We start from the raw sequence: 57,671 nt of genomic DNA, 5'->3' as shown, positions 1-57,671 counted from the left end.
TCTTAAAATTGAAGATTTCGACAGATCTGTTACTATAGAAATTGCAGGAAAAACTGAGATTTTGAGTAAAAAAGCAACTGAAAAGATTTTGGTAAAATATTAAATAAAAAAAAGCGGATTTTTAATCCGCTTTAAAATTATGATCTAATAACTATTTCAAATACTTGGTTATTGCTTCATCAGTAGGTTTTACTTTGCTTTCAAAGCTGTCGACTAACTTACCGTTTTCGTCTACTAAGAACTTTGTAAAATTCCATTTAATCTCAGAATTTTTCACTCCGTTTAAGTCTTTTTCAGTTAAATACTTGAAAATTGGAGCTGTATCTTCGCCTTTTACAGAAACTTTAGCTGCTAAAGGAAAAGTTACCCCATAGTTTTTCTGACAAAAAGCACCGATTTCTACATTTGTTCCAGGTTCTTGCCCGCCAAAATTATTTGCAGGAAATCCTACAACAACGAGTTTGTCTTTGTATTCATTCGACAATTTTTCCAAATCTGCATATTGTGGTGTAAATCCGCATTCTGAAGCTGTATTTACAATAAGGATTTTCTTTCCTTTATAATCTGCAAAATTAATTGTTTTGCCTTCTTCAAGTGCATCAACTTTGTAATCGTAGATTGATTTTGACATAACTTTATTTGTTTTTACTTTAGAAACTTCACTTTTTTTCTGAGCGCAGCTGTTTGAAAATGCGACAAAAGAAATCAGGACTATAAAAAATTTCTTCATTTCGGATATTTATTTTAAAATTTAAAATTGTTTGCAGGAAATACTTTATTAATTTCCACTTTATTGATTAGCATTACATAATCACCGTCTTTTTTTGTGCTTGATGATTCTAACCGGAATGGCATCATCAAATTTCCTACCTTTTTGTAATCTGAATATGTTAAAGTTTCTTCTTTTTTAATTTCTTTTAAAAGCATGAACGATTTTGTATCAAAATAATAGTAGTTTTTGTTAACATTTTTTGTCAGTTCCACCTTATGACAGTAGATCTCTCCTACTTTTTCTTTGCCTAAATATTTAGCTTCAAAACCTTTATTTTCCCAATCAATAAAGTCATTATCAAAACTTTCCGGGATATATTCTTTGTATTCCTGTAACTTATTGGTTGCATAATTCATTGCATAACCTTTTGTTCCGTCATATCCTTCAATAGCCGTTTCTTTGTTCCCGATTGTAATCACAGTTTTGGTTAAATTCGGTCTTTGCTGATATATTTTGATAGGATATTCATCTTTAATCCCTAAAATTACTTTCCCCTGAAGTAACACTGAATTTAAAAGCTTCCAATTGGTTAATCCACCCGATAATTCTATGTTTTTGTCGATAATTTCTTTAGCAGTCTGAGCGAAAGATGATTGCGAAATAATCAGAACGAAAACGATAAGTAATTTCTTCATTAAATCAATTTATAAATTCAAATATAAGCCTTTCTTGTCTAATGTAGCAATGTAGCAGTTTAACAGTATAAAAAATATCATAATTATGCAATGTAATACTTTTCACCAGCAAACTTATATCTTTCTACTTTCAACCTACTATTTAAATTAGCTTTCTTGCTTTTTCCAAATCTTCCGGAGTATCAATTCCCACTCCGATAAAATTGGTTTCAATTAATTTAATTTTCATTCCGTATTCCAGATAACGGATGCATTCTATTTTTTCTGAAATTTCCAGAGGTTTCATTTCGAGTTTTGAAAATTGTAATAAAGCGTGTTTTCTGAAAGCATAAACACCGATATGCTTGAAATAATCAATATCATAAGAAATTTCACGGTGAAATGGAATTACAGAACGGCTGAAATACAAAGCAAAACCACTGTTATCTGTGATCACTTTTACATTATTCGGATTTTCAATTTCTTCTTTTTCTTGAAGCTTTATTTTTAGTGAAGCTAAAGAAATTTCCTGATTTTCATCTGCTTTGAAAACTTCAATCAGCTGTTGTAAAGGTTCTAATTTTAAAAAAGGTTCGTCTCCCTGAACGTTGATAACAATATCACAATCGATATTTTGTACCGCTTCTGCAATTCTGTCGCTTCCTGTTTCGTGTTGACCGGTCATTACAGCATTTCCACCGTGATTTTGAATTTCATTGAAGATGAGCTCAGAATCTGTGGCTACAAAAACTTCATCAAAAAGTCCTGTTTCCACAACATTTTGATACGTCGTTGTAATGACTGTTTTTTCACCCAAAATCTGCATTAGTTTTGCAGGAAAACGACTGGCTTCGTAACGTGCGGGTATAACAGCGATAATTTTCATTTTATTTAATATTTAATAAAAATGCTTCGTGAGCGAACTTACGAAGCATTAATTTTCTCAAATTATTTCAATTGATTCAGAGCGCTTTCTAATTTTGGCATCATTACCTGAATTTCTGTAACATCTAAACCTCCGACAGAAGCTCTGAACCAAGGCTCCGATTTTGCTTCCCCGAAAGCAGAGAATGGTACTAAAGCCACTCCCGCATCATTAATCAGATAGAAAACCAAGTCTGAAGAATTTTCAATAATTGTTCCGTCTGGTTTTGTTTTTCCGATGTAATCTAATTTAATGGTAAGATATAATGCACCCATCGGTTCGATACTTTCTACTGCTAAACCTTTGGCTTTTAAATCCTGAATTCCATTGTGAAGAACTTTTAAACTGGCTTCTAATTTACCTTTAAAATCATTGATAAATGAATTAACATGATCTGTATTTTGGAAATATTTTGCAGTTGCTTCCTGCTCAGGTTTTGGTGCCCAAGCTCCGACGTGAGTAAGCAAAGCTTTCATTTTATCAATAACATTGGAAGGACCAAATCCCCAACCTACACGTACTCCTGTTGCTGCAAGACATTTAGAAATACCTTCAATATAGATTGTAAATTCTCTCATTTCCGGGAAAAGAGAAACCGGGTCAACATGTTTTGCGCCGAAAGTAAGATTAGAATATATCTGATCGTACATTAAATACAGTGGCTTTCCGTCTGCTCCTCTTTTGCTGTTTTCTTCCAAAATCATTTCACAGATTTCGCTCAACTGAGCTTCTGTAAACATAGTTCCTGTAGGGTTTAAAGGCGAACAAAGCGCCAAAAGAACAGCGCCATCTAAGTGAGGCTTCAATTCTGCTGCAGTTGGTAAGAAATTGTTTTCCGGAGTTGTTTTTACTTCAATTGCATCTGCAGAAGTAAGATATGCGTAATGATTGTTGTTCCAAGATGGCGTCGGGTAAATTACTTTATCACCTTCATCAACAATAGTTTTGTATACTGCATAAATCAACGGTCTAGAACCTGCTGTAATCAGAATATCATTGGCCGAATACTCTAAGTTCCATCTTGTTTTTAAGTCTTTTGAAACTTCAGTTCTTAATGACAATAATCCGTTTGCTGGCGGATAATTGGTTAAATTATTCTGATAGGCTTTTTGAATTTCTTCCTTCAATTCGGCAGGAATAGGGTAAAGATTTGAATTTAAATCACCAATCGTAAGATTAGCAATCTCAGCTCCTTTCGCCTTTAAATCGTTTACTTCATTACCAATTTTTACAATTTCTGAACCAATGAGGTTCGCTGCTAGTTTTGAAACTTTCACTTTTTATATTAATTTAGATATTTAGGTTTAGGCCGCAGCAATTAGTTTGATAATGCTCAGTTTTAATGCAAAACTTTTTTAACAAGTAACTGTTCGAAGTTCGCAAAGGCTTTTAACTTCGTCGAATCTGCGATTTTACACAGCAAAAAACATAAGGTTTCAATTATAACAAATTAAAACTATTATATAAAGCCTAATTTCTGCGACCTTATTTTAATTCAACTGAAGATCTCTTCTTACTTTTTCTATTTTTTGTTCTAAAGATTTCAACGTTTCTTCAAAATCGTCTTTTGAAGTGATTGATTCTTTTACTGAAACATAAAACTTAATTTTTGGTTCCGTTCCTGAAGGTCTTACGCAGACTTTTGTTCCGTCCTGAGTATAATATATTAAAACATTTGATTTTGGAATGTCATCCATCACATGCTTTTCGTTTTCAGAAACTACGAAATTGGTTTGTTCTTTAAAATCTTTTACTTCTTCCACTGGAGAACCAGCCAATGATTTTGGTGGATTTTCACGGAAATTCTTCATCATATTCTGAATTTCTTCAGCTCCTTCTCTACCCTTTTTAACAATATTAATCAAACCTTCATAATACATTCCGGTTTCCTGATAAATTTCAATCAGGTATTCGTACATTGTTTTTCCGTTGGCTTTGCACCAGGCTGCAATTTCGCAAGCAAGGATGATACTTCCGCAAGAATCTTTATCACGAACGAAATCTCCTGTCATAAATCCGAAACTTTCTTCGCCACCACAAATGAATTTTTCCTGACCTTCAAAATCACGGATCATTTTTCCGATCCATTTGAAACCTGTTAATCCAACTTTGCAGTCAACGCCGAATTTTTCAGCAATATCAAAGAAAATATCAGACGTTACAATCGTAGAACCGATAAATTCTTTTCCGGTAATTTTCCCTTGTTTTTTCCACTGATCTAAAATATAATACGTTAAAATCGTATTACACTGATTTCCATTTAACAATTGAATTTCACCTTCCAGATTTCTAACGGCAATTCCTAATCTGTCTCCATCCGGATCAGTTCCGATGACGATATCTGCGTTGGTAATTTTAGCTAAATCCATTGCCATTTCCAAAGCTGCAGGTTCTTCCGGATTCGGAGAATCTACCGTCGGGAAATTTCCGCTTGGAATCATCTGTTCTTTTACCAAATCGATTTTCTTAAAACCTGCTTTTTCCAAAGCTTTAGGAACCGTTGTATATGTTGTTCCGTGAATTGAAGTGAAAACGATATTCAAATTGCCTTTTTCAACATCCTGATATGTTGAGTTTTCGATACAGGCATCGATGTAAACATCATCCTGCTCCTCTCCGATCCATTCGATTAAATCGTCATTTCCGTTAAATTTAATTTCTTCAAATTTTACGGAATATACTTCATTGATAATCGCTTCATCATGTGGCGGAACGATTTGTGCACCGTCATTCCAATACACTTTGTAACCGTTGTATTCCGGCGGATTGTGAGAAGCCGTCAAAACAATTCCTCCGTTACATTTTCTGTCACGAACGGTGAAAGACAATTCAGGAGTTGGTCTGTGGTTTTTAAACAAAAGAACTTTAATTCCATTTGCCGTTAAAACATCCGCCACTAATTTTCCGAATTCTTTTGAGTTATTTCTTACATCGTAAGCAATTGCAACACTTATTTCCTCACCTTGAAATTGCTGCAACATGTAATTTGCAAGTCCCTGTGTGGCTTGACCCAATGTATATTTATTTAAACGATTGGTTCCAATACCCATAATTCCTCTCATCCCTCCTGTTCCGAACTCTAATTCTCTGTAAAAAGAGTCTTCCAAATCCGGAGAATTGCTGTCGATTAATAATTGAACAGCCTCTTTTGTTTCCTGATCAAATGAGTCGCCTAACCAAAGTTTTGCTTTTTCTAATGTTGTCATATTTGTATTTTGAAAATTCTTGGCTGGAAGTTGGGAGATGGAGGATGGAAGTTTTCCAGCTTCCAGCTTCCTGCCTTATTGTTTAATATTATTTTATTTGATTTCTGAAAGCTATAATTTGATTCATTAAGCTATAACTTTCATTATATAATTTATTAAATTCTTCTACCGCAATATAGTTTCTATTTTTTACTTTATAAAGACAAGTTACTACTTCCGCTAATGATCTGATAGAGTATCCTAAAAATTTTCTGAACTCTAGTTTTGATTGTAAAATACTTCCTTCAGAAATATTTAATGCAATAGAATCGGAAGCTCTTCTAATTTGAGCGGTTAAATTAAAAGCTTCATCTTTTGGAAATTTTAAAGTAAGTTTATAAATATTTTCTCCATAATCCATAGACTTTTGCCAAATTATTAACTTTTCAAATTTAAAACTCATTTTGTTTGCGTTGATTACCAATTTTGAAATTCCAAACCTATATGCCTTCCATCATCCAGCCTCAAACTTCCAGCCTAATTCAATTTCTTATTCTCAACTTTTGTGGTCTTATCAATTTTAAAAGCTCTGATCGGATCATTATAATATACAAACTTTGCCGTATTTTTCACATTTCCTTTCAGTGAATCTTTTACATTCAGTTCTGCATAATTTCCGTTTTGAGAATCTAAATTAAGATTCTCAATCTTCCAATAAGGAGCAATCAGACTTGCTGTGTCTGAGATTTTTATCACTGCATCTTTAGTTTGACCTAAAAAATTAGCGCGGCTTCTGTTTTTCATGTCAATTTCCGCTCTTCTTGTGTTGATCGAACCCATAAAAGTAGCGTAATTTTTTAAATTTAATCTAAAATTATCGGTTTTAATTTCACTCGAGATATTCATTTCAACAGAATCTGAAAGTGACACTTTTTCTAAATTGTATTTTGAATAAATGGTCACATTATAAAAATCAATTCCTTTTACGCCTCTACTTTCTTTAATGGAAAGGGTTTTGTCATCCACATCAATATTAAGATTGTCTGCAATGTTAGGATATGTTTCTACCTCCACAAAGTTTTTCGGTCCTTTTGCATAAAAAATACGAAACTTTCCGTCCAAATCAAGATTGACAAATTCTTCTACGTCAATTTCCTTTTTTTCTAAATTTCCTTTTGGAGAAATTTTACCGCAGGAAACAACCGCCAATAATAATAAAGTATAGACTGTATTTTTCATTTTCAAACTAATAAAGTTGATATAAAACTGCAAAAATGACGAAACTTTCTATTCCCATTAACACATACACAGCCGATACTCTCCAGAGCAAACCTGGCTTTGAGTATGATTTTTTGAAAGCATTCCAAAAAGTAATTGCAGGAAACAGAATAGAAAGACCGAAAATAATTTTGTCGATAAAATTGAAAATCTTTGAAACCGGTTTCCACAAACCAATCAGACTTACAATATCACTCCACAAAAATAAGATTAATATTCCTAAAAGACTAACAGTTGCAATGATAAAATGCTCTGCAATATTGAACTTCAACCGTTTAAAAATTAAATATCCGTTGATTGCCAACATAGGAATAATCACAAATAAAATGACTTTCGAATATTTTGAGAAAAAATCTTTTACATCCGAAACATTTTTCGTTAAAACTTGTTCTGGAGCAAACTGTTCATAATAATGGTAACTCAACACATTAAAGCCAAAAAGAATCAGCAACAACGAAATAAAATTGCTGTATCTGATTCTTTTCCCTGAAATATAATCCATCGCCGTTTTACCTGGATGGAATAAAATATCTTTTAAAGTTGAGAAAAATTTAGCTTCAACATGCCAAATCGAGCCTAGAATATCATTTTTAATGAGCGAACTAACAGTAATTCTTGCCGTATCTGAATTCTGTCCGCAATGAGAACAAAACTCACCGGAGAGAAAATGACCGCAGTTCAGACAAGTTTTATTTCTCATTTACATCATGATAATTTCTTAATTCACTCTATATCACTTCGTCGATATTATAATTCTTATGTTCTCTGTTGGTTCTGATAATCATTTCGCCTAAAAATCCTGCGATGAAAAGCAAAGTTCCCATCAACATCATGGTTAAAGCAATGAAAAACCAAGGATTATTGGTGATTAAATGTCCGTAAATTCCTCTTGCAACATCAATTAATTTTGAAACTCCCAACCAGAATGCAGATAGGAAACCGACAATAAACATAATCGTTCCAACCGCTCCGAAAAAGTGCATTGGTCTCCCTCCGAATCGACTTACAAACCAAAGCGTTACCAAATCTAAAAATCCGCGGACGAATCTTTCAGTGCCAAATTTTGAAGTTCCGTAAGGCCTTGCCTGATGCGGAACTTCTTTCTCTGTAATCCTTCTGAAACCAGCATTTGCCGCTAAAACCGGAATATAACGGTGCATATCTCCGTAAACATCGATTGATTTAACGACTTGTTTTTTATAAGCCTTCAAACCACAGTTGAAATCATGAAGATAAACTCCAGAAACCTTTCTTGCTGCTGCATTAAACAGTTTTGAAGGCACATTTTTGGTCATTACATTGTCAAAACGTTTCTTTTTCCAGCCTGAAACGATGTCATAATTATCTTCAATCACCATTCTGTACAGTTCAGGGATTTCTTCCGGGAAATCCTGCAGATCGGCGTCCATTGTAATAATTACATCACCATTTGTTCGTGCAAAAGCAGCGTGTAAAGCTTGTGATTTTCCGTAATTTTTGGAAAATTTTATTCCGTGGATTTGAGGATGCTGCACTTTCAGATTCTCAATAATGCTCCACGATAAGTCTGTACTTCCGTCATCGATAAACCAGACTTCATAAGATAAATTGCTGGTTTTACAAACGTTATCAATTCTCGAAAAAAGCTCTTCCAAAGATTCTTCTTCGTTCAGTAACGGAATAACTATAGATAAATTCATTTAATTTTAATAAAAATTAGGCTTTATTAATGACTTCCTGATGGTTTGTTTTCTTTCTGAAAAACGCTCCGAAAAAGACAGACAAAACTACGTAAAATATAAGTATCGCTGCAAAATATCCGGAGAAATGACTCAGTGTCAACATATCTTTATTTTTTATTGTCACAGGATCAAATCTTTGAAGACTTTCCTGGTACTTCTGCTCCAGTTCATCAATATCTTTCTGATGCTTTAAAATTTGCTTTGCAGACTGATATTCTTTATCCAACTCAGATTTTTGTCTTGTCACATATTGATAATTTAACAGCTTTTTTGCATCCGGATCGATGAAATTTAAGAATGTAAAAATACTTACAATTGATAAAATTCCGCCAACAAACATCGGAACAAATGCTCTCTTGAAAGCTTCTTTAAAATTCATTTGATGCTTATTCCAGTGAGATTTTACAGACCAAAAGGCAAATAAAACGTAAAGAACAGGCAAAACAAATGCATTGACTTTCAGTGTAATATCAAAATATTCAATTCCTGAAAAAAAGGAGTAAACTACAAAAAAGATAGCCATTGTAATGGCATAAAGTAAAATTCCTAAGGTGAGTGGACTTTTCGTCATAATTCTGATTTTTAGAAAAATTCTCAAAAAATATTGGTCTAAATTTCAGCGTTTTAGCTTTAATAAAGGGTTTTCTTAAGATTTTTTCTGTAATAATATTTTTAAGTTTAAAATAAGTTCCTATCTTTGCAACGGCAAGTCCTAAACAACCAGCTCCTGAGAATCCTCCAGGGTGGGAACGCAGCAAAGGTAATTGGTCGTAGCGGTGTGATTTAGGTAGCTTGCCATTTTTTATTTTTTTTAGAAAAGAGATTAAGATGATTTTATTAAAATTACTTAATCTCTTTTTTTTTGTTTATATATCAAAGCTTTCTCCTAATTTAGGTAAAACCAATTCTACATTTTTATCGGCAAAATGTTTTGCTGCACTCTCATGATTGATTTCTATTGCCGGGAATGTATCAAAATGACACCCGATCACTTTCGGAGTTTTTAATAATTCTGCAGCTGCAAAAGCTGCTTTTCTTGCACACATCGTGTAATGACCGCCAATCGGAAGAATTGAAAGATCTAAATTTCCATACAACGCCGGAAAAAGCTGCATATCTGCCATTACTCCTGTATCTCCTGCCAAATACACATTTTTACCTTCTGGAAGTCTGAAAATATATCCTACAGGAACTCCGCCGTAACTTCCGTCTGGAAATGAACTTGTATGATGTGCAGGAACCATGCTGATTTTTAAATCATCAATTTTTGCAGATCCTCCTAAATTTACATCGTCAGTGTTTTTGGCATTTTTAAAATAAGCACAGATTTCTGGCTGACCGATAATTGTCGCTTCCGGATAATGTTGTAAAACCTCTCCTACATCTGCAATATGATCTCCGTGAGCGTGAGTCAAAAGAACATAATCGATTTTTTGAGCCGTGATATCAAAACCTGATTCAGCTTTTTTGTAATTGTAAAAGGGATCACATAAGATCGTTTTGTTTTTGTACGTGAACAAAAAACAGTTTTGTCCTAAATATTGTATTTTCATTTTTATTTAATTTAAATTTTATTTTTAATACAAATTACACTAATATTTTTCCACAAATCTCACTATAATTTAATTGTGTTATTAGTGGAAAAATTAGTGTTATTTGTGTTTATATTTTAACTAAAATAATTGATACCTACAGCCGTTAAAACCGCCATCATTAAAGTCATTATTCCTACTTGTTTCAAAAATGGATCAAGTTGTTTTGGTTCTTTTACAGACATGATACTTCTTCTTATTTTCGCTACAGGAAATATAAGAATCATCACCATAAAAACGTAATATTTCTGCATCTGAATGAAACCATTAATCCCTAAAAAGATCAGAATTAGAATCAATGGAAGTTGCAATAAAACCATTTCGTAGATCATCGCATTTTTGAATCCTATTCTCAATGCAAGACTGTTTTTACCGGATAATCTGTCGCTTTCGATGTCTCTCATATTGTTCAGATTCAGAACTGCCATACTCATCATTCCAATCGCCGTTCCCGGCAAAAGAATATCCCAGGAAAACGTTTTTGTAAACAGAAAATAACTTCCGCAAACTGAAACCAAACCAAAGAATATGAATACGAAAATATCTCCCAATCCCATATATCCGTAAGGTTTTTTACCAACTGTATATCCGATTGCTGCCAAAATACTGGCTATTCCCAATCCGATGAAAATATAAAATTCATTCATAAATTCCGGGATGAAAGCGATGTATAAAAGTGCGATAGTTGCTACAAAAGATAAAATTGAGAATAAGATGACCGCATTTCTCATTTGTTTAGCAGTAATTCTTCCCGATGCAACTGCTCTCGCTTCGGCTTCTCCGATTCTTTTGGCATCGGTTCCCTTTACGCCGTCTCCGTAATCATTTGCATAGTTTGATAGAACCTGATAAAGCAAAGTCACCAAAAGTGCTAAAGCAAAAATTTTCCAGTCCCAAATTCCTCCCTCTTCTCTGAGCCTCCATTTTGCGATGAAAGACCCCATAATAATTCCGCTTAATGATAGCGGTAACGTTCTAAGCCTTGCAGCTTTTATCCAATCAGTCATAATTTATGAGTAATGAATAATGGGCAATAGGTAATATAAAATCTGAAGATTACTTATTGCTCATTACTTATATTAATTTGTTTCTATTTTATAAATGCAGTAATTCAGCAGTTTTTTAAGCTTTTTGAAGTTTAAAGCAACTATTTTGAACCGTCCTGCAGAGGTATAAAAAGTGATACTTCCCAAGTTTGTTTTTCTTTGCCAAAAATACTGAGAAATTTTCACAGTTTGAAGCTTTTCAATCTCGAAAGTTCGGTTATCGATGTCCCAGATTCCTGATTGTAATCTTATAAATCTTTCGTTGTAAAATAATTTTAAGTTTTTGAAATAAATCAGAATAAATATTTCAACTAAAATGATATAAGTAAGTGCTAAAAACCAATGCTTTAACAATAAATTTTTATTAATAATGAAAAACAAAAACAACGGCAAAACGATAAACTGAAAAGTATTGACAATAATTAATCTGAAATTTGGTTTTAGAAAATCTTCAAAAGCCGGATTTTCTTTCCAAATGGTAGAAATTAATTTTGCTTTTTCATCATTGGAGATTCCTGGAACGGCAGAAATATTTTTCTCTTCTTCGTTTTTCCCAATCTGAAGAAATTTCACAAAAGAAATCTTCATTTTTTTCTGAATCCAGTTCTGAGTCTCAGTAATTACCTGAACCTTCGACTTATTAACGATTGAATTTCGAGTGGTAAACAAACCATATTCAAAAGAAAAGCTCTGATTGTTTTCGCTGATTTTAAAATTGAAATACTTGATTAGTGTCTTGACTGAATTAAATGCGATTCCCAAAATACCGACAGCCAGAACAATTGCTAAAAGCATTGAAACAGAAGATGCTAAAAACTGTGATTCAATCGTATCATAATCTAATCTGGTGTCAATTTCTGCTTTCTGCAATAAATTATTGATTTCTGAAAACCCATAGATAACCAGACTTACCAGGCCTAAAAAACTTTGAATATAATTGGCGGTAATCCCATATTTTAAAATACTCAGCGTAGAAATTTTAAGAGAATGAACATTCTTAACATCCTCACCTTCGGCAATTTCTATATTTTCATCTAAAGTATTTTCGACTTTTGATTCTGCTAAAAGATATTTTTTTAAATCTACTGCATTATGTTTCGTTAAAGCCGAAATTTTTACTTCTTTTTCAGAGCTTCCCGGAGTATCAATCTCAAGTTTATAAATATTAAAAAACCGGTGAACAAAAGGCTGAGAAATATTAACTTCCTGAATGTTTTCCTTTTTAATTTTGGTGACGGATTTATTGATAATTCCTTCGTGAATCACAAATTCGTCGTTTTCTTCGTCGATATAATATTTAAAATGAAAGTATTGTAAAACTGCAGAAACAATTAAAATTCCGAGTCCTGCAAGAATCGCAAGAACAATCATCCATGATTCAACCCTGTCTTTTTTCACCAAAAAAAGAATAATGAAAACCCACAAACTTTTGATTACCATTCCAACATTATAAAGGAAAAGGAGAACAATGCCTGTTTTAGATTGTCTTTGAGGTCGAAAAAAGGAATTATGCGTTTTCTCCTCCATTTTCTTTATTTTCCTTTGAAATATTTCTGCGGATATGATTGTTAATTCCTTCTGCAATATCTTCCGGCAAACCATTGATCGTGACATCTCCACCATTGACACCTGCTGTAAAAACGGAGATCGATTTTAACTGTAAAATCTTAGAAAACCAACCCTGCTCTACTTTAATGTGCTGAATTCTATTGAAAGGAATAATCATTAAAGTTCGTTTCAGCCAACCGTGTTGATATACCAAATCGTGTTCACGAATTGCATATTTTCTGAATTTAAATCCGATCAAAGTATTTAGAATAAGAAAAATAATTAACAAGAGAACTCCAATAATAATTGACAACATTTGAATTTTACTTAAATCAAAATAAAAGAAATAAAAAGCTGTACTCATTACTCCTACTAAGAAAATAAAGAATAAAGTAAGATTTAATAAGATAATTTTAAGATATTTCGATGAGACTGCCGTCAGTTTCAATTCGCTGAAATCAGGAATTTCAAGGTCGAAAATCTGGGAATTTTGAAAGTTTTGATTCATATTGTAAAGAGCTCTCGCAGATTTTGGAGATGACGCAGATTATTATCATTTATCATTAAATACCTACAAATGATGAGAATAAATTAAATATTAAAACTCAGTTTTGGTTTTAGCATTGCACAATAAATCAGTATTAAAAATGCAAAAATTAGGTAATAAGATTCTTTTGGAGAATAGTGAATAAGTTTGTTCCAGAAGTTTGATGTTTTATAGCTATGATCATTCATATCTAAATATTTGGTTTCGCAATACCCTATCCCGTCTATTCCTTGAAAACTATCAGATTGTTTTTTCATGTATGGCAAATAAAGGCTGTTAGTTTTTTCCGTATCTAACCCCCATTGTTGACAATTTGTTTTTTCAAGAATATTTAAGATACTAACTAAATCAGCATAAACATTTTTATCAGAAAGCTGAAATCGTATTCCGGTTTTATCTATATTATTTTCTTTTAATTGATTGATTGCTTTAATGAAATTTTCTTCAGTCTTTGTATCAAAACTTGGCTTTACATTGATTGTTTTATAATTCCAGCCATCAGTCGGGATTTTTGCAAAGTCAGAAACTTTTTCTTCTATTTTAGCTTTAAAAGGAAGTCCAATATCCAATACTCTCATGTTCATCTGATGGTAAACCGGAGTTGCATAATAAAGAAATAAAAGAGGAACTAAAGCGCACTGATAATTCCTGCAACATAACATATTTTTTTATGTTTTCTCATTTCTATTGATTTTAAAACTTGTATAAAATTACAAAATAATAGGCAATGAAATCACTCATTACCTATTACTCATTATTTATATTTAAGAAATCCAGTTATCTTTTCCGAAGTCCGGTTTTCTTTTTTCAAGGAAAGCATTTCTACCTTCTTTTGCTTCTTCTGTCATGTACGCCAAACGGGTTGCTTCACCTGCAAAAACCTGTTGACCGACCATTCCGTCATCTGTAAGATTCATGGCAAACTTCAGCATTCTGATCGAAGTCGGAGATTTTGCCAAAATTTCCTGAGCCCATTCATAAGCCGTATCTTCCAATTCGTCGTGAGGAATTACGGCATTCACCATTCCCATATCAAAAGCTTCCTGAGCAGAATAATTTCTTCCTAAAAAGAAAATCTCACGCGCTTTTTTCTGTCCTACCATTTTCGCCAGATAAGCAGAACCGTAACCACCATCAAAGCTCGTTACATCAGCATCAGTCTGTTTAAAAATGGCGTGTTCTTTACTTGCTAAAGTTAGATCACAAACCACGTGAAGCGAGTGACCGCCACCAACTGCCCAACCCGGAACAACGGCAATTACTGCTTTCGGCATAAAACGAATTAAACGCTGAACTTCCAAAATATTCAAACGGTGTCTTCCGTCTTCCCCTACATAACCTTGATGACCTCTTGCTTTTTGGTCTCCTCCGCTGCAGAACGCCCAACCTCCGTCTTTCGGGCTTGGTCCTTCTCCTGAAAGCAGAACTACACCAATTGATGAATCTTCAGAAGCATCATAAAAAGCATCGTACAATTCTGAAGTTGTTTTGGGTCTGAATGCATTACGGATTTCAGGTCTGTTGAAAGCAATTCTTGCTACTCCGTTGCATTTTTTATACGTAATATCTTCGTATTCCTTTACGGTTTTCCACTCGATCATTTTGTAAAATTTTTCCCAAATATACGGAATTAGGGACAGATTTTGAAGTGGGATTTGATGATTATGCTTATGAAATGTATTTCTTTATGCTTTATATAAAAGTACAAAAACTACAAAATTTAATATCATTTCAACATAATGAAAATAAAGGTAGTTTTAAATTTCAACGAAATGACAAAATGACTGCCAATTTTAGCTTTTATAAATTAAAAAGAACATTCATAAACTTTATGGTAAGAATTTAATTTTTTGAAATACATACATTAAAAAAAGCGCTGAAAAATTATTTCAACGCTTTGTATTTTTGCTTAGAATTAAAATGTAATTAAAGCATTTTCAAATTGTTCACTTCTTGTTCAGATAAAATTCTCCAGTGACCTCTTTTGATATTTTTCTTGGTTAACCCAGCAAACATTACTCTGTCAAGTGCTTCAACTTCGTAACCTAATCTTTGGAAAATTCTTCTGATAACACGGTTCCAACCGATGTGAATTTCAATTCCCACTTCATTTCTAGGTTTTCCTTCAATGAATGAAATCGCATCCACTTCTGCAACACCTTCATCCAGACGAATTCCTTCTGCAATCAGTTTTAAATCTTCATTTGTAAGTTTTTTATCTAAAGTAACATGATAAATTTTCTTAGCATCAAAAGAAGGATGCGTTAATTTTTTTGTCATGTGACCGTCGTTGGTTAATAAAATAACTCCTGTTGTAGAACGGTCTAACCTTCCGACAGGGAAAACTCTGTATGGAGAAGCATTGGCAACCAAATCCATCACCGTTTTTCTTGCCTTGTCGTCTTTTGTAGTAGAAATATATCCTTTAGGCTTATTTAAAAGTACATAGACTGGTTTTTCCGGAGTAATATTCTGTCCGTCAAAAATTACTTTATCAGATTTCTGAACCTGATAACCCATTTCCGTTACCACTTTTCCGTTTACTTCCACTAAACCTTGAGTAATCAGTTCGTCTGCTTCCCTTCTGCTGCAAATTCCTGAGTTAGCGATGTATTTATTGAGACGAATTGTGTCCTTATGAACATCTTTTTCAATCTTTGTTAATCTTCTTTTTTGTACAAAAGATTTGTTTTTATCTTCTCTTTTATCATCTGTTCCGGGTCTTCTTCCGTATTTTAGACTCCCTCTTTCATATTTATCTCTGGTGTCAAAAGCACCTGGTCTGCTACCACCTCTGCTTGGAGCTGATTTTCTGAAAGGTTTTTTCTCTTCACTCGAATTGGTAATAAAATCTGTTTGTTCAGTTTTTCCAAATTTCTTATCCATTCTGTCTTGGTAACTCGTACCGCTACTTCCTCTGGATTCTGAATTTCTTTCTCCTGCTTTAGGAAAGGGTTTTTTAAAAGGTTTTGATCCTGAATTTCCAGATCTTGAAGCACGAGATTCATCAGAACTATTTCTTGTTGAACTTCTTGGTTTCTTTGGTCTTCCTGAATTATTGTCTCTGCTCATGCTAAATATTTGTGCAAAGATAGTAATTTAATAACGAGTTAAAAATTAAGAATCATAACTTTGTAGCGCAGTATATCTATAAATACAAAAAAAATCGTACGATGATTACCATACTAGACGAAAATTTTTCACAGCTTAATCAATTCATGAGTGAAAAGTCATTCAGCAAAGTTTTTATTTTGGTGGATGAAAATACGCATGAATATTGTCTCCCTTTACTTTTAGGAAATTTAGAAACTGATCTTGCATTTGAAATTCTTGAAATTGAAGCGGGTGAAGAAATGAAAAATATTCAGACAGCCAACCAGCTTTGGGAGATTCTGACCGAAATGCAGGCTGACAGAAAAGCTTTAATCATCAACCTTGGAGGCGGAGTGATTACCGATATGGGCGGTTTTGTGGCGTCAACTTATAAAAGAGGTATTCAGTTTATCAATATTCCGACTACTCTGCTGTCTATGTGTGATGCTTCTATTGGCGGAAAAACAGGAATTGATTTGATGCACTATAAAAACATGGTGGGAACTTTTTCTTTTCCCGAACAAATCTATGTTTATCCCAGATTTTTAGATACACTTCCTGCGAAAGAGCTGAAAAGTGGTTTTGCTGAAATGTTGAAGCACGGTTTGATTGCCGATAAAAAGCATTGGGAAGATTTAATTCAGCTACAGCATTTAGATCCTGTAGGAATTGAACCTTTCATTCAAAAATCGATGGAAATTAAACAGGAAGTTGTGAATGCAGATTTTTATGAAAAAAATGTAAGAAAAACGTTGAACTTTGGTCACACGATCGGTCATGCTATTGAAAGCTTGTGTCTGCAAAGTGAAAATCCTATTCTTCACGGAGAAGCGGTTGCGTTGGGAATGATTTGCGAAAGCCATCTTTCTTATCTTGAAGGCTTAATTTCTAAAGAAGATTCAGATTTAATTATCGAAAATATTCAGAGATATTTCTGTTTTATTGATTTAAGTGATTTTAAAGATGAAGATATTTTCAGTTTATTATTAAATGATAAAAAGAATTCAAACGCAAAAATCAATTTTTCATTGCTTTCAGGAATCGGTTCTTGTGTATTTGACCATCAATGTTCTGTAGAAAACATTCATAAATCGATTGATTTTTACAAAAAACTCAGCGGATTTTAGTTTTATACTGATGTTTTTAACAGCAAAATTATGAAATTGCTATTCGTGGCATATAAATTATTCGAATTATAAATCATTTGTTTTCAATTATTTGTAATTATAACCATTTACTATTGTGAATGGTTTTCTTTATTTCCTACCACAAATATTTTTTTGGCAAGCAATTTGAAAGATTCGACTCGTCAAACCCAAAAAAGTTTGGTAGTAAAGTTTAAAATTAGAATTAGTAAAATATTAAAAAATTTAAGTTATGAAAAAGTTAATCTTAGGAATTGCAGTATTGTCAACTTCATTGGCATTTGCTCAGACAAAACCAACTCCAATGTCATCTTCGTCTCCTGTAAGATTCGGTCTTAAAGCAGGTATGAACGTTTCTTCTTTATCTAAAGATGCAGGTTTGGAAGATCAAAAATCTAAAATTGGTTTTAACGCAGGTGTATTTGCAAACATTCCTATTGCGGAATCTTTCAGCATTCAGCCAGAGGTTTTATATAACCAGTTAGGTGCAAAAGTAGAAAGCAGAGACGAATTTACAGTGCTTGGTACAACGACCAGAAATGTACAGTCTTACTCTACAAATTTAGATTATATCTCAGTGCCGGTAATGTTCCAATATAACTTTGTACCTAATTTTTATGTAGAAGCAGGTCCTGAATTCGGATTTATGGTTTCAGCAAAAAATAAAGGTGACAGAACTACAACTGTAACAAATTCTTCAGGAACGAGTACTTCTTCAGCAAGTTATACAGATGATATCAATAAAGATAATCTAAACACTTTCAACTTCGGTATTGGTATTGGTGCAGGTTACTATTTTACAGATAATATTGGTATTACTGCAAGATATGTAGCTGGTGTAACTGATGTTGCGAAAGACAGACCAAGTGGATCTGATGCTATCAGAAACAACAACTTCCAGGTTGGTTTAGCATTCAAATTCTAAACAGAAACAAATCTTATTCAATAAAAAAATGTCAGGCTTAGAAATAAGTCTGACATTTTACTTTTGTTATGTTATTACAGAAATTTTATTAAATTGCGCCCAATTTTAAAATAAATTAAAAAACTATGAAAAAAAAATTATTGGGAATTGCAATTGTTATGAGTTCTTTGGTTTTCGCACAAGATAAGCCTGAATCTCAATCTCCTCGTTTTGGAATAAAAGCAGGTTTTAATTTGAGTTCAATAAACGTCGATGGTTTCGAAGCAAAACCAGGAATTTATGGAGGTGTTTTTGCCAATATTCCTGTTTCAACTTATGTAAATGTTCAGCCGGAAGTTTTATATAATGCTGCAGGTGCAAAACTTAAGGATGTAAATAAGGCAGATTTGAATCTTGAATATATTTCGGTTCCTGTAATGATTCAGTATAATATTTTGCCGGAACTATATGTAGAAGCCGGACCACAACTTGGAGTTGCCATTAATAAAAAAATAAGGACAGATGGCGGTTCTGCAGAAGTAAAAGAGTATTTTAAAGATTTTGATTTTGGTGTAGGTTTTGGCGCGGGATATTATTTTGGTCGAAACTTTGGAATTACAACGCGTTACATAGCCGGCGTAATGGATGTTTCTCAAAATAACCCGAGAGAATTTATTAGAAACAATGTTTTCCAAGCGGGAATTGTATATAAATTTTAAATGATTCAATAAAAAATGTCAGGCTTAGAAATAAGTCTGACATTTTACTTTATACAATTTAGAACTAATTAAATAATTCTATTTCTTCTCCTTTTGCAACCGGATATTCTTCGGTGAAGCATCCGAAACAGTGATTAGATGAACCTAAAATTTCTTTTAAATTATCTGTACTTAAGAATTCCAACGAATCTACTCCTAAATAATCCCTCAACTGTTCAGTTGACATATTTGCAGAAATTAAATCATCTTTTGAAGGGGTATCAATTCCCAAATAACAAGGGGCAATAATTGGCGGAGAAACACTTCTGAAGTGAATTTCTTTTACACCGGCTTCTTTTAAAATCTTTACCAATCTTTTTGAAGTCGTTCCACGAACAATAGAATCGTCAATAATTACGACTCTTTTTCCTTTAATTTCAGAAATAATCGGATTTAACTTCAGATTCACCACTCTTTCTCTCATTTCCTGAGTCGGAACGATAAAACTTCTTCCGATATATCTGTTTTTAATTAAAACCGGGCGGAAAGGAATTCCCGAAGCTTTGGAAAAGCCAATTGCAGCCGGAACTCCGGAATCCGGAACTCCAATAACTAAATCAGCATCCACAGGAGCTTGTTCCCAGATTTTCTCACCAGATTTTTCTCTGATTTCGTAAACATTAATGTTTTCTAAAGTTGAATCTGGTCTTGCAAAATAAATATATTCAAAAGAACAGATTCTTTGTTTTGCTTTTGCCTCATTCATCATATAAGAATGAAGTTTTCCAGGTTCATTTTCGTTGGTATAAATAATTTCTCCAGGCAAAACATCTCTTACATATTGAGCTCCTACAGCATCTAAAGCTACAGATTCTGAAGCGACAACGTAAGAATTTTCATTAATTGCTCCTAAAACCAAAGGTCTGATTCCGTTGAAATCTCTGAATGCAAAAAATTTATTTCTTGTCATTCCGACAACTGAATACGCCCCTTCAATTTTTTCCATCGTCGCTTTGATAGCTCCACGAAGTCCAAGGTCAAGATTTTTTTGAATTAATCTTAAAATAACCTCAGAATCGGAAGTTGCTCTGAAAACTACACCTTCAGCTTCCAGTTCAGCTTTTAATTCTTTTGCATTGGTTAAATTACCATTATGTGCAATGGAAAGAATAATCTGGTCATATTCGTTTTTGGCGAAAAATGGCTGAAAATTATACTTCTTTTTGTCTCCTGCAGTCGTGTAACGGGTGTGTCCGATTGCAGAGTTTCCCATAAAAGTCTCAGGATCCTGAATTTCTTTATAAACATCCAAAACCAATCCTTCATCTTTCATATTGGTAATTTTTCCGTCTTTAAGAACAGAAATACCACAAGCTTCCTGACCTCTGTGCTGAAGCGCAAAAAGCCCGAACTGGGAAAGAGAAAACGTATCCAAATCATTATCAGAATACATTCCGAAGATTCCGCACTCCTCATTGGGAGCGTCTAATCTTTCTTCTTCCTGTGTTCTGAAAAGATTTCTTCCGTAAGTTTGGGTTTCAAACTGTTTTAAATATTCACTTTTATGAATGTCTAAACTTTTCATTACTATTTTTTCTAATCTAGATTTATTTGATAGATACTTCTTTTAGATGTAAGTTTAAATATTATGTTAAATTCAAATTTTTTACAACTAATTTTTGATCTAAATCTTATTTGCCAAGTGCAACTTTCAATCTGTTGTAGATTTCTACATAAGCTTCAGTCACCTCACCAAGGTCTCTTCTGAATCTGTCTTTGTCAAGTTTCTTCATGGTATCTTTGTCCCAAAGTCTGCACGTATCAGGAGAAATTTCGTCAGCAAGAATAATTTCACCTGCAGAAGTTTTTCCTAATTCAATTTTGAAGTCAACTAAAATAATGTTCATTTTATCGAAAAGATCAATCAGAATTTCGTTGATTTTTCCTGTCAAAGCATACATCTCCTTAAGCTCCTCATACGTTGCAGCTCCTAAGAAAACAGCGTGGTGATCGTTGATCAAAGGATCTCCCAACTCATCTTTTTTGTAGCAGATATCGAAAATGGTTACCGGAGATTTAATTCCTTCTTCAACCCCTAATCTCTGAGCCATACTTCCTGCAGAATAGTTTCTTACCACCATTTCCAAAGGAATAATTGATACTTTAGTTACCAACTGCTCTCTTTCGTCTATTTGTTTGATGAAATGAGTTCTGATTCCTTTTTCATTTAAATATTCAAAAATTAGGGTAGTGATGGCGTTGTTCATTTCACCTTTTAGATCTACAGAACCTCTTTTCTGAGCGTTAAATGCGGTTGCGTCATCTTTAAAACGTACTACAACTTCTTCAGGATTATCGGTAGCAAATACTTGTTTTGCTTTTCCTTCGTACATCATTTCTAGCTTTTGACTCATAATTTTTACTTTTTTTACTTTTGAAAACCTCAAAACCAAAGTTTTCAGTTATAGTTAGATTTATTACTTTTTATTTAATTAAAATTCCTGTTAAAACAGCGACTCCGAAACTTAATAATGTTCCTATTAAAACATATTCCGTTAACTTTCGCTGTTTTGCCTGTGCCAAATCACTGAATCTGAAAACAGATTTTGCCGCTACCATAAAACCTACACCTTCCCAATGATTGACAACGATAAAAGTGAAGACTAATAATCGTTCTAAAATTCCGATATATTTTCCGGCACTTGATAAAGATTCGGTTTGTACACTGCTTTCATCTTCCGATACCGGAGTCCATGATGACAATACTATTTTAATAAAAATTGAAGCAGGTGAAGTTAAAAATAATGCTCCCATTACAATTTTTAAGAAATTATGATTTTTTAAAAATTCAAAATTGAATTCATCAAAACAAAAAGAAATGGCACCAATTACCGCTACATGAAGAATCTGATCGACGAAAAACCATTTTTTTTTGTTTTGATGAGTCTGAAAAGTCAATTTACAGGCATCAATTATAAAATGCGAAACACCTACCAGAACAGCAACCCACCAAAGTTTTAAATCCCAAAGGAAAATGAAACTTAAAACGGTGTGAATCAGAATATGATAATATAAGTACGGACTTTTCAGTTTGTGGTTTTCTTTATCTGCAACCCAAGAGTTTGGCTGAAGAATAAAATCTCCAAGTAAATGTGCCAATATGAGTTGAATAAAAATCATCTTACAATTCTGAAATTTTCTTTCTAAAATATTGATTGGTTTCTACGATAAGCTCGTAGTTTGCACGTTTCAAACGTTGGCTGATTGAAGACTGTGAAATGGCGAATTTCTTTGCCAAATCATCTTGGGTAAAATCCTGATTCATAATCATTTCGTGAATGATCTCAGAAGTCGCCATCGTCCAGTTATCAAAATCTTTTGATGCCCATTTTAAGAGAATATTCAAATCTCGGTCAACAGCATCGCTGGAAGTTTTAATGGAAACAGTGTGACCATCACTTTTTAAATCATTCAGTAATCTCCCGGAATTTACATACGCTGAACCATTGGATTCTGTGATTTTTTCAGACGAAAAATTTTCCTGGCCAATGCCAATTGCTATTCTTACATCTAAATTTTCCTGACTTTTAATTAAAGATTTGATAGCTAAGAAACGCCAGAAAACGTCATCGATATTGCATTTAAGCTGAAACTCGTCTCCTCGGTATATTTCCCAGGTTTGTGGGGCAGTCCCCCAATTTTCTAGGAGATTTTTAAGTTTGGTAATCCAAACTTGTGTGTCTGTATGTTGCGAATTAATAATATCACCAGTGATAACCGCTATCATTTTGCAAATATAATCATTATTACTTATAAATAAAATATATAAGCAAATTTACTTATACAGGAAGAATATTAGGTTTTAAGCTAATAATTTACTGCCATAAAAAAAGACTTTGCTTAATTTAAACAAAGTCTTATATCATTAATGTTTGCAGTTTATTTTTTGATAAACTGATAAATCTTGTCGTCAAGTTTCAAAAGATAAGAGCCAGTTTTCAGATTCTGTACAGAAATATTCTTCTTATTTTTAAATGGAACTTTCTCCGTGTAAATTAATTGTCCTGAGAAATTTAAAATTTGTGCGGTCTGAATATTTTCAGTTTTACCGCTCACGAAAATGTTTTCATTTACAGGATTCGGATAAATTTTAAATTCTTTTCCTGCCAATAATTCAGCTTCAGAAGTTGCAAGTGTTCCTAAATTCTGGCAGTAATTGCTTGCGTAAGAATCCCATTCTGCAATATCAAAAGTTATTGCAGGTTGATTAATTGCTGGTTTTCTATATAAAGAAACATTCCCTAAAACCGAAGAATTGTTTTGTGAAGAGACCCCGATTGCATCTACTGTGGAAGATTTATATCTTAATTCTACATACTGACTTCCTGTAAATGTCATCTGTGGAGCTGCGGTTACAAATTTCGCCTGATTGATTGTGAAGCAAGAAAAATTAGAGTCAGGATTTAGAATCACAAAAGTTTCATTATTCTGAACAGTTCCTTCTAATTCAAAAGGTGCAGGAAAATAATAATTTGTTCCACTCGGAAACTGAATTGATAACCTGTAATCATCTAAATTAACAGAATGACCGGTTTTATTGGTAATTTCAATCGCTTTATTATTAGATGTTCCTTCCAGATATTTTGTCACCATTAAATCTTTAACGTAAATATCCGTCGCTAAAGTTGTTGCTGAAGCGGTATTGCTGTCTCCGGAAAGCAAATATCCGTTATCATAAGCTTTTACAGTGTAAGTATAAGCTGTAGAAGGTGTTAAATGATCTGCACTGAAAGAATTTCCTTTTGACGTACCGATTAAAGTTCCGTTTTGATAAATTTTGTACCCAATTACATCTGTACTTGTACTTGGAGTCCAGGTTAATGTTGTAAAATACGCACTGTTTTGACTTACTGTTAAATTACCTGGGTTTGAAGGTGCTACAGAATCCGGAGCTTGTCCCCAAATTGCATTCACCCAAGCAGGGTTATCAATAAACGGATTTCTGTTTTTCTGTAAATTATAGACAGAATTATTCCTGTCAATTTCCCTTTGAGAAACAGGATCTTGCTGATGCCACTGAAGAAGCATTGCGATATATGCAGGTTCAAAAGATCTTTCCTCAGTTCCATCTAAAGGATTGGTGTCTGAAGCAGGATTTGTACTGTTATTGTAATTAAAAGTACCTAATTTTCCTTCATATCTTACTGCAAAATAGAGCAAACTTCTCGCTACATCTCCTTTAAATTCATTAATGGGTTCATAAACGCGACCGGTATAAACATAATTTGGAATTGCACTATTCGATATTTTTGAAGTATTCGTAAAAGTGTAATAATTTGTTGTACCCGCAATTCCGTAAGGATAATTGCTTCTCAACTGATTGATTCTTGCATCAGTCGGAACTACATAAAACAAATCCGAATACATCGGGTAATTGCTGTAGAATGTACTTTGAGGCATCATGTGTTCTCTGTTCCAGCCTAATCCTTCTGCATTCGCACTTCCGATAATATTTGCGGTTGTGTATTCGTAGGCATCGGGTCCGGAAGGAATTTCAGAATACATATCCAGTAAAATCGTTGTATTTGAAGGTCCGTGATCGTAATATATATCTAAATCTGTCTGATTATAAAAATTCGTCAAATCACCATAATGCCAATTGATGTTTTTAGCAGAGATAATATCATGCAGTTTAGATTTCAATGCATAACCTGTTAATCCTGTTGTTCCATCATAATATCCTGCCGGAATCTGAGCCGAAACGCAAACAGATATTAAAAATATAGGAAGTAGAAGTTTTTTCATTTAGTAAAAATTGGACGGCTAAAGTATGAAATTTATATAATGAAAACCAAAGATTTTGATTAATATTATGTTAATTGTTTAAATATAATTTATTGTAAATTAATAACTTAATTATGTTATTTCATCTTGCTTATAAATAATTTCCTTATTTCGCCAATTTAAGTATCTTTGGCGCATAAGTATAATGTAATTATGAATACAGAAACGATTAACAACATCAAAATGATCGCGGAAACAGCAAAGGAATTTGCTGAAAAGAACATCAGACCAAATATTATGGAATGGGACGAAAGTCAGACTTTTCCTAAAGAACTCTTTCATCAGTTAGGAGACATGGGTTTCATGGGGATTGTAATTCCTGAGCAATATGGTGGTTCTGGTCTTGGTTATCACGAATATGTTGCTATTCTGGATGAAATTTCTCAGGTTGATCCGTCAATCGGTCTTTCAGTTGCGGCGCACAACTCACTTTGTACCAATCATATTTATGAATTCGGAAACGAAGAGCAAAGAAACAAATGGCTTCCGCAATTAGCTACCGGAAAAGTAATCGGAGCTTGGGGATTGACGGAGCACAACACAGGTTCAGATTCAGGTGGAATGTCTACAACTGCTGTAAAAGACGGTGACGAATGGGTGATTAACGGTGCTAAAAACTTTATCACTCACGCAATTTCCGGTGATATTGCTGTTGTAATGACAAGAACTGGTGAAATTGGTGCTAAAAACAATTCAACGGCTTTTGTTTTAGAAAAAGGAATGGCTGGTTTCACTTCTGGTAAAAAAGAAAACAAGCTTGGAATGAGAGCTTCAGAAACTGCTGAACTTATTTTTGATAATGTTCGTGTTTCAGACGCAAATCGTTTAGGTGAAGTGGGTGAAGGTTTCAAACAGGCAATGAAAATTCTTGACGGTGGTAGAATTTCTATTGCTGCATTAAGCTTGGGAACTGCAAAAGGAGCTTACAAAGCCGCTTTAAAATATGCGAAGGAAAGAAAACAATTCGGAAAATCAATTTCAGATTTTCAGGCAATTAATTTTATGTTGGCAGATATGGCAACAGAAATTGATGCTGCAGAATTGTTGATTCAGAGAGCTTCTACTTTGAAAAATGCAAAGCAGAAAATGACAAGAGAAGGTGCGATGGCAAAATTGTATGCATCTGAAGCTTGTGTAAGAATTTCTAATAATGCAGTTCAGATTTTCGGAGGTTACGGTTATACTAAAGATTTCCCCGCTGAAAAATACTACAGAGATTCTAAATTGTGTACAATCGGTGAAGGTACTTCTGAAATTCAGAGATTAGTTATCGGTAGAGATATCACAAAATAATTTATAGGTTTATTCACCCAAAATTATTATAAAAACAATAGCATACGTACTTTACGTGTGCTATTTTCATTTTATAGTGAAGTAGTTTTTTGCTGGTTCAATGTATTGCATATTAATTTAAAGTAAAACTCTAAAATTTTCTTAATAATTTTTGTTTTTCGTAATATTATTTTTATTAGCTTTGATATTCCACAATCAAAATAGATATTTTATGAAAAAACAACTATTGGTGATTGGAGTGCTTATGTCAGGCATTTCTTTCGCACAGACAGATCGTCTTTGGTCTGAAACTTCCAAAAAAACAAATTCAGAAATTTTTGAAAACAAATCCTCTATTAACAATCCGAAAATCTATAGTTTAGATATTATTGGATTAAAAAATGCTTTAGCAAAAGCTCCCAAAAGATTGGCTGTAGGAGAAAAATCTGAAATCATTATCTCTTTTCCAAATTCTGGCGGGAAAATGGAGAATTTTAAAGTAAGAGAAAATTCTAATTTTGATCCCCAGCTTGCCGCAAAATATCCGGACATCAAATCTTATATAGGAGAAGGTTTTGGTGATTCAAATTCAACTGTTTATTTCAGTATATCTCCGTTAGGATTATCTTCAATGGAAATTTATGGTGATAAATCGGCGGTTTTCATCGAGCCTTATTCTAAAGATCTTTCAACCTATGTAGTTTATAAAAAATCAGATAAAAAAGATGATTTAAACAAATTTGAATGTACGGTAATCGACGTTGCTCAAAAAGGAGTTTCCGGTATTGATAATCTTGCAGCGAGACCCAATGCGGATGATGCGAAATTAAGAACTTTCCGACTAGCTTTATCATCAACAGGAGAATATACCACTTATTTTGGAGGAACAAAAGCACTTGCTCTTGCTGCCATGAATAATACAATGACTCGTGTAAACGGAGTTTTTGAAAAAGATTTTTCTGCAAGAATGGTCTTGATTGCCAATAATGATGCTGTAATTTATACCAATGCCTCTACAGATCCTTATTCTCCAGCAGCACAAATGAGTAACTGGAATTCTCAACTTCAATCAACTTTAACTTCCGTAATCGGCGAGGCAAATTATGATGTCGGACATTTATTCGGAGCTTCCGGAGGCGGAGGAAACGCAGGTTGTATCGGCTGTGTTTGTGTAAATGGTTCAAAAGGAAGCGGTTATACTTCTCCGTCAGACGGAGTTCCTTCAGGCGATAATTTTGATATTGATTATGTAGCACACGAATTAGGTCATCAGTTTGGTGGAAATCATACTTTCTCTCACGCTAACGAAGGAACTGGTGCTAATATGGAGCCTGGTTCAGGATCTACAATCATGGGGTATGCAGGAATTACAAGTCAGGATATTCAGGCACATTCAGATTCTTTCTTTCATGCAATAAGTATTCAGCAGATTACAGATAATATTAAAGCTAAAACCTGCCCGACAAGTACAAATACGGGCAATTCAATTCCTACAGCAAATGCCGGTTTAGATTATACCATTCCAAAAGGAACACCATTTATGTTAACAGGTTCCGGAATCGATGCGAATGGAGATTCTTTAACTTATATTTGGGAACAGATGAACAATGCTTCATCTTCTCAAACAGGAGCAAGTTCGGCGGCAAGTGCTACAAAAGCAACAGGTCCAACTTTCAGATCATGGACTCCGCAAACAACTCCTACGAGATATTTCCCGAGAATGGCATCTGTTTTAACGGGAGCAACAACAACGGCGGGTTCTGAAATTACGGTTGAAGCGTTATCAAATGTGGCGAGAACATATAATTTCAGATTTACGGTTCGTGATAACAGATCAGGAGGCTCAGGAAATAATTCTGATGATGCTGTAATTACAGTAAATGGAACTGCGGGACCTTTCTCCGTAAGTTCTCAAAATACGGCGACAACTTATTCCGGAGGAACTTCTCAAACTATCACGTGGAATGTTGCAGGAACTACAGCAAATGGAGTAAATGCAGCCAATGTAGATATTCTTTGGTCTACAGACAGCGGAAATACATGGTCTACCCTACTTTCCGGAACTCCAAATGACGGTTCTCAGGCGGTAACAATTCCAAATGTTTCTACAAGTACAGGAAGAATTATGGTAAAAGGTTCAGATCATATTTTCTTTGATGTAAATAATGCAAATATTACGGTAAATGCAGGTTCTGGAGCAACAGATACTACTCCGCCATCGGCTCCAACTTTGACAGCATCCGGAACAACTTCAACAACCACAAATCTTTCTTGGTCGGGTGCTACAGATAACGTTGCGGTGACAGGTTATGATGTTTACCAAGGTACTTCGTTGATTGGTTCTTCAACATCAACTTCTTATTCTGTAACAAGTTTAACGCCTTCTACAACATACAGTTTTACTGTTAAGGCAAAAGATGCAGCAGGAAATAATTCAGTTTCAAGCAATACCGTTTCTGTAACGACTCTTGCAGGAAGTGCAGTTACTTATTGTTCGGCAACTGCTACAAATACGGCAGATGAAAGAATTGGAAATGTAAAATTCGGAACCATCAACAATACTTCAACTGGAACTGCAGGTTATGAAAACTTTACTTCAGTTTCCACCAATGTTACAAGAGGTACAGCTTACACAATTTCTGTAACTCCGGTTTGGACTTCAACTAAGTACAATGAAGCGTATGCAGTTTACATTGATTATAACGGCGACGGAGATTTTACAGACAGCGGAGAATTGGCATGGACAAAAACGGGTTCACAAACAACTCCTGTAACGGGTTCAATTACAATTCCATCAACTGCAACTGTCGGTACAACTAGAATGCGTGTAATGATGCAGTATAACTCTGTTCCTTCGTCATCTTGTGGTTCTTATACTTACGGACAGGTAGAAGATTATACTTTAAATATTGTTTCATCAGGAAGAGGTAATGATTTTGATACTAAAGATTTGTTGACTGATCTTAAATTATATCCAAATCCGGCAAAAGATATTTTAAATGTATCAAATGCAAAAAGTGATGAGTATAAAATCTTCGATATGGCAGGAAAACTTATCAGTTCAGGGAAATTAGAAAGAGGATCTGTAAATGTGAGCAGTCTTGTGAAAGGTGCTTACATGATTCAGGTTGGAGAAATCTCAAAAAGATTTATAAAAAATTAGATCAATTTGATTAACCTTAAATTGGAAAGTTGTTCGGAAACGGGCAACTTTTTTTGTGTAATTAATAGTATATGATTTGCGGGAATTGTAAAAGGCATTAAAAACCTAAGCTCTAATATCTGATATCTAATATCTAATTTTTATATTTGCCTTAAATAAAAAATTTCATGGATAAAATTGACAGCCTGAACCAAGTAGCAGAATTCCACACAACCTTTAAAGCACCTGTTTTAGATACTCCACAGATTCCTTCACAAGAAAGATGCAACCTAAGAGTTGAACTTTTACAGGAAGAACTAAACGAATTAAAACAGGCAATTGCAGATAATAATATCGTAGAAATTGCAGATGCTTTATGCGATTTACAATATGTTTTGAGTGGTGCTGTTTTAGAATTCGGTTTGGGTAATAAATTTGTTGAATTATTTAATGAAGTTCAGCGCTCAAATATGTCTAAAGCTTGTGATAATGAAGAACAGGCAAATGAAACTGTTGAATTTTATGCAGCAAAAGAAGTGGATTCTTTCTATGAGAAATCAGGAGAAAAATTTAATGTGTACAGAAAATCAGATCACAAAGTTTTAAAAAACAAATACTACTCTCCCGCAGATTTAAAAACAATAATTGAAAAATAGATGAAATCAAAGATTTACAAATACAATGAAAAATAATAGAGATATGATTTGTAAAAAAATAATTGCTAATATTTTTACCGTTTTAGTTTTGGCCTTAACAACACAACAGTTTTCTGCACAAAAAGCTGTGGTAAACCGGGAAGTAGAAACAACAAACGATGGGAAAATGCTTTTGGGAGCACAGTTAAAAGATCAGTTCGTTAAAGAACCCTATTCTGAGTGGTATACAAAAGAATTTAATGAATATCAAACAGATCAGAAAGCCGTAAGTGAGCTGAAAAAAAATAAAATCACAACTTACGATCTTGTCGTTTTTATAGGAACATGGTGTGAAGACAGTCACCGTGATTTCCCAAGATTGATGAAGATTTTAGATGAGGTAAAATATCCGGATTCAAGAATGACGATTATTGCGGTAAACCGTAAAAAAGAATCTCCAAACGGTGAGGAATCAAAATATAATGTTTCTAAAGTTCCTACCATCATTGTTCAGAAATATGGCAAGGAAATTGGAAGAATTATCGAAATGCCGACCAGTGGTTACATCGAAAGAGATCTCGTAGAGATCCTGAAAAAAGATGACCCATCGGTAATCAGAGAAATATTTAAAAAAGAAAATTGAAAAATTTAAGATTAATTATTCCATTTGTCGGAGGGATTCTCCTCATGTTGATTCTGTTCTTCAGTTTCAGATCCTGCTTTAAACCGACCGAAAAAACAGAAAAGTCAAATTATTATATTCTGACCAATCAGATTTCCAAAATGAATAAAATGGTTGTTTTGGAACAGGATTTTTCTGCAATGCAAAAAACAAAATTCGGTTATGAATTTCTTGGAAAAGAAATGACGAGCAACAGTATTATCACCTATACTAAAACAAATGCGCAGGTTTCTTACGATTTGAATAAGATGAAAATGGAAGTCGATTCCATCAATAAAAAACTGATTATTACAGATCTTCCCAATGCAGAAATCAGAATTGTACCAAGTGTGGAAATTCAGTCATTAGACGATTCTTTCATCAACAGGATTTCTGAGCAGGATATTAAAAATGTTCAGAATAAAGCTAAACAAACGGCGATAAAATCTGTTGACCAGAATAAACTGAGAAGTGAAGGTCATCAACAATTGATGGAAAATCTTAATAATATTTTCGTTTTGGCAAAGGCTTTGAATTATAAGATAGAAGATCAGACCGGTAAAATCGGTGTTCTTGGACTCTAAAATTCAAAACTTATGAATTCAAAAGACGATAACAAAAAGAAAGATTCTGCCAATTCCGCAGAAACAAAAAAGCAGAATGAAGACTTTCGTGATATTCCTTCTTCATCAGAAAAACAAAATCCGCCGGATGTTGATAAAGAAGATGTACAGAAATCTTCAAGTAACAAATCGGGAAAAACAGATAATACTAAGTGAGAGCTTAGTATTTTTTTGTTTAAAAGTGAATATGATTTTGAAAATTCAATTTTGACTAACGTGAAATTTTAAAATAAATTGCATTTTTGGTGAAATATACCGTCAGTATTTCTTAAAGACATAAAAAATGCGTATTTTTGCATCTTAAAATTTCTTAGTAAACAATGATAAAAATTACACTTCCAGACAATAGTGTCAGAGAATTTGAAAGAGCTACTACTCCTTTGGATGTGGCAAAATCTATAAGCGAGGGATTGGCTAGAAATACCATTTCCGCAGTTGTAAACGGCACACAAGTCGAAATTACCACGCCTATAACCACAGATTCTACCGTACAGCTATTAACCTGGAATGATGATCTTGGAAAGAAAGCTTTCTGGCATTCTTCTGCCCATCTTTTGGCGCAGGCTATCCTTGAATTTTTTCCTGATGCTAAGTTAACCATTGGTCCGGCAATTGAAAACGGATTTTATTATGATGTAGATTTCGGAAGCGAAAGTTTATCTGATAAAGATTTTGAGAAAATCGAGAAGAAAGTTTTAGAAAATGCTAAAAAAGGATCAACATTCTCATTATATCCGGTTTCTAAAGAAGAAGCTTTAAAAACGTATGCAGATAATCCTTACAAAGTTGAGTTGATCTCTAATCTTAATGATGGAGAAATCACTTTTGTAACGCATGATGACTTTACAGATCTTTGTCGTGGAGGTCACATTCCAAATACTTCAATTGTAAAAGCTTTTAAAGTTCTAAATGCTGCAGGAGCTTATTGGAGAGGAAATGAGAAAAACCCTCAATTAACAAGAGTTTACGGTATATCTTTCCCAAAACAGAAAGAACTGACAGAATATCTTGAGTTATTAGAAGAGGCAAAAAGAAGAGATCATAGAAAATTAGGTAAAGAATTAGGGATTTTTGCTTTCTCAGAAAAAGTAGGTGCAGGTTTACCACTTTGGTTGCCAAAAGGTACGGCTTTGAGAAAAAAATTAGAAAATTTCCTTTCTGATGCTCAGAAAAAAGGGGGGTACGAATTTGTAATGTCTCCTCACATCGGAGCAAAAGAATTGTATGTAACTTCAGGACACTGGGATAAGTATGGTGCAGATAGTTTTCAGCCCATTAAAACTCCGAATGAGGGAGAAGAATTTATGCTGAAACCAATGAACTGTCCGCATCACTGTGAGATTTACAAAACTTCGCAGTGGAGCTACAGAGATTTGCCAAAAAGATATGCAGAGTTTGGTACTGTTTACAGATATGAGCAAAGTGGTGAGCTTCACGGCTTAACAAGAGTTCGTGGATTTACGCAGGATGACGCGCATTTATTCTGTACTCCGGATCAGCTGATGGATGAATTTAAGAAAACGATTGATTTGGTACTTTATGTTTTCGGATCGTTAGGTTTTGCAGATTTTACGGCTCAAATTTCACTAAGAGATCCTGAAAATACTGAAAAGTATATCGGAAGTGATGAAAACTGGGAAAAAGCAGAAAATGCGATTGTAACTGCTGCAAAAGAAAAAGGATTGAATACTGTTACTGAATATGGAGAAGCTGCATTCTACGGTCCTAAACTGGATTTCATGGTGAAAGATGCTTTAGGAAGAAAATGGCAGTTGGGAACCATTCAGGTAGATTATAATTTACCGGAAAGATTTGATCTTACTTACGTTGGGAGCGATAATGAAAAGCACAGACCGGTAATGATTCACAGAGCACCATTTGGTTCGATGGAGCGTTTCATAGCCATCTTATTAGAAAATACTGCCGGAGATTTCCCATTGTGGCTGGCTCCGGATCAGTTTACGATATTACCAATCAGTGAAAAATATGTAGATTATGCTAAAAAAGTTTCACAACTTTTAGAAAATCACGATATTAGCGGTCTGATTGACGACAGAAACGAAAAAACGGGTAAGAAAATCCGTGATGCAGAGTTGAAGAAAATTCCATTTATGCTTGTAGTAGGTGAAAATGAAGAGAATGATGGCACAATTTCTGTACGTAGACGTGGCGAAGGAGATCTTGGAGTTATGAAAATTGATGATTTTGTAACTTACTTTAAAGAAGCATCAAAAACTGCAGTTGAGTATCAGGCTTAAACCACAAAATTATTTTGAATGAAACAATGATCATTCAAAAAAATATTTAAATAGAAAGTTAACCAATAAAATTTAATACAATAGCACAACGATTTAACAACAGAGGCCCACAAAGACGTCCTGTACAAGAGGACCTACACATGATAAACGATAAGATTCGCGTAAGAGAACTTCGTTTGGTGGGCGATAACGTAGAGCCGGGAATTTTCCCTATCGATAAAGCAAGACAGATTGCTAAAGAACAGGAACTTGACTTGGTTGTAATTTCAGATAAAGCTGAACCGTTCATTGCAAGAATATTAGACTATAAAAAGTTTTTATACGAGCAAAAAAAGAAAACCAAAGAACTTAAAGCGAAACAAATCAAGGTTGTCGTTAAAGAGATTCGTTTCGGACCTCAGACTGACGAGCATGATTATGATTTTAAAAAGAAACATGCTGAAAAGTTTTTGGAAGAAGGTTCGAAATTGAAAACCTACGTATTTTTCAAAGGCCGTTCTATTATCTTTAAAGATCAGGGAGAAATTTTACTTTTAAAGCTGGCTCAGGAATTAGAGCACGTGGGAAAAGTAGATCAATTGCCTAAGCTTGAAGGTAAGAGAATGATTATGATGATGAGTCCTAAGAAACCGGCTAAATAATCTATAATTACACCAAAAGATCAAAGTTTTAAACTTTGATATTCTTGGTTTGCGATATATAAAAGAGATTTTCTTTTGAAAGTCTCTTTTCGTATTATTATTTTTCGTAATTTTGCACACCAATTATCTGCGTGAGGGATATTAATGAAAAGCCCGCAACAAGCGAAGGAATATGCAGAGGAGCGAGGACTTGTAATGAATAGCCCGACCCGAATGAGTGAATGCAGCGAAGCGGAATGAACGATTGAGGGGCACGCCCGAAAAGCTAATAGCCAAATGCTTTTAGCCGATAGCTAAAATATTGATAACAAAAACATAAAAAAGCAAACAATGCCAAAATTAAAAACGAAATCAGGTGCTAAGAAACGTTTTGCTCTTACCGGTTCTGGAAAGATCAAAAGAAAAAACGCTTACAAAAGCCACATCTTAACTAAAAAAGAAACTAAGCAGAAGAGAAATCTTACTACTACTTCTTACGTAGCTAAAGTGGATGAGAAAAGCGTTCAACGTCAATTAGCAATTAAGTAGTTTTTATAAATCATTATCCGGTTTATAAGAATTCAAACAAATTCAACATTTAACCCTGAAACGGTGCACCCAAGAGTAACAATTGTTACCGCCCTTTTCAAAAAAACAATTTAAATTATGCCAAGATCAGTAAATGCCGTAGCTTCTAGAGCACGCAGAAAAAAATTAATGAAACAAGCTAAAGGTTTTTTCGGTAGAAGAAAGAACGTTTGGACTGTTGCTAAAAACGCGGTACAAAAAGCAATGCAATATGCTTACCGTGGAAGAAAAGAGAAAAAGAGAAACTTCAGATCACTTTGGATCATGCGTATCAACGCAGGAGCTAGAGAGCACGGAATGTCTTACTCTCAGTTTATGGGAGCTCTTAAAAAGAACAACATTGAATTAAACAGAAAAGTTCTTGCTGATTTAGCAATGAACTATCCTGAAGCTTTCAAAGCAGTTGTAGATCAAGTAAAATAATGTAAAATTTTTTGTTATCAATATTAGATCCCGAGTTTTTTGCTCGGGATTTTTTTATTATCTACATTTGCTTAATATTAAAAAGTAGTACAATTTAAAGTGAAAAAATTAACAGGTCTTCTTCTCCTTTCTTTGGCTTCATACGGTTTGCAGGCACAGAGTTTTATTCAGGCTTATCAGACAAGAGCCAATCAGGTTACTCAAACGAATATTACCACTTTGCTTCAGGAATTTTCGAATCTCGGTGTGAAAACTACAGGATCTGCAGCCAATACAAATACACTGAACTGGCTTAGAGCTAAATATCAGTCTTTCGGGTATGATGCAAGTCAGATCACAGAAGATACTTTTACTTATGGAAGTGCAACTTCTAAGAATTTAATTATTACCAAAACTGGAACTGTTTATCCTAATATTTACGTTATTATTTGTGGACATTACGATACCATTACAGGTCCCGGAGTAAGCGATAACGGAAGCGGAACTTCTATTTTATTGGAAGCTGCAAGAATTTTGAAAGATGTTCCTACAGAATATTCGGTCAAGTTTATCCATTTTTCGGGTGAAGAACAGGGTTTGATCGGTAGTAATCATTACGTGAATAACGTTGTTTTTAGTAATAATGTTCGTCAGCTTAATTTAAAAGTTGTTTTTAATATTGATCAGGTCGGAGGAAAAATCACCAATCCGAGCAATACAATTGTTTGTGAAAGCGATCAAAGTTCAGCGGGAGGAACAGCCAATAATGCACCGTCTCTTGCAATGACTCAGCAATTGGCAAACTGTACAACGTTATATTCTCCTCTACAGACCACTCTATCAAATGCGTATGCATCAGATTATGTGCCTTTTGAAGCTAAAGGAGATATTATTACAGGTTTTTATGAAACCCCTGTGAGCGGAAATCAGCATACGGTAAATGATACTTTTGCGAATGTTGATCCTTTATATGTTTTTAATGTCGGAAAAGCGGCAGTCGGAGCTCTTCAGCATTTTGCGGTGGCAACTTCTGTTTTGAGTACTCATGAAACTGTTGTCAATAAACTGGAATCAATAAAGATTTATCCTAATCCGGCAAAAGATATTCTGAATGTTGAACTTCCTAATAATATTAAAAAATTCTCTCTTGAAATCAGTGATATGAGTGGTAAATTAATTTCAACGTATGTAAACGAAAATAAGATCAATGTTTCTAAATTACCAACCGGAGTTTATCTTTGTACCATAAAATCTGATGGTGAAACAATAACTAAAAAAATGATTATCGATAAATAAAAATAAATTGAATTTTTAAAAAATCATTTATCAATTTAAAGTTTTTATTAAATAAAAAATAATGATTCCTTACTTTCGTTTGGAATCATTTTATTTATACATTTGCAAAAATTATAACGTGAAGAAAATACTTGGTATTATTGTTTTGTCTTTCGGACTTCAAATTGTAAAAGCACAAAACTTTATTCAGGCTTATCAGACGAGAGCAGATCAGGTTACCCAAACCAATATTACTACGAATTTGCAGGAATTTTCAAATTTCGGAATTAAAACCACCGGTTCTGCAAATAATACTAATGCATTAAACTGGCTTAAAAATAAATACACCTCTTACGGATATTCTGCGAGCCAGATTGTAGAAGATCCTTTTTCTTACGTTTCAGGAGGAAATACGGTAAATTCAAAAAATCTTGTCGTTACAAAAACAGGAACACTTTATCCGAACAAATTTGTGATTATCTGTGGTCATTTCGACAGTATCAATGGTCCGGGAGTAAATGATAACGGAAGCGGAACATCAATTATTCTGGAAGCTGCAAGAATTTTGAAAGATGTTCCGACAGAATATTCTATAAAATTTATTCATTTTTCAGGAGAAGAACAGGGTTTAAAAGGCAGTTCTCATTACGCAAATACGGTTGCTTATCAAGGCTCAACCCGTGTTTTAGATATTAAACTGGTTTTTAACCTGGATCAGGTTGGAGGTAAAATGGGGAACAATAATAATACGATTTACTGTGACGAAGATATGGGCGGAAACCCCAATAATACAGCTGCTTCTGTGGCTGCAACTCAGGAATTGGTAACGCTTACAGGTCTTTATTCACCATTATTAACGGATATTGACGAAGCTGAAGATACCGATTATATTCCTTTTGAATTGAAAGGTGAAGTTATTACAGGATATTTTGAGAGAATCAGAAGTAATTATCCTCACACTGCGAACGATACTTTTGCCAATACAGATCCCGTTTATATTTACAAAGTTGGAAAAGCTTCAGTTGGCGCACTTCAGCATTTTGCTGTGGCATCAACTACAATTTTATCAACTGATGAAACCTCCATCAATCAGCTAGAAAAAATATCAGTTTATCCTAATCCTGCAAAAGATTTTTTAAATCTCTCATTACCAAAAAATGTAAAGAATTTCAGTTTTGAATTAACCAATTTGCCAGGTCAAACGATTTTGAAAGAAAAGAATAATACTAAAATAAATATTTCCGGCATCGTAAAAGGTGTTCATTTAGCAAAAATAACAGCAAATAATCACACGGTCGTTAGAAAAGTAATTATTGAATAATACAACTTTAAGCCTGCAATTTGCAGGCTTAGTTATTTCTTGCCAAAAGAATTTTTTCAATATTTTCCAAGTTCATATTTTTAGCTTTCAGCAAAATCAAAAAATGATACAACAGATCTGCAGCTTCATTTTTAAAAAGATCATCATTATGGTCTTTGGCTTCAATAACCAATTCCACAGCCTCCTCTCCTACTTTCTGAGCCATTTTATTAATCCCTTTCTGAAATAAAGAATAGGTATAAGAATCTTCTGCTTTTTCATTAATTCTGTGGCTGATTTTTTCTTCCAGCTCATATAAAAAACCTTTGGAATCTTTCTTACCAAAACAACTGAAGCTTCCGGTATGACAAACTATGTTTTCAGGAACAGCTTTAATTAAAATCGTATCCTGATCACAATCAACATTAATACTTTTTACAGTTAAAAAATTTCCGGATTCTTCGCCTTTCGTCCAAAGTCTGTTTTTTGAGCGGCTAAAAAATGTTACAATTTCATCTTTTTTCGTTTTTTCAAAGGCTTCTTCGTTCATGTAACCCAACATGAGAACCTGTAATGTTCTGTCATCCTGAATAATCACAGGAACTAAACCATCTTTATTTGTATTAAAATTAATTTTCATCGTACTGCAATATTTTTAAGTTTTAATTCATTTTTTAAATCCAGGATTTTCACTTCTCCAAAATGAAAAATACTCGCCGCCAAAGCTCCCGTTGCTTTTGTTTCATTAAAAACTTTTTCAAAATCTTCAATATTTCCGGCACCTCCCGAAGCGATAACGGGAATATTTAAGTTTTCAGAGATTAGTTTTGTGATTCTTAAATCGAAACCGTTTTTAGTTCCGTCACCATCCATTGATGTTAAAAGAATTTCGCCGGCTCCCAATTTTTCCGTTCTTTTTGCCCAATCAATTGTTTTTAGATCTGTAATTTCACGACCTCCTTTGGTGTGAACCCAATCCGAATGATCTACAAGCTTCGTATCAATTGCAACGACAATGCATTGACTTCCAAATTCTTGAGCCAAATCAGAAATCAATTGAGGATTTTTTACCGCGGAAGAATTGATGCTGATTTTATCTGCTCCTGCTTCCAATAACTTCCTTACATCATCTACTGTAGAAATTCCGCCTCCGACTGTGAAAGGAATACTCAATTCTTTAGCAATATCTCTTACCAATTCAACAAAAGTTTTCCGTTCTTCAATGGTTGCTGTAATATCCAGAAAAACCAGTTCGTCGGCTCCTTCCTCTTCATATCTCTTTGCCAATTCTATAGGATTTCCTGCATTTCGCAATTCTTCAAAATTGATTCCCTTTACAGTCGTTCCATCTTTGATATCAAGACAGGGAATTATTCTTTTTTTTAACATGCTTGTTATATTTTTTGATAGGATTTTATCCTATCCTTTAGAAAGTCGTCCTTTTCGGGACTCCATATAAATCTTTGATTTTCTAAACTTCTGTGCTCTTTTATAAAGAGAATTATTAAAACTCTTCTGTGACTTATGTGTTAAAAACTTTTGTGGTTAGACAAAAGTCTGCAATTGTTTCAAGGAAATCCGTCCCTCATAAATTGCTTTTCCGATAATTGTTCCGGAACATCCGATTTCTTTCATTTTATAAATATCTTCAATCCCCGAAATTCCGCCACTCGCAATCAACTGTACAGAAGTTTGATGCAGAATCTCCTGATATAAGTCTGTTGACGGACCTTCCAACATTCCGTCTTTTGAAATATCTGTACAAATGACATTTTTTACACCTTTTTGTTGATATTGGAGAATAAAATCAATCACATCTTTATTACTTGCTTCCAGCCAGCCGGAAGTTTTTATTTTTCTGTTTTCACAGTCAGCTCCGAGAATAATTTTATCCGAACCGTATTTTTCAATCAATTCAAAACAGAATTCAGGATTTTGAACTGCAATACTTCCGATTGTAATCTGTTTTGCACCAAAATTAAAAGCCATTTGAATATCTTCAAAACTTTTTAAGCCACCTCCAAAGTCGATTTGTAAAGACGTTTCATTTGCAATAATTTCCAACACCTTTTGATTGACAATATGTTTGGATTTTGCCCCATCAAGATCTACCAAATGAAGATATTTGATACCGAAACTTTCGAATTCTTTAGCAACTTCTACCGGATTTTCATTATAGATTTTCTTTGTATTATAATCACCTTTTGACAAACGGACACATTTTCCGTCAATGATATCGATAGCTGGAATAATTTTCATACTTAAAGTTTTAAAAAGTTTTCTAATAATCTACTTCCGATTTCTCCGGATTTTTCAGGGTGAAACTGCATGGCATAAAAATTATCTTTCTGCAAAGACGCACTGAATGGCAAAATATAATTACAGACAGAACTCGTATTTTCTGATAATTCACAATAAAAGCTATGAACAAAATATACGTCTTCATTCTCTTCAATTCCGTAAAAAATATTTGATTTAAAATCCGAAATCGTATTCCAGCCCATGTGCGGAACAATATTTTCTGAAGGAAATTTTTTTACGTTAATATCAAAAATTCCCATTCCCAAAGTATTTCCTTCTTCACTGTTTTTACACATCAGCTGCATTCCCAGACAAATTCCTAAAACTGGTTGCTTCAAAGTCGGAATTAGCTGATCTAATTCTTTCTCCTTTAAGATTTTCATTGTTGAAGAAGCTTCTCCAACTCCTGGAAAAATCACTTTATCAGCGTTTTTTATTAACTCTAAATCATCAGTAATAATTGACTCTGCTCCTAATCTGTTCAATGCATTTTGCACGGAATTTACATTTCCGCCGTTGTATTTTATAATCGCAATCATTTTATAAACTTCCTTTAGTCGATGGGATATTAAAGTTCTGGTCTGTCTGATTAACAGCCATTTTTACAGCTTTAGCAAAGGCTTTAAAAACAGATTCAATCTTATGGTGTTCATTTTCTCCTTCTACTTTTATATTCAGATTACATTTAGCCGAATCGGTGAAAGATTTAAAAAAGTGCTGAAACATTTCCGTAGGAACATCACCAATTTTTTCACGTTTAAAATCAGCTTCCCAAACTAACCAGGAACGTCCTCCGAAATCAAGAGCAACCTGCGCGAGACAATCATCCATCGGAAGAAGAAAACCATATCGTTCTATTCCTTTTTTCTTTCCTAAAGCTTTTAAAAACGCTTCTCCCAAAACAATTCCGGTATCTTCAATCGTATGATGCTCATCAACCTGTAAATCTCCTTTTACTTTAATTTTTAAATCTAGATTTCCGTGTTTCGAAATCTGTTCAAGCATATGGTCAAAAAAATATAAGCCCGTTGAAATTTCAGATTTTCCGATTCCATCAAGATTAACTTCAATTTCAATATCTGTTTCATTCGTTTTTCTTGAAACTTTAGCCTTTCTCGGGATTTTTTTCAAATAAGAATAAATTTCACTCCAGTTTTCGGTTGTTAAATCAGCATCTTCATTTTGAACTTTATGAATGAAAATAGCTTTAGAAGTTAAATTTTTTGCCAACTGAATATCTGTAAGTCTGTCTCCAATCACAAAAGAATTCTCAAGATCATAATCTCCATAAATATATTTTCCGAACATTCCTATTCCGGGTTTTCTGGTAGAAAGATTTTCATGTTCAAAACTCTTATCAATCAGAATATCATTGAAAATAACCCCTTCATTCCCAAATAATTTTAACATTTTCTCATGAGGTTTTATGAAATCTTCATAAGGAAAACTTTCTGTTTCCAATCCATCCTGATTGCTTACCAAGACAAGTTCAAAATCAAGTTCTTTGGCAATTTTTGAGAGATTCTGAAAAACTCCGGGATAGAATTCGAGCTTTTCTAAAGAATCTACCTGAAAATCAATAGGAGGTTCTATAATTAAAGTTCCGTCGCGATCTATAAATAATGCTTTTTTCATTTCTACATAAATTTTATTAAATTCTATTTTCTCATCAAACCTTATAGGTTTTAAAAACCTATAAGGTTTCGCATTGTTTCAAAACATTAATTAATCGAATATTCTCCTTTCTATTTCCAATATTAATTCGGATACAATCTGCAATTTGAGGGCTTCTTTTGCTGGTCAGAATTTCATTTTCGAGCAATTTTTGATATACTTTTTCCACATTTCCAAATTCAATCAAAAAGAAATTAGCATCACTTGGATATATTTTTTTAATACAGTCTATATTTTGAAACTCATTTTGCAACCAGAATTTTTCAATTAAAGTATTTTTTATATTATCATTCAATTGTTCGTGATTATCAATAGATTTTATAACTGAATTTAAGCTTAAAGAATTAACATTATAAGGTGCTTTAATCGTATTAATTAATTTAATAATCTCTTTTGAAGCATATGCAACTCCCACTCTCGCTCCCGCCATTCCCCATGCTTTTGAAAAAGTCTGAAGAACAATAAGATTTGGATATTTTTCAAGTAACTCAATACATGATTCTTTTCCTGAAAACTCAATATAAGCTTCATCAACAACTACAATTCCGTTAAAAATTTTCACATAAAATTCGATGTCTTCAATGCTATTTCCTGTGGGATTATTGGGCGAACACAAAAAGAAAACTTTTAACTGATCATCTTTTATCACATTTAAAAAATCATCTTTTACAATTTCAAAATTTTCATTTAAATTTAATTTGACAACTTTATTTTCATTAATAGAGGCATAAAAACCGTACATCGCAAATGAAGGATTCATCATTAAAATTGAATTTTTTTTGGGTTCACAAAAAACTTTAATAACCAGGTCAATCAGCTCATCACTTCCATTTCCGATGGCGATCTGATCAGGTGAAATATTTTTTATTCTTGATATTTTTTGCTTTAAATTTTTCTGTGTAGAATCCGGATAACGATTGAAATCTCCATACGGGCTTTCATTGGCATCCAACAAAACAGGATTTTCAAATTCATTATGATCTCTGAAACTGATGTAAGGTTGAAGTTCCAGAATATTTTTTCGTACTAAATTATTGATATTAAATTCTTTCATTTTACTGATTTAATCTGATGGATACGGCATTTTTGTGGGCAAATAAACCTTCTGCTTCTGCCATAATTTCTATTGTTTTTCCCAAATTTTGAAGTCCTTCTTTTGATAGATTCTGAAACGTAATTTTCTTCACAAAACTGTCTAAAGAAACTCCGCTGTAATTCTTTGCAAAGCCATTGGTAGGAAGCGTGTGATTGGTTCCGCTCGCATAATCTCCTGCACTTTCACACGAATAATTTCCAAGAAAAACAGAACCTGCGTTTTGAATTTTCGAAATATATTTTTCAAAATCTTCCAAAGCTAGAATCAAATGTTCCGGAGCATATAAATTACTGAACTCCAATGCTTCATCAATTGAATTCAATAAAATAAAATGACTGTTTTTCAATGCTTCTTTCGCGAACTCATTTCTTGGAAGTTCCTTAAGCTGATTTTCCGTTTCTTTAATGGTTTGGTTAAAAATTTTCTCATCCGTTGATATAAAAATTACCTGACTGTCGCTTCCATGTTCTGCCTGAGAAAGCAGATCAGCCGCACAGAATTCCGGGATCGCCTGTTTATCCGCAATTATAAGCACTTCACTTGGTCCTGCAGGCATATCGACAGCAACTCCGAATTTTTGACAGTATTCTTTTGCCGCCACGACATATTGATTTCCTGGTCCGAAAATTTTGTAAACATTCGGAATCGTTTCAGTTCCGAAAGTCATAGCTGCAATGGCTTGAGCACCACCAGTTTTGAAAATTTTCTTAATTCCACAAAGTTTTGAGGCATAAAGTATTGCGGAATTAATATTTCCGTTTTTATCTGGCGGAGTACACAGAATAATTTCTTTACAACCCGCTAATTGAGCTGGAATCGCAAGCATTAAAACAGTTGAAAATAAAGGTGCCGTTCCTCCCGGAATATAGATTCCGACTTTTTCTATTGCCCGGTTTTCGCGCCAGCAAGTGACTCCTTTTGTAGTTTCTATTTTCTCAATTTCAACATTTTGAGATGAATGGAATTTGGTAATATTTTCTTTTGCCTGAGAAATGGCAATTTGAAGTTCTGCACTTATAAATGCCTCTGCATTTTCTATTTCTTCATCTGAAACTTTGATATTTTCAACATCAGCTTTATCGAATTTCTTATTAAAATCAATTAAAGCCTGATCACCATTTTCTTTCACTTTTTCGAAAATATCAACTATAATTTCTGACAGTTCATTCTGTTTTAAAACAGGTCTTTTAATCAATTCTGACCATGTCTTTTTTTGAGGATATTTATTAATTTTCATATTAAATCACCATTTTATCGATTGGAATTATTAAAATATCCTGAGCTCCGCTGTCTTTCAGTTCATCAATAACTTCCCAAAATCTTTCTTCATTAATTACCGAGTGAATACTGCTCCAGCCTTCTTCTGCCAAAGGAATTACGGTAGGACTTTTTAGAACCGGAAGTATTTTAGAAATGATCTGAATTTTGTCATTCGGAACATTCATCAGGATATATTTAGAATTTTTTGCCTTCAAAACTGCTTTAATTCTGAAAAGAAATTTTTCAAGAATAATAGTTTTTTCTTCATCTAATTCTGACGTTTTTGCCAGAACAGCTTCTGATTTTAAAAGTGTTACGGTTTCTCTTAGTCCATTTTTAAACAAAGTACTTCCGGAACTTACAATATCACAGATTCCATCTGCCAATCCGATGTTCGGAGCAATTTCTACAGAACCTGAAATCACATGAATATCGGCCGAAATATTATTTTTATTGAGAAAATTTTTGAGCGTATTCGGATATGAGGTGGCAATTTTTTTACCCTGAAAGTAGGCAATATCATCCGTTTCAATTTCTTTTGGGATGGCTAAAGAAACCCTGCATTTCGAAAACCCAAGCGTCTGAATAATTTCAATATTCTTTTGTTTTTCCACCAAAAGATTTTCACCGACGATTGCAATGTCAACTACTCCATCTTCCAGATATTGTGGGATATCTGAATTTCGCAGATACATGATTTCTATTGGAAAATTTTCTACAGAGACTTTTAGCTGGTCTTTTCCATTGTTGACAAAAATGCCACAGTCTTTCAAAAGCTGAAGAGATTCATCATAAAGCCGGCCGCTTTTTTGTATGGCAATTTTTAATTTACTCATTTTGATTGTTTTGAATCTGAGTAAACGAAAATGATTAATTGAAAATAAATTGCCCGGGAAGAATTTAGAAACAAAAAAACCGTCTGTTTACTCAGACGGTTTAATTATTTTGATTTTTAACTGTGTTGCATATCAATCAATTCCGTCTTAGCAGAGATGATGATAATGATGTACTGTTAAAAAATTCGGTTTCATTGTTGAAATTTTATGGTACAAATGTAGAACTTATTTTTAAACTGCAAAGATTTTATTGCAATATTTTTTTGTAAAGATTCATTATCTGATTGGCAATCGGTTCATCATTAAACTTCTGTACGAACTCGAAACCCTTATCAGCACGGCGTTTTCTTTCCGATTCATTATCCCAAAGAAACTTTATTTTTGATTGAATATCTAAATAATTATTGGGATCGATATAAACAGAATCTGGTCCGCCTGCTTCGGGAAGACAACTTGTATTGCTTGTGACTGCTACAGTTTTTGAAAAAAGTGCTTCTATTACAGGAATTCCGAAGCCTTCGAAGAAACTTGGATAGATGAAAATATCTGCCAATTTGTAAATAACAGCCAATTCATCCATGGAAACTCCTTCTAAAAAATAAACCTGTTTTTCAAGCTTATTTTTTTGGATAAAATCTTCAATTTTCCTGAAATATTTCGTTTTTTTCCCAATAACCACTAATGGAATATTAGTTCCTTTAATTGCTTTAACAATATTCAACAAGTTCTTTCGATCTTCAATTGTTCCGACATTTAAAATGAATCTTTCAGGAAGTCTGAATTTCTTCTTTGTCTGCTGAGTAAGTTCATCGGATTGATGTTCTTTAAAAGCTTTGTGACAGCCTTGGTAAATTACTTCAATCTTACTTTCAGGAATTTTTAAAAACTGAATAATATCGCGTTTTGTCTGTTCTGAAATGGCAATGATTTTATCTGCAGAATTTGCCGCTTTTTTAAATTTCCAAAAATGAATTTTTCGATCAAAAAAAGAATAATATTGAGGGTATCGCACGAAAATCAAATCATGGATCGTGACGATTTTTTTAATGGGTTTTTTGTCCCATTTCAAAGGTAATTCACCGGATAATCCATGGAAAATATCTGCATTCTGTCTCTGTGCATCTTTTCCCATTTTGAATTGTCGAGACATTGTTCCTTTGGAGGTTTCAACAAATTGGACATTAGGATTTTCTAAAATATCAGAACCTCTTTCGGATTTGTTTTTATTTAAAAGGAAATATTCATTTTCCGGAAAATATTGAGACAAAATTCTGACTAAGTCTCTCGAATAGTTTCCTAAACCCGAAGCATTATGAAAAAAACGTTTGGCATCAAATGCTATCTTCATTCTCAGGTTTTATAATATTTTGGGTAAGCTGTTTTCTTTTCCAATGTTCAGATTTATCACTGTACAGAAAGAATTTTCCAAGCTTGTATTTAAACTGCATATTATTGTCATAATGCGGTCCCATAAAACGATGCGGAATATTGGGATTCTCATTTAAACAGGCTTTTATAGCGTCTGTATACACCGTTGGTCCGGTTGTTTTATGTACATTATGAGGATGTGGATTATTTTTGATATTATCCAAAATCATCTCCAGAGTTCTCTGTAAAAATGGGTGTCCCGCTTCATAAGCAAGACCCCATTGTACATAATATGTTTGTGGAATTTCATCCGTTACCAAAGCGACATCGTCTTCACGAATAAACTTTTTAATCGGCTTATTAATTCCGCTGTCTACATCTAGATATACGCCCCCTTTTTTATAAAGAATGGCATATCTGAAAAAATCTGCTTTGGCAGCTCCTATCGTTAATCTGTTGTAAGCTTTCAAATATTCCGGTGGAAATTCATCCTGAAAGAATGTCTGAATTTTGTTATCATCATAAAAATGATATTCGTACTCAGGATTTTTCTTAAGCATTCTTTTAATATGAAATTTCGTAAGCCAAGGAAGCTTATCGGTTTTGAAAGTCTGAAAAATTTGTTTAGGAATTGCCATTTGCAAATGATTTAAACAGCTACGTTATTATCTCTTAAAGCATCATTAAGAGACGTTTTTTTATCTGTAGATTCTTTTCTCTGACCGATGATCAAAGCGCAAGGAACCTGATATTCTCCCGCAGGGTATTGTTTTGTATAACTTCCGGGAATTACAACAGAACGGGCAGGAACTCTACCTTTAATTTCGATAGGAGTTTCTCCTGTAACGTCAATAATTTTAGTCGAAGCTGTCAGAACAACATTTGCTCCCAAAACTGCTTCTTTTTCTACGTGAACTCCTTCTACAACTATACATCTTGAACCAATGAAACAATCATCTTCAATAATTACCGGAGCAGCCTGAAGCGGTTCTAAAACCCCACCAATTCCTACACCACCACTCAAATGAACGTTTTTACCGATTTGTGCACAGCTTCCGACAGTTGCCCAGGTATCAACCATGGTTCCTGAATCCACATAAGCTCCGATATTTACATAAGAAGGCATCAAAATAACTCCCGGAGCAATATAAGCTCCTTCTCTTGCAATCGCATGTGGTACAACTCTCACGCCTTTTTCAGCATAATTTCTTTTCAAAGGCATTTTGTCATGAAATTCAAACGGACCTACTTCAATAGTTTCCATTTTCTGGATCGGGAAATACATTACCACAGCTTTTTTTACCCATTCATTTACCTGCCATCCGTTTTCTGTAGGTTCTGCGGTACGAAGTTCACCTTTATCAACCAAAGAAATCACTTCTCTAATCGCCTTTTGGCTGTCTTCATTCTGCAATAATTCTCTGTTGTCCCAGATATTTTCAATAGTTTGTTGTAACGACATAATACTGTTTAAAATTTATTTAAAAAATTCACTGCCAAATATACAAAAAAGTTGAGCAAAAGTGATGATTTAGAATAGATCTGAGAGATTAAAATTTCATTAAATTCTTATAAAATTCTTCTTACTTGAGCTTTATATCGGCGATAATCTTTGCCATGTTGATTTAGTAAAAATTCTTCCTCCATTCTGATTTGGATTTGAATTAAAATAGTAGAAATAATAAAAAAGATGAGCGAAATTAAAGTTGGTAGCGTGAAGAAAAACCCGATTTGACTGATTAACATGCCCAGAAAGATAGGATTTCTTGAGTAGTTGAAAAGCCCTTTTGTAATTAATTCTGTTTTGAGTTCTTCATTAATTCCGATTCTCCATGAATTTTTCATTTGAAACTGAGCAATCAAAACCCAAATTAAACTTAAAATCATTAGAGTGATTCCAATATATCTAAAAATAATTCTTTGAAAAAAATTGATCATGTAAGTTTCGAAAATATCATTCGGGAAAACGAAAAGTAAAAGGGTGTAAATAAAAAGTGAAACTAAAGTAAGTTTAAAATATTTTCCGATTAATCCATAAGCAGAATCATTTTTTTGAAAACTTTAGGATTTTTGCCGATACTTTTTGAAACGATAAAACTTGTCCCAAAAAATGCCGTCAGAAAGAATACAATAAAAATAGAGGAACGAAAACTCTGATAAAATCTGTCATCATTAATAATTTCTGACAAATGTAGAGTTCAATATAACGCAATTCTATTGCAAAGTTTACAGAACTCTTTGCGCATGTAGATAGGCTTTGTTCCAATATTTTTCGTTGAGAGAAGAGATAATAACACCTTTGGTTGTAGAAGCGTGAATAAATTTCACTTCGCCGTCATTTTCAATCGTATGAACAATTCCCACGTGAGAGACCTTACTTCCGCCTGAAGTAGCAAAAAATAAAAGATCACCCGGTTTTACAGTTCCAATATCAATCGATTTCCCTGAATCTGCCTGATCTGAAGATCTTCTTGGTAGATTAAAGTTATTTTCCTGAAAAACTTTTACGGTAAAGCCGGAACAATCGAAGCCGGAAGAAGTATTTCCTCCAAATTTGTAAGGAGCTCCCAAATATTTTTCGGCATCTTTTAATAAGCTTTTTACAGAGCCTGCAACTTTTCCGTCAAAATGAGAATCTAATTTTCTTAGGTTTTCAGATTTCGAAATTGTTTTTGAAGGTGTTTTTTTTGCTTTAACTACACTTTTTGAACTTCCACAAGATATTATTATTGCAGAGGTTATCGCTAAAACAACCAATCTCTTATATAGTTTTATTTCCGAAAAATCTAGCTCCTTATTCATTTGAAAATCAATTAGATCCTAATCTAATACAAATGTAACCTAAAAATTTCAATTATACAATAACTATACTACAACTATACTTTAATTATATAATAAATATTGTTTTGCTTCATTTTAATATTTATATTTGGACCTGTTTTAGAAAATATGGCGACTTACGAAAGTTTTATTAAGCTCAACGGAGCAATTGGAGATTTAGTTTTTTATAATTTAAACGGTAAAAATATCGTTCGGAAAAAAAGCGGATTTAATAAAACTGCCTACAAGAAAAGTCCGACTTACGAAAAAGTCCGACAAAACAGTTCAGAATTTGGTCACTGTTCAAAAGTTGGGAAATTAATCCGATCAAGTATTTCGAAATACATTGAATTGGCAGAGGATGCCCTACTCTACCAACGATTTGCAAAGACGATGACTGAAATTAAAGATTTAGACTCACAACATGAGAAAGGGAATCGAACGGTAAAGTTTGGCTTAAAAACTAAAGAAGGAAAAACTGCACTTCAAAATTTTGAATTGGGTAAATTTCAAAATTTTAAGCAGGAAGCACATATTTTATTAGGCTTATGGGATAAAAGTCTGCACTTAGAAAAAACAATTATTGCAGATGAAATAACCATTGTAAGTATAAAAATAGATTTTGAAAATTTTCTTACCGAATCTTTTGAAGAAAAAATTTCTTTACAGGAAAATCAAAATGAAATGGTTTTTGAAAATCATTTTTCTGAGGAAGATGATGTGCTTCATTTTATTGCAGCAAAAAAAGATTCTCAGATTATAAAAATGGGATTTGTTTAAAATAAAAGATCGGCTGTAAATAATTTTACAGCCGATCTTATTTATAATAGTTTTATCTATTTTGTTTTGTCTTTTTCTCCAGTCCAAGAACCACTAATAGAAGGGGTTGGCGAATCATTTCTCCAGTTTCCGCTGCCTTTTTTCTCAAGATTCAGAGTTCCTGAAAACTCTCCGTCTGCAGGTATAACCAATTCTGCGGTAAGCTGACCAGATCGGTCTAAGTTTCCTGAAATATTGTAATTTACATTGCTGATTTGATTATACATGGTTCCGGTAACTTTTCCGTCACTTGCAACTACAAATTTCCATAGACCTTTTTCTGTACCTTCGTAAGTACCCGACCAGGTTCCGATATAGTCTGTAAGCGTTTCATCGTCTGAAGTACAACTGATAAGGCAGAATGTTGTCAATAAAAGTAAAAAAAGTTTCTTCATATTTTACAATAGTTTATGAAATAAGTTTATTTAATCAATATATCTTTAAGAAAATTCTCAAAATTTCAAGATAGTTTTCATAATTTTAGCTATCTCTATATTTTTAGAATTGGGCAAATATATCAATTTAATTTTATAGTTTAATCTTTTACAACTGATATTTTATGCAATTCAGAAGAAATTTATTTTAAAATAATGTTTTCCATAATTTATTTTTTTCTTATTTTAAAACATCTGTGTTAAAGGGAATACCAATAAATGTAAGTAAGATTATTTACTTCTATAAATCAAATAACATATAAATAACGAACAATTTACCAAAACAGCAAATGCATTGGATAAGATTATCGGTAACTCTCCCTGTTCTATTCCGTAACAAACCCAAAGTGAGAGACCTAAGATTAAAATTACAAGCATTAACCACGAGATATCTTCTACATTTTTTGTTTTTATGACTTTAATTAATTGTGGCATTGATGCAATTGAAGTCAAACCACCCGCAATCAAACCTAAAATTTCAACATTCATACATTTTGATTTATAATTAAACAAAAAACAACATAAAAAGAGTTATGTTGTTTTCTTTACTATGAATAAGCAAAATGTATGCTTTTGTCGATTAATAATAATGTATGTGGTATTTATTTAATATCAACAATTCCATCTGCGATACATTTCCATTGAATTTTAGAAGAACCCGTCATTCCGGTTAATGTGAAAAATTTATTTTTTATATTGCTTATAAATCCAGCGTCTTTATTAATCTTTTCATTTCTGCCATAAATTGACATTTTGATATAGTCTTTACCTTTTGAAATTATAAATGTAGAAGAAGATCCTGAAGAATAAAAATGAACTGTTTTCCCCGCAAACTCATTTCCTGGCAATTTTGAAGGTCTGCATTGAATCATCAAACGATCGGGGTTAGTGTTATCGATCATATCAATCTGTACCCATTGATAATCTTCCACTTTAGGATTATTAATTTTTGTGAGCAGAATATTTATATAATCTCCGATCTGAGGTGATCTCTGAACAAGTTTTCCCGACGGATCACAATGGTTAAATTCTACTGTATGTTTTACGCAGTAACTTCCCCACTCGTTTATATTGAAAAATCTATCTTTAAGGATATTAAATTTTGAGTCAATCTCGTGAATATTCTGAATTTTCTGTATACTTTCTGTATCATGATAACCTCCACTCACCTGTGAAGGAATTCCCGGAACTTTTTTAGGTTTCATTAATTTTAACCTTTATTTAAAAATAATATTGTGATTTTTTTACTGGAATTGATTGAATAACTCAATATTTGTTGATTAATATTCAATCTGTGGATTTTTTTTTCTTTGTTTATCATTTGTTTATTTTTAATCTCATCAATTGTATGTTTAAAAAATTTAGGTAAAGATTAATGTAAATGTAATATGCATCACATGAAAATTAAATTTCATATTTACATCTCAATTACATATTTCAATTTGTATTTGAAAATCAATATTTTAAATAAAATTTGATTATACAAAGTAATCTAAACATAACCTAGAGAAATGCTATCATAAATCTTGCCATTTTTTATATATTAAAAGAATTTAACAGCTGATATTTTGAAATAAATCACAATTATTTGAAAATAAGTTATTTAAATTTATAAAAATTAAAATTAAGCAATAGTTACACACTTAAATTTTCCTGTTGTAACTGAACTTTATATTAATTGAATTAAGGAATAAATAATGATTTTTTTTGTCAATAATTTTTGTATTATTTAAATTTTCCTTATATTTGAAGTGAAAATTTTTTTTTCATCATTTGTGTTTTTATTAAACCCTCCCGACTCGGGAGGGTTTAATTTTTGTAATAGGTCTTAACTGCCATAAACACTACATTTATTTTTTAAAAATTGACTTCAAATTTTTATTTATCTTATTCATATTATACAACAGTTTCGGATAGTAATTTTCAATACAGCACAGGAAATTTTAGATTATAAGAAATAGATGTCTTAATATAAATTCTATACTGCCTTTCTTAAAAAATAGAATTGACAAAATTCTTGTAGCTCGCTAAATTATTTGTACCAAGTTCATCATATTGAAACCCTAAAGTTTTATTATAGAATGGGGATTTTCTCATTTAAAGTCTAGAAAAGAGAAAATTCTACTTCACAAGTGAGAATTTTTTTGAAATTTTCAAAAAAGGCATACAATATGCTAATATCAAAATATAAACCTAAAAAAAAATATTATTATGAAAAGTGTATTATGGCTAGTTGCAGTAATTTGTATCGTTGTATGGTTATTAGGAATTTTAAATATAATTCCAGGAATTAGTACAAGTTATTTAATTCATATATTATTAGTAATTGCAATTGTTGTGGTTCTATACAACATTATATCGGGGCGAAAACCTTTAGATTAAATCATTCTCAATAAAATTAAAATTTTGAAGGCAAAGTAAATATTACTTTGCTTTTTTTATTTTTTCAAATTAGGTTTTTAAAAATTTTCTTGTCAGGGTTTAAATTTTTCAGATTACACTCATAGAACGTTAATTCATTTAACAAAAAAATCCCGAAATTAAATTCGGGATTCTATAATATATAAACAAGTTTTATTTTTTCTTTAAAGAAACAAACTTAACATAAGATACTATTGATAATGTAAGCATTGTCGCTAATCCAATATAAACCCAAGCCGGAACCGGAACCGGATCTCCTGCTGCGTAAGAGTGAAGTCCGCTTAAGTAATAGTTTACTCCGAAATACGTCATTACCATCGAACAAAATGCAAACATTGTCGCCACGTGAAATGCCCATCTGCTTCTTAAACCGGGAACCAATCTCATGTGTAAAACAAAAGCATACACCATAATTGAGATAAATGCCCAAGTTTCTTTCGGATCCCAGCTCCAGTATCTTCCCCAAGATTCATTTGCCCAGATTCCTCCTAAAAAGTTTCCGACAGTAAGAGCAAAAAGACCTATTGTTAAAGACATTTCAGATACGATTGCCAGTTCTTTCAGAGTAGAATCATTATGTAATTTGAATTGATTTTTATTTGTAATAATATAAAATATCAATGAGATCACTGCAATAATCATCGATAATGCAAAGAAACCATAACTTGATACAATAATCGCAACGTGTACAATCAGCCAATAAGATTTAAGAACTGGAACCAATGGCGTGATCTGTGGATCAAGCGCTGAACCTCCATGTGCAAATCCCATCATAATAACTGCAACCATAAATCCTGCAGCAGGAATTAATGCGTTTGAAGTATTTCCCTTTTTAATAATTTTTGTTGAAGAATCTGGTGTTTTTTTGTTGAAATTTGGTTTTCCAAAACCGAAATAAAACATTAAACCGGCAGATATTCCAACCCATGAAATAAAGATAATTGCTTCATAACCATTACTCCAAGGAGCATGTCCCGAAATATACCATCTTGCAATCAGTCCTATGAAATGACAGATGTAACCTACCATTCCGATATAAATAATTGCTTTAATGATTTTATTAAGAACTTTATTAGGTTTAAATAATTCCACAAAACCTAAAATGAGCAATAATCCACCAACCAAAGTATAGAAAATCAATAATTTAAAATTGATGTCTGCTTTATTCATGAATACTTCCAAATCAACTTTTGATTTTGCAGGAACAACTGCTTTACCCCATTTTTGCTGATAATCTGAAAGTTTTTTTAATTCAGCATCTGCTTTGCTCCAATCTCCGGTTTTTTGAGCCTGGAGTGCTTCTGCGAAATACGGTCCCATTACTTTCTGAGATTCCATATCCGGCTCCATTTTTTGGTCAAGCCAAGAATGCCAAGTATGATTCGGATCATTTTTTACAGGGACTATTCTCATAAACTGCCCGCTGAAAAATTCATTGAAAATCTGAACTTTTTCGTTCAGCTTAATAATTTGCTTATCATATTCAGATTGTTCTGAAGGCTTTTTACGGAAAGCGGTGTTATAATCTGCATCTAAAATATAGGTTAGATTACCGTTTGCATCTGCCGGGAAAAGATTCATCAATGAAGTGTAACCATCTTCATCTGCTTTGGTTTTTTTCAAAAGTTCTTTACCTCCTTTTGCATCAACTTTAATCAACGGAACCATCGTCCAGCTTGGCGTATCGGTATTAATGGATAAAAACCATTGCTCGGCTGTTAAATATTTACCATCAGTTCCTTTAAATTTATCTTTTTTATAAAGCTTTCTTAAAACATCTAAAGCCTGTGTATTAATTGGAACAATTCTGCCCTCATAATTCTGTACCAAAAGATATCCAAATTTATCAGCGTGTTCTTCAGTGATTTTATTTCTTGAAATAATTTCGTCGGGAGAAATCATTCTCATTTTTGTCAGCGGTGCGGCTAAAGAATTTTGTTGATTTCCTTGTGTCTGAACAGATTGAGGAGAAACTTCATGAGTATGACCGTCTCCTTCTACGTGAACGTGTTCTCTGCTTCCGTCTGTGATTCCGTGAGTTTCAATTTTTTGAGCACTTAAATTTAAGCTTATCAATAATAAAACAATCATTGCTGCTCTTTTCTGGTTGATGTCTTTCAGCATTTTATTCAATTTCCAGAAGTGAGTTCCTCTCCAGAAAAACATCACAAACATACCTCCGAATAAAAATGCATAACCGATATATGAAATCAAAGTTCCCCAAAAATCATGGTTGACAGACAATAATGTTCCCATTCTGTCTGGTGTATAGCTTGCCTGGAAAAAACGGTAACCTTTATAATTAAGAACGTTATTCATATAAATTTTATAAGGAGTCTGTTTTCCTTCGTCAATAATTTTCACGTGACTTTCATACGCACTCGGAGATGAACTTCCGGGATAGGTTTCCATTACGAAATCATCAAGTTTAATGGCGAAAGGTGTATTATAAATTTTAGGACCAAAACCCACCATAATATTCAAACCATCCATTGTTACTTGTTTGTAAGCATTTGGATTTCCTTTTTCGACAGAAAGCTCTACGATTTGTTTCGTTTTCGGACCTTGAAGCTCAATAGTCATTGCATCAGGAACATTTTGATCTTTTTTTCTATCCCCTTCAACAGCAATAAGTTTTCCTTTCCTAAGAGGTTCAGGAACAACTAGTTTTAACTCATTAATGCTGTATAAACTTCTAAAAGCTAAAGGTTGAAACTGATCTTTCGTAGTAGTTCCTGTTGCTTGAGTTGCCATCGTCATGTAAGTTGCATCAACAGGAGTTTTAATGAAAATTTTTCCGTTTTCCTGCTTAAATTCAACTGCTCCGTCGATGGCTCTGTTGAAAGTTACCAAAGTTCCGTTGATCGATTTTGTTTCTCCGGATTTAATATAAATATTCTGTCTTCCTGTTTCGGCTGTAGAAACTAAGTGAAGATATTCCGCACCATTTTGATCCGCAACCAAACTATCTTTTTTTCTCTGAACATAATTCAAAGTTTTCACTTTAATTTCCTGTCCGTGAAAGTCATACGTTGCATTAAAATCTTTGTGCAAAGGCGACATTAAGTAAGGTACATCCTGATAATTCAAAACATCACCTTTATTTTCGATCTGAATTTTAAAGAATTGTTTGTCAGTTACAATTTCATTGGATGTTTCCCCTTCTCTGATGCTCATTTGCCCTTCAAAACTGATGTATCTCGTAATTGCTCCACCAATGAAAATTAAAATAAAAGCAAGGTGAAATACCAAGACCGGCCATTTTTCTCTTTTCCAAAGACGATACCTTGCGATATTTCCACAAAAGTTTATAATGAGAAGAAGCATAATGAGCTCAAACCATTTAGCTTCATAAATTAAAGCTTTTGCAGCCGGTGTTCCGTAATCATTTTCCAGGAACGTTGCATAGGCCATTGAAAATGCATAAACCAGCAATAGAACTGCCATTGTTCTGGTTGAAATAAGAATATCTTGGATCTTCTTCATATTTTTTTTACTTGACATGCAAAAATAAGGATGATAAACCGAAAGGAGGTTAAAAAAAGATGTTTTTTGTCATTTTAAAGGGGATTTACCTTATTTTGAAACATTCTTAATAAGTGAATTTTAATTAACGAAAAGATAAAAATGTAGTATTGATTCAGTAATAAAATATCACATTAAAAAACAAACGTGTTTTCTCCTAAAAAATATTTAAAATCTAAAAAAAACATTAAATTTGCGCAGACTGACATTATGGAAAAGAAATCACAAAAAAAACAACCAGAACAGCCTGAAACAGGCAAAATTTTATCAAAACCACGTATCTTTTTCGGATTAACATTCATTGTTTTTGCCGGAGTGCTTACCTTGTCTTTCATCTCTTATCTGATGAATTGGAAAGCAGATCAGAGCCAGGCCGGAACAATATTAGACAAGACCATAAAATCATCCAACATATTCGGAAAACTGGGCGATTGGCTGGGTAATATTTTCATTTTTGAAAGTATTGGGATTGCTTCATTTATTGTTGCATTTCTTTTCGTGGTTTTCGGAACAATGATTCTGAAGAAGAAAATTTTCAAACCATGGATGACTTTCGGGCATTCATTATTCTTTATTTGCTGGTTGCCGATTTTATTGGGAGCAATTACTAGAGGTAACGGAAATGGCGGGGTTTTAAGCGGGGTTTATGGTTATCAGATTATGGATTCTCTTTCCGCAATTATCGGTGATGTAGGACTTTGGGTTGTTTTAATTGTGAGTATTGCGTTGTATTTTATCCTGGAATTTAATCTTCGTCCAAGTTCTATTAAAGCCAAATTAGATACCATCAACGAAAATACAATCGGAAAAGTAAAATCGATGATGCCAAATTCAGACCAAAGTTTTGATGCAGATCAGGAGCTGGAAGATGAAATTAAAGAAGAAGAAGAAAAAGATTTAAATATTACCATAACAGACTTCTCGGAAAATAAAAAAAATAAAGAAGTTGTTGTAAAACCGGAACCCATTATTCAGGAGAATTTGAATGTTGAAACTATTGTTACACCCAATCAAACTTCTTTCGAACAGGAAAAAGAATTGACGCCAACTTTAAATTTAGATTTAAATGCAAAACCAATTATTCCTGTTGTAAAACCTGAAGATGCTTTCGAAGTTCATTCTAATTTTTCTGATTCCAGTATTGAGGACATAAAATTTAAAGTAGAAGTTGCTCCTGTAATTGATATTATTGACGATGCTGATAAGCAATCTCAGGATTTGGTTGACAGGCATGGTTTGTACGATCACAGATTAGATTTGGCTAAATTTCAAATGCCGCCAATCGATTTGCTGAAAGAATATGGTAACGAAGAAATTTCTATAAATAAAGAAGAATTAGAAGAAAATAAAAATAAAATTGTTGGTCTTCTGAAGAATTTCAACGTTGGAATTGCAGAAATTAAAGCGACGATCGGACCCACTGTTACTT

Annotated in this window: 58 protein-coding genes and 1 other RNA gene (2 of these 59 only partly in view); 20 read left to right on the top strand and 39 right to left on the bottom strand. The window is 33.2% G+C overall.

What is annotated here, in order from left to right:
• On the top strand, positions 1-103 hold the 3' portion of the coding sequence (locus tag ACOOWA_RS06635; protein WP_421374059.1) for a metal-dependent transcriptional regulator. 551 nt of this gene lie to the left of the window's left edge; the window shows 103 of its 654 coding nt (coding positions 552-654); its start codon lies beyond the left edge, outside the window; the stop codon is at positions 101-103.
• A 48-nt stretch (positions 104-151) separates the two neighbouring features.
• On the opposite strand, the gene ACOOWA_RS06630 is transcribed toward ACOOWA_RS06635, so the two are convergent.
• The 10 genes from ACOOWA_RS06630 to ACOOWA_RS06585 form a co-directional block, all read right to left on the bottom strand.
• Positions 152-730 carry a glutathione peroxidase gene (locus ACOOWA_RS06630; protein ID WP_421374058.1) on the bottom strand — a complete coding sequence of 193 codons (579 nt, stop codon included), beginning with the start codon at positions 728-730 and terminating at the stop codon, positions 152-154.
• A 14-nt stretch (positions 731-744) separates the two neighbouring features.
• Positions 745-1,407, bottom strand: coding sequence for a histidine kinase (locus tag ACOOWA_RS06625; protein ID WP_421374057.1), 663 nt, complete (start codon positions 1,405-1,407; stop codon positions 745-747).
• Positions 1,408-1,549: 142 nt separating this feature from the next.
• On the bottom strand, positions 1,550-2,272 hold the full coding sequence (kdsB, locus tag ACOOWA_RS06620) for a 3-deoxy-manno-octulosonate cytidylyltransferase (RefSeq protein ID WP_421374056.1): 723 nt from the start codon (positions 2,270-2,272) through the stop codon (positions 1,550-1,552).
• 62 nt (positions 2,273-2,334) lie between these two features.
• Positions 2,335-3,588, bottom strand: coding sequence for a pyridoxal phosphate-dependent aminotransferase (locus ACOOWA_RS06615; RefSeq protein WP_421374055.1), 1,254 nt, complete (start codon positions 3,586-3,588; stop codon positions 2,335-2,337).
• A 213-nt stretch (positions 3,589-3,801) separates the two neighbouring features.
• On the bottom strand, positions 3,802-5,517 hold the full coding sequence (locus ACOOWA_RS06610; protein ID WP_421374053.1) for a phospho-sugar mutase: 1,716 nt from the start codon (positions 5,515-5,517) through the stop codon (positions 3,802-3,804).
• Positions 5,518-5,605: 88 nt separating this feature from the next.
• Entirely contained in the window at positions 5,606-5,959 is a 354-nt protein-coding gene (locus tag ACOOWA_RS06605) for a four helix bundle protein (protein ID WP_421374051.1), read from the bottom strand.
• Between the two features lie 74 nt (positions 5,960-6,033).
• A complete protein-coding gene (locus ACOOWA_RS06600) occupies positions 6,034-6,735 on the bottom strand; it encodes a GIN domain-containing protein (RefSeq protein ID WP_421374049.1) in 702 nt (233 codons plus the stop codon).
• A 7-nt stretch (positions 6,736-6,742) separates the two neighbouring features.
• The gene (locus tag ACOOWA_RS06595; protein ID WP_421374048.1) at positions 6,743-7,474 is read right to left on the bottom strand and encodes a DUF3667 domain-containing protein; all 732 of its coding nucleotides are present in this window, start codon (positions 7,472-7,474) and stop codon (positions 6,743-6,745) included.
• Positions 7,475-7,502: 28 nt separating this feature from the next.
• Positions 7,503-8,453: a glycosyltransferase family 2 protein gene (locus tag ACOOWA_RS06590; RefSeq protein WP_267266217.1), complete on the bottom strand. Its 951-nt coding sequence runs from the start codon at positions 8,451-8,453 to the stop codon at positions 7,503-7,505.
• A gap of 16 nt (positions 8,454-8,469) precedes the next feature.
• Positions 8,470-9,066, bottom strand: a complete 597-nt coding sequence (locus ACOOWA_RS06585; RefSeq protein ID WP_421374047.1) for a DUF4199 domain-containing protein — start codon at positions 9,064-9,066, stop codon at positions 8,470-8,472.
• A gap of 132 nt (positions 9,067-9,198) precedes the next feature.
• Between ACOOWA_RS06585 and ffs the strand changes: the two genes are divergently transcribed.
• An RNA gene (ffs, locus tag ACOOWA_RS06580) (signal recognition particle sRNA small type) lies at positions 9,199-9,296 on the top strand.
• A 65-nt stretch (positions 9,297-9,361) separates the two neighbouring features.
• On the opposite strand, the gene ACOOWA_RS06575 is transcribed toward ffs, so the two are convergent.
• The 7 genes from ACOOWA_RS06575 to ACOOWA_RS06545 all read right to left on the bottom strand — a co-directional run bounded on the left by ACOOWA_RS06575 (position 9,362) and on the right by ACOOWA_RS06545 (position 16,300).
• Entirely contained in the window at positions 9,362-10,048 is a 687-nt protein-coding gene (locus ACOOWA_RS06575; protein ID WP_421374046.1) for a metal-dependent hydrolase, read from the bottom strand.
• Between the two features lie 116 nt (positions 10,049-10,164).
• Positions 10,165-11,094: a 1,4-dihydroxy-2-naphthoate octaprenyltransferase gene (gene menA / locus ACOOWA_RS06570; RefSeq protein WP_421374045.1), complete on the bottom strand. Its 930-nt coding sequence runs from the start codon at positions 11,092-11,094 to the stop codon at positions 10,165-10,167.
• Positions 11,095-11,166: 72 nt separating this feature from the next.
• Positions 11,167-12,660, bottom strand: a complete 1,494-nt coding sequence (locus ACOOWA_RS06565; RefSeq protein WP_421374044.1) for a PH domain-containing protein — start codon at positions 12,658-12,660, stop codon at positions 11,167-11,169.
• Positions 12,641-13,189, bottom strand: a complete 549-nt coding sequence (locus ACOOWA_RS06560) for a PH domain-containing protein (RefSeq protein ID WP_421374043.1) — start codon at positions 13,187-13,189, stop codon at positions 12,641-12,643. Before ACOOWA_RS06560 ends, ACOOWA_RS06565 begins: the two co-directional genes overlap by 20 nt.
• Positions 13,190-13,272: 83 nt before the next feature.
• Entirely contained in the window at positions 13,273-13,890 is a 618-nt protein-coding gene (locus tag ACOOWA_RS06555; protein ID WP_421374041.1) for a hypothetical protein, read from the bottom strand.
• Between the two features lie 102 nt (positions 13,891-13,992).
• The gene (locus ACOOWA_RS06550) at positions 13,993-14,829 is read right to left on the bottom strand and encodes a 1,4-dihydroxy-2-naphthoyl-CoA synthase (protein WP_421374039.1); all 837 of its coding nucleotides are present in this window, start codon (positions 14,827-14,829) and stop codon (positions 13,993-13,995) included.
• A 325-nt stretch (positions 14,830-15,154) separates the two neighbouring features.
• A complete protein-coding gene (locus ACOOWA_RS06545; RefSeq protein WP_421374037.1) occupies positions 15,155-16,300 on the bottom strand; it encodes a pseudouridine synthase in 1,146 nt (381 codons plus the stop codon).
• Between the two features lie 101 nt (positions 16,301-16,401).
• On the opposite strand from ACOOWA_RS06545, the gene aroB reads away from it, so the two are divergent.
• The 3 genes from aroB (at position 16,402) to ACOOWA_RS06530 (ending at position 19,089) form a co-directional block, all read left to right on the top strand.
• Complete coding sequence (gene aroB / locus ACOOWA_RS06540; protein ID WP_421374036.1) at positions 16,402-17,448, top strand: 3-dehydroquinate synthase; 1,047 nt, start codon at positions 16,402-16,404, stop codon at positions 17,446-17,448.
• A 250-nt stretch (positions 17,449-17,698) separates the two neighbouring features.
• Complete coding sequence (locus ACOOWA_RS06535) at positions 17,699-18,391, top strand: porin family protein (protein ID WP_421374035.1); 693 nt, start codon at positions 17,699-17,701, stop codon at positions 18,389-18,391.
• A gap of 125 nt (positions 18,392-18,516) precedes the next feature.
• The gene (locus ACOOWA_RS06530) at positions 18,517-19,089 is read left to right on the top strand and encodes a porin family protein (RefSeq protein ID WP_421374034.1); all 573 of its coding nucleotides are present in this window, start codon (positions 18,517-18,519) and stop codon (positions 19,087-19,089) included.
• A 64-nt stretch (positions 19,090-19,153) separates the two neighbouring features.
• On the opposite strand, the gene purF is transcribed toward ACOOWA_RS06530, so the two are convergent.
• The 5 genes from purF to ACOOWA_RS06505 all read right to left on the bottom strand — a co-directional run bounded on the left by purF (position 19,154) and on the right by ACOOWA_RS06505 (position 24,873).
• Positions 19,154-20,653, bottom strand: coding sequence for an amidophosphoribosyltransferase (gene purF / locus ACOOWA_RS06525; protein ID WP_421374033.1), 1,500 nt, complete (start codon positions 20,651-20,653; stop codon positions 19,154-19,156).
• A gap of 106 nt (positions 20,654-20,759) precedes the next feature.
• Positions 20,760-21,482, bottom strand: coding sequence for a phosphoribosylaminoimidazolesuccinocarboxamide synthase (purC, locus tag ACOOWA_RS06520; RefSeq protein ID WP_421374032.1), 723 nt, complete (start codon positions 21,480-21,482; stop codon positions 20,760-20,762).
• A gap of 70 nt (positions 21,483-21,552) precedes the next feature.
• The gene (locus ACOOWA_RS06515) at positions 21,553-22,248 is read right to left on the bottom strand and encodes a DUF3307 domain-containing protein (RefSeq protein ID WP_421374031.1); all 696 of its coding nucleotides are present in this window, start codon (positions 22,246-22,248) and stop codon (positions 21,553-21,555) included.
• A gap of 1 nt (position 22,249) precedes the next feature.
• Positions 22,250-22,855 (bottom strand): SatD family protein, encoded by a 606-nt coding sequence (locus tag ACOOWA_RS06510; protein ID WP_421374029.1) that lies wholly within the window; start codon positions 22,853-22,855, stop codon positions 22,250-22,252.
• A gap of 152 nt (positions 22,856-23,007) precedes the next feature.
• Positions 23,008-24,873, bottom strand: a complete 1,866-nt coding sequence (locus tag ACOOWA_RS06505; protein WP_421374028.1) for an endonuclease — start codon at positions 24,871-24,873, stop codon at positions 23,008-23,010.
• Between the two features lie 192 nt (positions 24,874-25,065).
• Between ACOOWA_RS06505 and ACOOWA_RS06500 the strand changes: the two genes are divergently transcribed.
• From ACOOWA_RS06500 to ACOOWA_RS06445, 12 genes are all read left to right on the top strand, one after another.
• Entirely contained in the window at positions 25,066-26,205 is a 1,140-nt protein-coding gene (locus ACOOWA_RS06500) for an acyl-CoA dehydrogenase family protein (protein ID WP_267266149.1), read from the top strand.
• Positions 26,206-26,416: 211 nt separating this feature from the next.
• On the top strand, positions 26,417-29,347 hold the full coding sequence (locus ACOOWA_RS06495) for a reprolysin-like metallopeptidase (protein ID WP_421374026.1): 2,931 nt from the start codon (positions 26,417-26,419) through the stop codon (positions 29,345-29,347).
• A 167-nt stretch (positions 29,348-29,514) separates the two neighbouring features.
• Positions 29,515-29,982, top strand: a complete 468-nt coding sequence (locus ACOOWA_RS06490) for a hypothetical protein (protein WP_421374025.1) — start codon at positions 29,515-29,517, stop codon at positions 29,980-29,982.
• A gap of 25 nt (positions 29,983-30,007) precedes the next feature.
• On the top strand, positions 30,008-30,604 hold the full coding sequence (locus ACOOWA_RS06485) for a TlpA family protein disulfide reductase (RefSeq protein WP_421374024.1): 597 nt from the start codon (positions 30,008-30,010) through the stop codon (positions 30,602-30,604).
• Positions 30,601-31,206, top strand: a complete 606-nt coding sequence (locus ACOOWA_RS06480) for a DUF4230 domain-containing protein (protein WP_421374022.1) — start codon at positions 30,601-30,603, stop codon at positions 31,204-31,206. The genes ACOOWA_RS06485 and ACOOWA_RS06480 overlap by 4 nt, the downstream gene beginning before the upstream one ends.
• Before the next feature lie 12 nt (positions 31,207-31,218).
• Positions 31,219-31,401 carry a hypothetical protein gene (locus ACOOWA_RS06475; RefSeq protein WP_421374021.1) on the top strand — a complete coding sequence of 61 codons (183 nt, stop codon included), beginning with the start codon at positions 31,219-31,221 and terminating at the stop codon, positions 31,399-31,401.
• A 164-nt stretch (positions 31,402-31,565) separates the two neighbouring features.
• Positions 31,566-33,503 carry a threonine--tRNA ligase gene (gene thrS, locus ACOOWA_RS06470; RefSeq protein ID WP_421374020.1) on the top strand — a complete coding sequence of 646 codons (1,938 nt, stop codon included), beginning with the start codon at positions 31,566-31,568 and terminating at the stop codon, positions 33,501-33,503.
• A 140-nt stretch (positions 33,504-33,643) separates the two neighbouring features.
• Positions 33,644-34,144, top strand: a complete 501-nt coding sequence (infC, locus tag ACOOWA_RS06465; RefSeq protein WP_115596428.1) for a translation initiation factor IF-3 — start codon at positions 33,644-33,646, stop codon at positions 34,142-34,144.
• 330 nt (positions 34,145-34,474) lie between these two features.
• On the top strand, positions 34,475-34,672 hold the full coding sequence (gene rpmI / locus ACOOWA_RS06460) for a 50S ribosomal protein L35 (protein ID WP_002979658.1): 198 nt from the start codon (positions 34,475-34,477) through the stop codon (positions 34,670-34,672).
• Between the two features lie 117 nt (positions 34,673-34,789).
• Positions 34,790-35,134, top strand: coding sequence for a 50S ribosomal protein L20 (gene rplT / locus ACOOWA_RS06455; protein ID WP_047444038.1), 345 nt, complete (start codon positions 34,790-34,792; stop codon positions 35,132-35,134).
• A gap of 99 nt (positions 35,135-35,233) precedes the next feature.
• Positions 35,234-36,409, top strand: coding sequence for a M28 family peptidase (locus ACOOWA_RS06450; protein WP_421374016.1), 1,176 nt, complete (start codon positions 35,234-35,236; stop codon positions 36,407-36,409).
• Between the two features lie 118 nt (positions 36,410-36,527).
• Positions 36,528-37,709, top strand: coding sequence for a M28 family peptidase (locus ACOOWA_RS06445; RefSeq protein ID WP_421374015.1), 1,182 nt, complete (start codon positions 36,528-36,530; stop codon positions 37,707-37,709).
• A gap of 28 nt (positions 37,710-37,737) precedes the next feature.
• Here ACOOWA_RS06445 and hisIE read toward each other — a convergent pair whose 3' ends face one another.
• The 13 genes from hisIE to ACOOWA_RS06380 form a co-directional block, all read right to left on the bottom strand.
• Positions 37,738-38,328 carry a bifunctional phosphoribosyl-AMP cyclohydrolase/phosphoribosyl-ATP diphosphatase HisIE gene (hisIE, locus tag ACOOWA_RS06440; RefSeq protein WP_421374014.1) on the bottom strand — a complete coding sequence of 197 codons (591 nt, stop codon included), beginning with the start codon at positions 38,326-38,328 and terminating at the stop codon, positions 37,738-37,740.
• The gene (gene hisF / locus ACOOWA_RS06435) at positions 38,325-39,077 is read right to left on the bottom strand and encodes an imidazole glycerol phosphate synthase subunit HisF (RefSeq protein ID WP_421374013.1); all 753 of its coding nucleotides are present in this window, start codon (positions 39,075-39,077) and stop codon (positions 38,325-38,327) included. The genes hisIE and hisF overlap by 4 nt, the downstream gene beginning before the upstream one ends.
• 156 nt (positions 39,078-39,233) lie before the next feature.
• Positions 39,234-39,947, bottom strand: coding sequence for a 1-(5-phosphoribosyl)-5-[(5-phosphoribosylamino)methylideneamino]imidazole-4-carboxamide isomerase (hisA, locus tag ACOOWA_RS06430; RefSeq protein WP_421374012.1), 714 nt, complete (start codon positions 39,945-39,947; stop codon positions 39,234-39,236).
• A gap of 2 nt (positions 39,948-39,949) precedes the next feature.
• Positions 39,950-40,528 carry an imidazole glycerol phosphate synthase subunit HisH gene (gene hisH / locus ACOOWA_RS06425; RefSeq protein WP_421374011.1) on the bottom strand — a complete coding sequence of 193 codons (579 nt, stop codon included), beginning with the start codon at positions 40,526-40,528 and terminating at the stop codon, positions 39,950-39,952.
• Position 40,529: 1 nt separating this feature from the next.
• Positions 40,530-41,624, bottom strand: coding sequence for a bifunctional histidinol-phosphatase/imidazoleglycerol-phosphate dehydratase HisB (gene hisB / locus ACOOWA_RS06420; protein WP_421374009.1), 1,095 nt, complete (start codon positions 41,622-41,624; stop codon positions 40,530-40,532).
• Positions 41,625-41,682: 58 nt separating this feature from the next.
• Positions 41,683-42,717 (bottom strand): histidinol-phosphate transaminase, encoded by a 1,035-nt coding sequence (gene hisC / locus ACOOWA_RS06415; protein WP_421374008.1) that lies wholly within the window; start codon positions 42,715-42,717, stop codon positions 41,683-41,685.
• A gap of 1 nt (position 42,718) precedes the next feature.
• Positions 42,719-43,996: a histidinol dehydrogenase gene (hisD, locus tag ACOOWA_RS06410; RefSeq protein WP_421374007.1), complete on the bottom strand. Its 1,278-nt coding sequence runs from the start codon at positions 43,994-43,996 to the stop codon at positions 42,719-42,721.
• A 1-nt stretch (position 43,997) separates the two neighbouring features.
• Complete coding sequence (hisG, locus tag ACOOWA_RS06405) at positions 43,998-44,855, bottom strand: ATP phosphoribosyltransferase (protein WP_421374005.1); 858 nt, start codon at positions 44,853-44,855, stop codon at positions 43,998-44,000.
• Between the two features lie 247 nt (positions 44,856-45,102).
• Positions 45,103-46,203, bottom strand: coding sequence for a glycosyltransferase family 4 protein (locus ACOOWA_RS06400; RefSeq protein ID WP_421374003.1), 1,101 nt, complete (start codon positions 46,201-46,203; stop codon positions 45,103-45,105).
• Complete coding sequence (locus ACOOWA_RS06395) at positions 46,187-46,861, bottom strand: glycosyltransferase family 32 protein (protein WP_421374001.1); 675 nt, start codon at positions 46,859-46,861, stop codon at positions 46,187-46,189. Before ACOOWA_RS06395 ends, ACOOWA_RS06400 begins: the two co-directional genes overlap by 17 nt.
• Positions 46,862-46,872: 11 nt before the next feature.
• Positions 46,873-47,685, bottom strand: coding sequence for a 2,3,4,5-tetrahydropyridine-2,6-dicarboxylate N-succinyltransferase (locus ACOOWA_RS06390; RefSeq protein ID WP_421374000.1), 813 nt, complete (start codon positions 47,683-47,685; stop codon positions 46,873-46,875).
• Between the two features lie 107 nt (positions 47,686-47,792).
• Positions 47,793-48,110, bottom strand: a complete 318-nt coding sequence (locus ACOOWA_RS06385; RefSeq protein ID WP_421373998.1) for a methyltransferase family protein — start codon at positions 48,108-48,110, stop codon at positions 47,793-47,795.
• Positions 48,111-48,449: 339 nt separating this feature from the next.
• On the bottom strand, positions 48,450-49,025 hold the full coding sequence (locus ACOOWA_RS06380) for a C40 family peptidase (RefSeq protein ID WP_421373997.1): 576 nt from the start codon (positions 49,023-49,025) through the stop codon (positions 48,450-48,452).
• 147 nt (positions 49,026-49,172) lie between these two features.
• On the opposite strand from ACOOWA_RS06380, the gene ACOOWA_RS06375 reads away from it, so the two are divergent.
• Positions 49,173-49,823 carry a hypothetical protein gene (locus ACOOWA_RS06375; RefSeq protein WP_421373996.1) on the top strand — a complete coding sequence of 217 codons (651 nt, stop codon included), beginning with the start codon at positions 49,173-49,175 and terminating at the stop codon, positions 49,821-49,823.
• Between the two features lie 56 nt (positions 49,824-49,879).
• On the opposite strand, the gene ACOOWA_RS06370 is transcribed toward ACOOWA_RS06375, so the two are convergent.
• The 3 genes from ACOOWA_RS06370 to ACOOWA_RS06360 form a co-directional block, all read right to left on the bottom strand.
• Positions 49,880-50,257 (bottom strand): hypothetical protein, encoded by a 378-nt coding sequence (locus ACOOWA_RS06370; RefSeq protein WP_421373995.1) that lies wholly within the window; start codon positions 50,255-50,257, stop codon positions 49,880-49,882.
• Positions 50,258-50,527: 270 nt separating this feature from the next.
• A complete protein-coding gene (locus tag ACOOWA_RS06365) occupies positions 50,528-50,785 on the bottom strand; it encodes a SemiSWEET transporter (protein WP_421373994.1) in 258 nt (85 codons plus the stop codon).
• A gap of 113 nt (positions 50,786-50,898) precedes the next feature.
• A complete protein-coding gene (locus ACOOWA_RS06360; RefSeq protein WP_421373993.1) occupies positions 50,899-51,501 on the bottom strand; it encodes a hypothetical protein in 603 nt (200 codons plus the stop codon).
• A 1,006-nt stretch (positions 51,502-52,507) separates the two neighbouring features.
• Between ACOOWA_RS06360 and ACOOWA_RS06355 the strand changes: the two genes are divergently transcribed.
• The gene (locus tag ACOOWA_RS06355) at positions 52,508-52,678 is read left to right on the top strand and encodes a lmo0937 family membrane protein (RefSeq protein WP_421373991.1); all 171 of its coding nucleotides are present in this window, start codon (positions 52,508-52,510) and stop codon (positions 52,676-52,678) included.
• 192 nt (positions 52,679-52,870) lie between these two features.
• On the opposite strand, the gene ccsA is transcribed toward ACOOWA_RS06355, so the two are convergent.
• The gene (gene ccsA, locus ACOOWA_RS06350) at positions 52,871-56,203 is read right to left on the bottom strand and encodes a cytochrome c biogenesis protein CcsA (protein WP_421373990.1); all 3,333 of its coding nucleotides are present in this window, start codon (positions 56,201-56,203) and stop codon (positions 52,871-52,873) included.
• Between the two features lie 249 nt (positions 56,204-56,452).
• Here ccsA and ACOOWA_RS06345 point away from each other — a divergent pair, with 249 nt between their 5' ends.
• Positions 56,453-57,671: the beginning of a DNA translocase FtsK gene (locus tag ACOOWA_RS06345; protein ID WP_421373989.1), read on the top strand. It continues 1,316 nt past the right edge of the window; the window shows 1,219 of its 2,535 coding nt (coding positions 1-1,219); its start codon is at positions 56,453-56,455; the stop codon falls past the right edge of the window.

It is taken from the genome of Chryseobacterium sp. GP-SGM7, from assembly GCF_049166575.1.
Taxonomy (GTDB): Bacteria; Bacteroidota; Bacteroidia; order Flavobacteriales; family Weeksellaceae; genus Chryseobacterium.
This window is presented reverse-complemented; position numbering and strand designations above follow the sequence as displayed.

What these genes read in the sequence shown, in the direction of transcription:
- ACOOWA_RS06630 (WP_421374058.1), bottom strand. Translation starts at nt 730, where the DNA reads ATGAAGAAATTTTTTATAGTCCTGATTTCTTTTGTCGCATTTTCAAAC.
- ACOOWA_RS06625 (WP_421374057.1), bottom strand. Translation starts at nt 1,407, where the DNA reads ATGAAGAAATTACTTATCGTTTTCGTTCTGATTATTTCGCAATCATCT.
- kdsB (WP_421374056.1), bottom strand. Translation starts at nt 2,272, where the DNA reads ATGAAAATTATCGCTGTTATACCCGCACGTTACGAAGCCAGTCGTTTT.
- ACOOWA_RS06610 (WP_421374053.1), bottom strand. Translation starts at nt 5,517, where the DNA reads ATGACAACATTAGAAAAAGCAAAACTTTGGTTAGGCGACTCATTTGAT.
- ACOOWA_RS06605 (WP_421374051.1), bottom strand. Translation starts at nt 5,959, where the DNA reads ATGAGTTTTAAATTTGAAAAGTTAATAATTTGGCAAAAGTCTATGGAT.
- ACOOWA_RS06600 (WP_421374049.1), bottom strand. Translation starts at nt 6,735, where the DNA reads ATGAAAAATACAGTCTATACTTTATTATTATTGGCGGTTGTTTCCTGC.
- ACOOWA_RS06595 (WP_421374048.1), bottom strand. Translation starts at nt 7,474, where the DNA reads ATGAGAAATAAAACTTGTCTGAACTGCGGTCATTTTCTCTCCGGTGAG.
- ACOOWA_RS06590 (WP_267266217.1), bottom strand. Translation starts at nt 8,453, where the DNA reads ATGAATTTATCTATAGTTATTCCGTTACTGAACGAAGAAGAATCTTTG.
- ACOOWA_RS06585 (WP_421374047.1), bottom strand. Translation starts at nt 9,066, where the DNA reads ATGACGAAAAGTCCACTCACCTTAGGAATTTTACTTTATGCCATTACA.
- ACOOWA_RS06575 (WP_421374046.1), bottom strand. Translation starts at nt 10,048, where the DNA reads ATGAAAATACAATATTTAGGACAAAACTGTTTTTTGTTCACGTACAAA.
- menA (WP_421374045.1), bottom strand. Translation starts at nt 11,094, where the DNA reads ATGACTGATTGGATAAAAGCTGCAAGGCTTAGAACGTTACCGCTATCA.
- ACOOWA_RS06565 (WP_421374044.1), bottom strand. Translation starts at nt 12,660, where the DNA reads ATGGAGGAGAAAACGCATAATTCCTTTTTTCGACCTCAAAGACAATCT.
- ACOOWA_RS06560 (WP_421374043.1), bottom strand. Translation starts at nt 13,189, where the DNA reads ATGAATCAAAACTTTCAAAATTCCCAGATTTTCGACCTTGAAATTCCT.
- ACOOWA_RS06555 (WP_421374041.1), bottom strand. Translation starts at nt 13,890, where the DNA reads ATGTTATGTTGCAGGAATTATCAGTGCGCTTTAGTTCCTCTTTTATTT.
- ACOOWA_RS06550 (WP_421374039.1), bottom strand. Translation starts at nt 14,829, where the DNA reads ATGATCGAGTGGAAAACCGTAAAGGAATACGAAGATATTACGTATAAA.
- ACOOWA_RS06545 (WP_421374037.1), bottom strand. Translation starts at nt 16,300, where the DNA reads ATGAGCAGAGACAATAATTCAGGAAGACCAAAGAAACCAAGAAGTTCA.
- aroB (WP_421374036.1), top strand. Translation starts at nt 16,402, where the DNA reads ATGATTACCATACTAGACGAAAATTTTTCACAGCTTAATCAATTCATG.
- ACOOWA_RS06535 (WP_421374035.1), top strand. Translation starts at nt 17,699, where the DNA reads ATGAAAAAGTTAATCTTAGGAATTGCAGTATTGTCAACTTCATTGGCA.
- ACOOWA_RS06530 (WP_421374034.1), top strand. Translation starts at nt 18,517, where the DNA reads ATGAAAAAAAAATTATTGGGAATTGCAATTGTTATGAGTTCTTTGGTT.
- purF (WP_421374033.1), bottom strand. Translation starts at nt 20,653, where the DNA reads ATGAAAAGTTTAGACATTCATAAAAGTGAATATTTAAAACAGTTTGAA.
- purC (WP_421374032.1), bottom strand. Translation starts at nt 21,482, where the DNA reads ATGAGTCAAAAGCTAGAAATGATGTACGAAGGAAAAGCAAAACAAGTA.
- ACOOWA_RS06515 (WP_421374031.1), bottom strand. Translation starts at nt 22,248, where the DNA reads ATGATTTTTATTCAACTCATATTGGCACATTTACTTGGAGATTTTATT.
- ACOOWA_RS06510 (WP_421374029.1), bottom strand. Translation starts at nt 22,855, where the DNA reads ATGATAGCGGTTATCACTGGTGATATTATTAATTCGCAACATACAGAC.
- ACOOWA_RS06505 (WP_421374028.1), bottom strand. Translation starts at nt 24,873, where the DNA reads ATGAAAAAACTTCTACTTCCTATATTTTTAATATCTGTTTGCGTTTCG.
- ACOOWA_RS06500 (WP_267266149.1), top strand. Translation starts at nt 25,066, where the DNA reads ATGAATACAGAAACGATTAACAACATCAAAATGATCGCGGAAACAGCA.
- ACOOWA_RS06495 (WP_421374026.1), top strand. Translation starts at nt 26,417, where the DNA reads ATGAAAAAACAACTATTGGTGATTGGAGTGCTTATGTCAGGCATTTCT.
- ACOOWA_RS06490 (WP_421374025.1), top strand. Translation starts at nt 29,515, where the DNA reads ATGGATAAAATTGACAGCCTGAACCAAGTAGCAGAATTCCACACAACC.
- ACOOWA_RS06485 (WP_421374024.1), top strand. Translation starts at nt 30,008, where the DNA reads ATGAAAAATAATAGAGATATGATTTGTAAAAAAATAATTGCTAATATT.
- ACOOWA_RS06475 (WP_421374021.1), top strand. Translation starts at nt 31,219, where the DNA reads ATGAATTCAAAAGACGATAACAAAAAGAAAGATTCTGCCAATTCCGCA.
- thrS (WP_421374020.1), top strand. Translation starts at nt 31,566, where the DNA reads ATGATAAAAATTACACTTCCAGACAATAGTGTCAGAGAATTTGAAAGA.
- infC (WP_115596428.1), top strand. Translation starts at nt 33,644, where the DNA reads ATGATAAACGATAAGATTCGCGTAAGAGAACTTCGTTTGGTGGGCGAT.
- rpmI (WP_002979658.1), top strand. Translation starts at nt 34,475, where the DNA reads ATGCCAAAATTAAAAACGAAATCAGGTGCTAAGAAACGTTTTGCTCTT.
- rplT (WP_047444038.1), top strand. Translation starts at nt 34,790, where the DNA reads ATGCCAAGATCAGTAAATGCCGTAGCTTCTAGAGCACGCAGAAAAAAA.
- hisIE (WP_421374014.1), bottom strand. Translation starts at nt 38,328, where the DNA reads ATGAAAATTAATTTTAATACAAATAAAGATGGTTTAGTTCCTGTGATT.
- hisF (WP_421374013.1), bottom strand. Translation starts at nt 39,077, where the DNA reads ATGTTAAAAAAAAGAATAATTCCCTGTCTTGATATCAAAGATGGAACG.
- hisA (WP_421374012.1), bottom strand. Translation starts at nt 39,947, where the DNA reads ATGAAAATTATTCCAGCTATCGATATCATTGACGGAAAATGTGTCCGT.
- hisH (WP_421374011.1), bottom strand. Translation starts at nt 40,528, where the DNA reads ATGATTGCGATTATAAAATACAACGGCGGAAATGTAAATTCCGTGCAA.
- hisB (WP_421374009.1), bottom strand. Translation starts at nt 41,624, where the DNA reads ATGAAAAAAGCATTATTTATAGATCGCGACGGAACTTTAATTATAGAA.
- hisC (WP_421374008.1), bottom strand. Translation starts at nt 42,717, where the DNA reads ATGAAAGAATTTAATATCAATAATTTAGTACGAAAAAATATTCTGGAA.
- hisD (WP_421374007.1), bottom strand. Translation starts at nt 43,996, where the DNA reads ATGAAAATTAATAAATATCCTCAAAAAAAGACATGGTCAGAATTGATT.
- hisG (WP_421374005.1), bottom strand. Translation starts at nt 44,855, where the DNA reads ATGAGTAAATTAAAAATTGCCATACAAAAAAGCGGCCGGCTTTATGAT.
- ACOOWA_RS06400 (WP_421374003.1), bottom strand. Translation starts at nt 46,203, where the DNA reads ATGAAGATAGCATTTGATGCCAAACGTTTTTTTCATAATGCTTCGGGT.
- ACOOWA_RS06395 (WP_421374001.1), bottom strand. Translation starts at nt 46,861, where the DNA reads ATGGCAATTCCTAAACAAATTTTTCAGACTTTCAAAACCGATAAGCTT.
- ACOOWA_RS06390 (WP_421374000.1), bottom strand. Translation starts at nt 47,685, where the DNA reads ATGTCGTTACAACAAACTATTGAAAATATCTGGGACAACAGAGAATTA.
- ACOOWA_RS06385 (WP_421373998.1), bottom strand. Translation starts at nt 48,110, where the DNA reads ATGATTTTAAGTTTAATTTGGGTTTTGATTGCTCAGTTTCAAATGAAA.
- ACOOWA_RS06380 (WP_421373997.1), bottom strand. Translation starts at nt 49,025, where the DNA reads ATGAATAAGGAGCTAGATTTTTCGGAAATAAAACTATATAAGAGATTG.
- ACOOWA_RS06375 (WP_421373996.1), top strand. Translation starts at nt 49,173, where the DNA reads ATGGCGACTTACGAAAGTTTTATTAAGCTCAACGGAGCAATTGGAGAT.
- ACOOWA_RS06370 (WP_421373995.1), bottom strand. Translation starts at nt 50,257, where the DNA reads ATGAAGAAACTTTTTTTACTTTTATTGACAACATTCTGCCTTATCAGT.
- ACOOWA_RS06365 (WP_421373994.1), bottom strand. Translation starts at nt 50,785, where the DNA reads ATGAATGTTGAAATTTTAGGTTTGATTGCGGGTGGTTTGACTTCAATT.
- ACOOWA_RS06360 (WP_421373993.1), bottom strand. Translation starts at nt 51,501, where the DNA reads ATGAAACCTAAAAAAGTTCCGGGAATTCCTTCACAGGTGAGTGGAGGT.
- ACOOWA_RS06355 (WP_421373991.1), top strand. Translation starts at nt 52,508, where the DNA reads ATGAAAAGTGTATTATGGCTAGTTGCAGTAATTTGTATCGTTGTATGG.
- ccsA (WP_421373990.1), bottom strand. Translation starts at nt 56,203, where the DNA reads ATGAAGAAGATCCAAGATATTCTTATTTCAACCAGAACAATGGCAGTT.